Source organism: Pseudoalteromonas sp. RWi3 (assembly GCF_054960735.1).
In genome coordinates this window covers 461,371-518,038 of sequence record NZ_JBHNYL010000002.1, presented here as the reverse complement: position 1 = coordinate 518,038, position 56,668 = coordinate 461,371, and the positions used below count along the sequence as shown (strand labels likewise).

General features: G+C 40.7%; 47 protein-coding genes (1 of these 47 cut by a window edge). 17 read left to right on the top strand and 30 right to left on the bottom strand.

Going from position 1 to position 56,668, the window contains the following annotated elements:
* Window positions 1-220 precede the first annotated feature (220 nt).
* From ACFI4Z_RS05800 to ACFI4Z_RS05785, 4 genes are read left to right on the top strand one after another with little or no spacing between them, the layout of a single operon-like run.
* Window positions 221-1,813: a DUF4331 domain-containing protein gene (locus ACFI4Z_RS05800; RefSeq protein ID WP_462669749.1), complete on the top strand. Its 1,593-nt coding sequence runs from the start codon at window positions 221-223 to the stop codon at window positions 1,811-1,813.
* Window positions 1,814-1,823: 10 nt separating this feature from the next.
* Window positions 1,824-2,339, top strand: coding sequence for an Ig-like domain-containing protein (locus ACFI4Z_RS05795; protein ID WP_462669748.1), 516 nt, complete (start codon window positions 1,824-1,826; stop codon window positions 2,337-2,339).
* A 50-nt stretch (window positions 2,340-2,389) separates the two neighbouring features.
* Window positions 2,390-3,397 carry a tetratricopeptide repeat protein gene (locus ACFI4Z_RS05790; RefSeq protein ID WP_462669747.1) on the top strand — a complete coding sequence of 336 codons (1,008 nt, stop codon included), beginning with the start codon at window positions 2,390-2,392 and terminating at the stop codon, window positions 3,395-3,397.
* Window positions 3,394-4,506: a HupE/UreJ family protein gene (locus ACFI4Z_RS05785; RefSeq protein ID WP_462669746.1), complete on the top strand. Its 1,113-nt coding sequence runs from the start codon at window positions 3,394-3,396 to the stop codon at window positions 4,504-4,506. The genes ACFI4Z_RS05790 and ACFI4Z_RS05785 overlap by 4 nt, the downstream gene beginning before the upstream one ends.
* 88 nt (window positions 4,507-4,594) lie before the next feature.
* On the opposite strand, the gene ACFI4Z_RS05780 is transcribed toward ACFI4Z_RS05785, so the two are convergent.
* On the bottom strand, window positions 4,595-6,139 hold the full coding sequence (locus tag ACFI4Z_RS05780) for a cyanophycinase (protein ID WP_462669745.1): 1,545 nt from the start codon (window positions 6,137-6,139) through the stop codon (window positions 4,595-4,597).
* A gap of 598 nt (window positions 6,140-6,737) precedes the next feature.
* Between ACFI4Z_RS05780 and ACFI4Z_RS05775 the strand changes: the two genes are divergently transcribed.
* The 3 genes from ACFI4Z_RS05775 to iadA all read left to right on the top strand — a co-directional run bounded on the left by ACFI4Z_RS05775 (window position 6,738) and on the right by iadA (window position 12,403).
* Window positions 6,738-9,665, top strand: coding sequence for a TonB-dependent receptor domain-containing protein (locus ACFI4Z_RS05775; protein ID WP_462669744.1), 2,928 nt, complete (start codon window positions 6,738-6,740; stop codon window positions 9,663-9,665).
* A gap of 152 nt (window positions 9,666-9,817) precedes the next feature.
* On the top strand, window positions 9,818-11,224 hold the full coding sequence (gene yfcC, locus ACFI4Z_RS05770) for a putative basic amino acid antiporter YfcC (protein ID WP_462669743.1): 1,407 nt from the start codon (window positions 9,818-9,820) through the stop codon (window positions 11,222-11,224).
* 12 nt (window positions 11,225-11,236) lie between these two features.
* Window positions 11,237-12,403 (top strand): beta-aspartyl-peptidase, encoded by a 1,167-nt coding sequence (iadA, locus tag ACFI4Z_RS05765; protein WP_462669742.1) that lies wholly within the window; start codon window positions 11,237-11,239, stop codon window positions 12,401-12,403.
* Between the two features lie 310 nt (window positions 12,404-12,713).
* On the opposite strand, the gene ACFI4Z_RS05760 is transcribed toward iadA, so the two are convergent.
* From ACFI4Z_RS05760 to ACFI4Z_RS05740, 5 genes are all read right to left on the bottom strand, one after another.
* Window positions 12,714-13,718, bottom strand: coding sequence for a transposase (locus tag ACFI4Z_RS05760; RefSeq protein ID WP_462669741.1), 1,005 nt, complete (start codon window positions 13,716-13,718; stop codon window positions 12,714-12,716).
* Window positions 13,719-13,998: 280 nt separating this feature from the next.
* Window positions 13,999-14,328 (bottom strand): helix-turn-helix transcriptional regulator, encoded by a 330-nt coding sequence (locus ACFI4Z_RS05755; protein WP_099028560.1) that lies wholly within the window; start codon window positions 14,326-14,328, stop codon window positions 13,999-14,001.
* 432 nt (window positions 14,329-14,760) lie between these two features.
* The gene (gene paeA / locus ACFI4Z_RS05750; RefSeq protein WP_462669740.1) at window positions 14,761-16,038 is read right to left on the bottom strand and encodes a polyamine export protein PaeA; all 1,278 of its coding nucleotides are present in this window, start codon (window positions 16,036-16,038) and stop codon (window positions 14,761-14,763) included.
* A 120-nt stretch (window positions 16,039-16,158) separates the two neighbouring features.
* Entirely contained in the window at window positions 16,159-16,851 is a 693-nt protein-coding gene (locus ACFI4Z_RS05745; RefSeq protein WP_462669739.1) for a substrate-binding periplasmic protein, read from the bottom strand.
* Window positions 16,852-16,980: 129 nt separating this feature from the next.
* Entirely contained in the window at window positions 16,981-18,090 is a 1,110-nt protein-coding gene (locus ACFI4Z_RS05740) for an arginase family protein (RefSeq protein WP_462669738.1), read from the bottom strand.
* A 522-nt stretch (window positions 18,091-18,612) separates the two neighbouring features.
* Between ACFI4Z_RS05740 and udp the strand changes: the two genes are divergently transcribed.
* Complete coding sequence (gene udp / locus ACFI4Z_RS05735; RefSeq protein ID WP_462669737.1) at window positions 18,613-19,380, top strand: uridine phosphorylase; 768 nt, start codon at window positions 18,613-18,615, stop codon at window positions 19,378-19,380.
* 176 nt (window positions 19,381-19,556) lie between these two features.
* Here the strand turns inward: udp and cdd are convergent, their stop codons facing one another.
* Window positions 19,557-20,486, bottom strand: coding sequence for a cytidine deaminase (cdd, locus tag ACFI4Z_RS05730; protein WP_462669736.1), 930 nt, complete (start codon window positions 20,484-20,486; stop codon window positions 19,557-19,559).
* Between the two features lie 49 nt (window positions 20,487-20,535).
* Window positions 20,536-20,913 carry a hypothetical protein gene (locus ACFI4Z_RS05725; RefSeq protein WP_462669735.1) on the bottom strand — a complete coding sequence of 126 codons (378 nt, stop codon included), beginning with the start codon at window positions 20,911-20,913 and terminating at the stop codon, window positions 20,536-20,538.
* Between the two features lie 250 nt (window positions 20,914-21,163).
* On the opposite strand from ACFI4Z_RS05725, the gene ACFI4Z_RS05720 reads away from it, so the two are divergent.
* Window positions 21,164-23,206, top strand: a complete 2,043-nt coding sequence (locus ACFI4Z_RS05720; protein ID WP_462669734.1) for an ATP-binding protein — start codon at window positions 21,164-21,166, stop codon at window positions 23,204-23,206.
* On the opposite strand, the gene ppc is transcribed toward ACFI4Z_RS05720, so the two are convergent.
* A complete protein-coding gene (gene ppc / locus ACFI4Z_RS05715) occupies window positions 23,207-25,852 on the bottom strand; it encodes a phosphoenolpyruvate carboxylase (RefSeq protein ID WP_462669733.1) in 2,646 nt (881 codons plus the stop codon).
* Window positions 25,853-26,070: 218 nt separating this feature from the next.
* Here ppc and ACFI4Z_RS05710 point away from each other — a divergent pair, with 218 nt between their 5' ends.
* From ACFI4Z_RS05710 to ACFI4Z_RS05700, 3 genes are read left to right on the top strand one after another with little or no spacing between them, the layout of a single operon-like run.
* A complete protein-coding gene (locus ACFI4Z_RS05710; RefSeq protein WP_462669732.1) occupies window positions 26,071-26,439 on the top strand; it encodes a thiol-disulfide oxidoreductase DCC family protein in 369 nt (122 codons plus the stop codon).
* Window positions 26,436-27,167, top strand: coding sequence for an SDR family NAD(P)-dependent oxidoreductase (locus tag ACFI4Z_RS05705; RefSeq protein WP_462669731.1), 732 nt, complete (start codon window positions 26,436-26,438; stop codon window positions 27,165-27,167). Before ACFI4Z_RS05710 ends, ACFI4Z_RS05705 begins: the two co-directional genes overlap by 4 nt.
* 9 nt (window positions 27,168-27,176) lie before the next feature.
* Window positions 27,177-27,794, top strand: coding sequence for a flavin reductase family protein (locus tag ACFI4Z_RS05700; protein WP_462669730.1), 618 nt, complete (start codon window positions 27,177-27,179; stop codon window positions 27,792-27,794).
* A 42-nt stretch (window positions 27,795-27,836) separates the two neighbouring features.
* Here the strand turns inward: ACFI4Z_RS05700 and ACFI4Z_RS05695 are convergent, their stop codons facing one another.
* From ACFI4Z_RS05695 to ACFI4Z_RS05665, 7 genes are all read right to left on the bottom strand, one after another.
* Entirely contained in the window at window positions 27,837-28,235 is a 399-nt protein-coding gene (locus ACFI4Z_RS05695; RefSeq protein WP_462669729.1) for a hypothetical protein, read from the bottom strand.
* A 6-nt stretch (window positions 28,236-28,241) separates the two neighbouring features.
* Window positions 28,242-29,186, bottom strand: a complete 945-nt coding sequence (gene lhpI / locus ACFI4Z_RS05690; protein WP_462669728.1) for a bifunctional Delta(1)-pyrroline-2-carboxylate/Delta(1)-piperideine-2-carboxylate reductase — start codon at window positions 29,184-29,186, stop codon at window positions 28,242-28,244.
* A 1-nt stretch (window position 29,187) separates the two neighbouring features.
* A complete protein-coding gene (locus ACFI4Z_RS05685) occupies window positions 29,188-30,273 on the bottom strand; it encodes a M24 family metallopeptidase (RefSeq protein WP_462669727.1) in 1,086 nt (361 codons plus the stop codon).
* Window positions 30,270-31,316, bottom strand: coding sequence for a proline racemase family protein (locus tag ACFI4Z_RS05680; protein ID WP_462669726.1), 1,047 nt, complete (start codon window positions 31,314-31,316; stop codon window positions 30,270-30,272). The genes ACFI4Z_RS05685 and ACFI4Z_RS05680 overlap by 4 nt, the downstream gene beginning before the upstream one ends.
* Before the next feature lie 217 nt (window positions 31,317-31,533).
* Window positions 31,534-34,527, bottom strand: coding sequence for a TonB-dependent receptor (locus ACFI4Z_RS05675; protein WP_462669725.1), 2,994 nt, complete (start codon window positions 34,525-34,527; stop codon window positions 31,534-31,536).
* A gap of 392 nt (window positions 34,528-34,919) precedes the next feature.
* The gene (locus tag ACFI4Z_RS05670; RefSeq protein ID WP_462669724.1) at window positions 34,920-35,279 is read right to left on the bottom strand and encodes a hypothetical protein; all 360 of its coding nucleotides are present in this window, start codon (window positions 35,277-35,279) and stop codon (window positions 34,920-34,922) included.
* Between the two features lie 13 nt (window positions 35,280-35,292).
* The gene (locus ACFI4Z_RS05665) at window positions 35,293-36,156 is read right to left on the bottom strand and encodes a PhzF family phenazine biosynthesis protein (RefSeq protein WP_462669723.1); all 864 of its coding nucleotides are present in this window, start codon (window positions 36,154-36,156) and stop codon (window positions 35,293-35,295) included.
* Between the two features lie 491 nt (window positions 36,157-36,647).
* On the opposite strand from ACFI4Z_RS05665, the gene ACFI4Z_RS05660 reads away from it, so the two are divergent.
* On the top strand, window positions 36,648-37,616 hold the full coding sequence (locus tag ACFI4Z_RS05660; RefSeq protein WP_462669722.1) for a dihydrodipicolinate synthase family protein: 969 nt from the start codon (window positions 36,648-36,650) through the stop codon (window positions 37,614-37,616).
* A gap of 104 nt (window positions 37,617-37,720) precedes the next feature.
* On the opposite strand, the gene ACFI4Z_RS05655 is transcribed toward ACFI4Z_RS05660, so the two are convergent.
* From ACFI4Z_RS05655 to ACFI4Z_RS05620, 8 genes are all read right to left on the bottom strand, one after another.
* Complete coding sequence (locus tag ACFI4Z_RS05655) at window positions 37,721-38,134, bottom strand: hypothetical protein (RefSeq protein ID WP_462669721.1); 414 nt, start codon at window positions 38,132-38,134, stop codon at window positions 37,721-37,723.
* A gap of 172 nt (window positions 38,135-38,306) precedes the next feature.
* A complete protein-coding gene (locus ACFI4Z_RS05650) occupies window positions 38,307-38,657 on the bottom strand; it encodes a DUF6559 family protein (protein WP_462669720.1) in 351 nt (116 codons plus the stop codon).
* Window positions 38,658-38,807: 150 nt separating this feature from the next.
* Window positions 38,808-39,161: a hypothetical protein gene (locus tag ACFI4Z_RS05645; protein WP_462669719.1), complete on the bottom strand. Its 354-nt coding sequence runs from the start codon at window positions 39,159-39,161 to the stop codon at window positions 38,808-38,810.
* 51 nt (window positions 39,162-39,212) lie between these two features.
* The gene (locus ACFI4Z_RS05640) at window positions 39,213-40,655 is read right to left on the bottom strand and encodes an amidohydrolase family protein (protein WP_462669718.1); all 1,443 of its coding nucleotides are present in this window, start codon (window positions 40,653-40,655) and stop codon (window positions 39,213-39,215) included.
* Window positions 40,656-40,986: 331 nt separating this feature from the next.
* A complete protein-coding gene (locus ACFI4Z_RS05635) occupies window positions 40,987-41,655 on the bottom strand; it encodes a GntR family transcriptional regulator (RefSeq protein ID WP_394188993.1) in 669 nt (222 codons plus the stop codon).
* Window positions 41,656-41,787: 132 nt separating this feature from the next.
* Window positions 41,788-43,284 (bottom strand): aldehyde dehydrogenase (NADP(+)), encoded by a 1,497-nt coding sequence (locus tag ACFI4Z_RS05630; RefSeq protein ID WP_462669717.1) that lies wholly within the window; start codon window positions 43,282-43,284, stop codon window positions 41,788-41,790.
* A gap of 13 nt (window positions 43,285-43,297) precedes the next feature.
* Window positions 43,298-44,299, bottom strand: coding sequence for a 4-hydroxyproline epimerase (locus ACFI4Z_RS05625; protein WP_462669716.1), 1,002 nt, complete (start codon window positions 44,297-44,299; stop codon window positions 43,298-43,300).
* 3 nt (window positions 44,300-44,302) lie between these two features.
* Window positions 44,303-44,527: a hypothetical protein gene (locus ACFI4Z_RS05620; protein WP_462669715.1), complete on the bottom strand. Its 225-nt coding sequence runs from the start codon at window positions 44,525-44,527 to the stop codon at window positions 44,303-44,305.
* Window positions 44,528-44,798: 271 nt separating this feature from the next.
* Here ACFI4Z_RS05620 and ACFI4Z_RS05615 point away from each other — a divergent pair, with 271 nt between their 5' ends.
* Complete coding sequence (locus ACFI4Z_RS05615; RefSeq protein ID WP_462669714.1) at window positions 44,799-46,088, top strand: NAD(P)/FAD-dependent oxidoreductase; 1,290 nt, start codon at window positions 44,799-44,801, stop codon at window positions 46,086-46,088.
* Between the two features lie 22 nt (window positions 46,089-46,110).
* A complete protein-coding gene (locus tag ACFI4Z_RS05610; RefSeq protein WP_462669713.1) occupies window positions 46,111-47,328 on the top strand; it encodes a M24 family metallopeptidase in 1,218 nt (405 codons plus the stop codon).
* 17 nt (window positions 47,329-47,345) lie between these two features.
* On the opposite strand, the gene ACFI4Z_RS05605 is transcribed toward ACFI4Z_RS05610, so the two are convergent.
* Entirely contained in the window at window positions 47,346-47,804 is a 459-nt protein-coding gene (locus ACFI4Z_RS05605; RefSeq protein ID WP_462669712.1) for a hypothetical protein, read from the bottom strand.
* 198 nt (window positions 47,805-48,002) lie between these two features.
* Between ACFI4Z_RS05605 and ACFI4Z_RS05600 the strand changes: the two genes are divergently transcribed.
* Window positions 48,003-48,653 carry a DsbA family oxidoreductase gene (locus ACFI4Z_RS05600; protein ID WP_462669711.1) on the top strand — a complete coding sequence of 217 codons (651 nt, stop codon included), beginning with the start codon at window positions 48,003-48,005 and terminating at the stop codon, window positions 48,651-48,653.
* A gap of 24 nt (window positions 48,654-48,677) precedes the next feature.
* Here the strand turns inward: ACFI4Z_RS05600 and ACFI4Z_RS05595 are convergent, their stop codons facing one another.
* Window positions 48,678-50,009: an ABC1 kinase family protein gene (locus tag ACFI4Z_RS05595; protein ID WP_462669710.1), complete on the bottom strand. Its 1,332-nt coding sequence runs from the start codon at window positions 50,007-50,009 to the stop codon at window positions 48,678-48,680.
* 305 nt (window positions 50,010-50,314) lie between these two features.
* Between ACFI4Z_RS05595 and ACFI4Z_RS05590 the strand changes: the two genes are divergently transcribed.
* The gene (locus ACFI4Z_RS05590; protein WP_462669709.1) at window positions 50,315-51,727 is read left to right on the top strand and encodes a YfcC family protein; all 1,413 of its coding nucleotides are present in this window, start codon (window positions 50,315-50,317) and stop codon (window positions 51,725-51,727) included.
* A gap of 57 nt (window positions 51,728-51,784) precedes the next feature.
* Here the strand turns inward: ACFI4Z_RS05590 and ppiC are convergent, their stop codons facing one another.
* The 4 genes from ppiC to ACFI4Z_RS05570 all read right to left on the bottom strand — a co-directional run.
* The gene (ppiC, locus tag ACFI4Z_RS05585; RefSeq protein WP_462669708.1) at window positions 51,785-52,063 is read right to left on the bottom strand and encodes a peptidylprolyl isomerase PpiC; all 279 of its coding nucleotides are present in this window, start codon (window positions 52,061-52,063) and stop codon (window positions 51,785-51,787) included.
* Window positions 52,064-52,106: 43 nt separating this feature from the next.
* Window positions 52,107-52,523: a thiol-disulfide oxidoreductase DCC family protein gene (locus ACFI4Z_RS05580; protein ID WP_462669707.1), complete on the bottom strand. Its 417-nt coding sequence runs from the start codon at window positions 52,521-52,523 to the stop codon at window positions 52,107-52,109.
* Window positions 52,524-52,598: 75 nt separating this feature from the next.
* A complete protein-coding gene (ygjK, locus tag ACFI4Z_RS05575) occupies window positions 52,599-54,953 on the bottom strand; it encodes an alpha-glucosidase (protein WP_462669706.1) in 2,355 nt (784 codons plus the stop codon).
* Between the two features lie 19 nt (window positions 54,954-54,972).
* Window positions 54,973-56,668, bottom strand: the 3' portion of a protein-coding gene (locus ACFI4Z_RS05570; protein WP_462669705.1) for an MFS transporter. Its footprint extends 56 nt past the window's final position; the window shows 1,696 of its 1,752 coding nt (coding positions 57-1,752); its start codon lies beyond the right edge, outside the window; it ends in the stop codon at window positions 54,973-54,975.

Below are 56,668 nucleotides of genomic sequence, written 5' to 3'. Positions count from 1 at the left end.
ATATACAAAAAAACAAAGCCAGCGTTTGCTGGCTTTTTTATGTTATTGCACTGTACTTCATAACAATATTGCAAAAACTTTAACAAATTAAATTTTTTATAATCAATAATATACAAGCAATACTCACATTTATTTAAATTAATTTTAAATTTCCTGCATCCAATCAAACCTCTCCCCCGTTATTAGCTATGAATATAATCTAAAACTAAAGGAAGAAATCATGAAAGTATTAACTCCGTCCATTTTAGCAGTTGTAGTATGCAGTACCTTAGTGAGCGTCCCAAGCGAGGCTTCTAGTCATCGCGAAGCACCAAACATTAGTCGCTTTCCAACATTAGACTCAACCGACTTTTATGCATTTAATAGTTATGAGCAAGGCCGAGATGACTACGTGACATTTATTGCCAACTATATTCCATTGCAAGATGGTTATGGCGGTCCAAATTATTTCGCCATGGATCCAGATGCCACTTATAGTATCCATATTGATAATGATGGCGATGCTGTTGAAGATATTACCTTTGCCTTTAACTTTAAAAGCATGTTGCCAAATGATAATAATGGCGTAGCGTTAACAGTGGGTCCTGCTGATAACCAACGTACCGTTGCAGTGCCTTTAAAAAATGTGGGTGGTGTCTCTTCTGGTGATAACTCAGCGGTTAATTTTAGCGAATCATACACTATGAGCATGATATCAGGCCCTATGCGCACCGGCACAAAGACGATGCTCACTAACAGCAGCACCAATACCAACGAGTTTGGTAAGCCTCTTGATTACATTGGTAATAAAACATTTAGCTCGATGGATGGCTACAAAACGTATGCCGACCAATTTGTTTATAATGTAGCTGTTCCTGGCTGTGATGCCATGGCAAAAGTATTTGTTGGACAGCGTAAAGACCCATTTGTTGTAAACCTAGGTAAAACATTTGATTTGGTTAACTACGTTCCAGTAGAAGGTGATAGTGCACCTGGTGCAGGAGATGGTGAAGGCTTTCCAGGTGGCATAACACAAAGTATGGATAATGATGACCTTAAGGATAAGAATGTAACCGCCATTGCTGTTGAAGTTCCTAAGGCATGCGTAACCGGCGAAGGAAATGGCACTATTGGATCATGGACTACTGCAAGCTTACCGCAAGCACGCATTTTAAATCCAAATGCTAAATTTGCTAACAATGCAGCCAACGGCGGTGCGTTAACGCAAGTATCTCGATTAGGTAACCCACTAGTCAACGAACTTGTTATTGGTTTAAAAGATAAAGACACATTTTCAACATCGCAACCAAAAGATGACGCACAGTTTATAGACTATGTGACACACCCTTCATTACCTGAGCTACTGAATATTCTCTTTAAAGATGCAGTAAATACAACGCTTGGCGCTAACCTAGAAACACTTGCTCCAACTAACTTTCCTAGAAATGACCTAGTTACAGCATTTTTGACTGGTTTCCCTGGCGTTAACCAATTAGCAACGGTCACGGGCGCCGAAATGCTGCGCCTAAATACGGCTATTGCCGCAAAAGCGCAAGCCGATCAATCTGCTTTTGGTGTTGCTGGTGATGATTTAGCGGGTTTCCCAAATGGTCGTCGCCCTGGTGATGATGTAGTCGATATTGCCCTGCGTGTTGTTATGGGCCGCCTATGTTACCCAGTGCCTGTAAATGGCACAGATACTGATTTAGGGCTGTGTAGCAGTGATGATGCGAGTATTGGTAACGTGCCATTTACAGATGGTGCACCACTTGACGCAACGATGATGGACTCAACTTTCCCATACCTAGCAACACCACTTGCAGGGTCTAAATAAGGAGAAACTCATGCAACAGTTAAAATTATCACCCGTTGCAGCACTACTCGCTGTAGTGATGCTTACAGGCTGTAACACCGATGATGACAAAAAAGACATAGAGCCACCACCAGTGGTGAATAAAGCACCTACCGCATCTGCAGATATGGTTACAACACAAACCGAAGTAACCATTGAAGATATGCTACAAGGTACTGATCCTGAGGGTGATACGCTGACATTTAGTTTAGTCACTGAACCTATGCTGGGCATGGTTGTAGTTAATACTGATGGTAGCTATGTTTACACACCGAATGCAGAAGCAACTGGCGCAGACAGTTTTACTTTTGCTGTAAGCGATGGTGTCAATGAACAAGTAACAGCCATGGTTGATATTACAATTGAAGTACTGGAAGTTGACTTTGCTCAGTTTAGTCGTGCTGCGTTTAATCAAGCGCCTACAGACAAGCCGCTAAGTGTTAACGGACGTACCTTTACTAATGCCGATGCAAAAGTCAATTATGACGACTTGCTGACGGATAATTAAGCTTTTTAATACCAACTTGCAGGCCATGGAAGGCCTTTTTAGGAGACACTATGTTGATTCGTGCCTTTACTTACTTTGCTCTAGTACTTTCACCTTGTTTATTCGCTGAACCAATTATACCTGCCGATAACACCATAATAGCCAAGGCACGCTCTGTTAGTACGGCGATATTGAATAATAATGAGTTAATGGCATTACTCATTACAACGCAGCAAGTAGGTCAAACAGAATTACGCCAAGGGCTGTTAAAATCACAATTAGAATTGCGCTACAAACAATCTAAAACACCCGATATTGGTTACATGTACGCTCGTGTTTTACAACGTGAACATCAATTTGAACACGCATTGAGTATTACTCAAGCAGTATTACAAAAAGACCCCCAACACGTTAATAGCCATTTACTACAAGCAAATATGTTGATGGTACAAGGCAAATTCACCGCAGCAAAACAACAATGCTTAAATCTTGTAGGCTTAGCACCTATGGATGTAGTAAACACATGTGCATTAGATGCATTAAGCCAAGATGGCCAATTAACACAAAGTTATCAAAGCTTAAAGAATAGTATTGTTATTAATAAGCAAAATGAAACCACCCGTCATGTGCTTGGTGAGATGGCGCTTAGGCTTAATAAACCAAAAGCAGCATTGGATCATATTCGCTCAATTGAGTTAAATACAGCCCCTGTCAGTTTGGTTGTATTGTGGGCTGATATTCATTTAGCTTTAGGGTCTTATCAAAAAATACTGAACTCTTTACCTTCACTAACTCACGATAATGAAAATTTAGAAGATGCATTATTACTTCGTTTAGCGATTGCCGAGCGAAACAACACAAAAAACCCACAAACTCAATGGCAAACTCTTATGTCAAAACGCGTGCAATTAAGAGAACTGCGCCAAGATGTATTTCATGCCAGCGATCTTGCTCGTTATTATTTAGACCTTGATCAACAGCCTGATAAAGCACTTTATTGGGCAAAAATTAATTGGCAACAGGCAAAACTACAAGTAGACCAACAGCTGTTGGCACGCGCGCAAGGAGCAACATTATGAAATATTACATCCACAGTCTTCTGTACAGTGTGTGCCTATTGCTCAGTAGCGCCGCTTTTGCTCATCAACTTAGTACCAGCTATCTCAGTTTGAATAAAATTGAAACATCCGAAACACTTTATAAATTTAGCGGTACATGGCAGATCCCACTGATTGATTTAGAACATAAAATTGCGTTCGACCTTAATCAAGATGGCAATATTGCTTGGTATGAAATCACCGCCAAGCGTGCAGCCTTAAATGAATTTATGAATGCCTCAATCAAGGTAACATCTATTGACGAACAAGCGTGCCTTGTCCAAAGTATCAACGACTTAAAGCTTGATAATCACTTTAACCAACCGTATGTTGTGCTGCCCATAAACATAAACTGTGCTGAAAAAGACGCGATAATACTTACATACAGTGCATTTTTCGATATTGACTCAAATCACAAACTCATCACCACAGTGAACTCGCAAACACGTGTCATAAGTGCTGATCAAACAACACAAGCGTTCGATTTTACCAGCACCAGTTACCTCGAAACATTTAAACAATATGTCTATCAAGGGATATTACATATTTGGCTAGGCCTTGATCATATTTTATTTTTAATTGCGTTATTGCTTACCTGTGTATTAGTCAGAAAAGATAGTAAATGGCAGGGAATAACATCAAAAATTGCTATTTTTAAGCATACCGCTTGGATAGTCACAGCGTTTACCTTGGCTCACTCTATTACATTGACGGCAACCGCAATGGAGCTGCTTTCACCTAATAGCCGATGGGTTGAATTTGGCATAGCTATTTCAGTATTATTTGCTGCATTAAATAATATCTGGCCATTGGTATTACGTTTAGGCTGGATCACCTTTGCATTTGGCTTACTACACGGTATGGGATTTGCGGGCGTTCTGGGTGAACTCGGTTTATCAAACGACTATCAATTGCTCAGTGTGTTAGCATTTAATTTAGGAGTAGAAATAGGCCAGTTAGCTATTTTAGCCGTTACTTTACCACTACTAATAAGCTGTAGAAAATATGCTGTATATCAAAAATGGGTGATGCCAGCGGGCTCACTTATTATCGCATTGATAGCAGTTCAATGGTCTATAGAACGAATTTGATAAATAAAACAAAGCGATGGGGTAAGCCCATCGCTTTAATATTGCCTAGCTTTTGCCTAACCTAGGGTTTGTTGAGCTTAGTAAAAACTCACTGAATCTTTTTAACTTTAATAGCTAAATTATCGACTAAACACCCATGTTTTGAGCTGTTAACGCGATAAAACTGGCTGTCTTCATTACCTGAAAGAACAACAGAAAACTCATCTTGTTGCGCTGTCGCTTGGGTATCTTTGGTTAAACACATGGCCTGCGTTAACGAGCGCAGCTTAGTATCACTAAAAATATTGGTAAATCGCTGCATAGGCAGTGGGGGTATCTTCATTGCGGGTAATGCTTTTGCAATTGTTTTGTCATTAATACTAAAGCCATCCTTAGTTATATTCACACGTGTCCCTGCAGGCCAATACGAATAATTAAAACTATCTGCATTGTGTGGTTTATGTAAATAAACAACACCATTTTTACCAATCACTGTCATTAATTTAGTACTACCAGAGTTAATGACCACCAACGCAGTTGTTTCATCGACACCAAACCCATGTGGCTGTTTTGTCGCATCTAACAACGTTGCTAAACGTGCTGTGCGATCACGTTCACTAAAGTGGGTATCCAGTATACCGAAGTTAAAACTGCCAAGGCCACCCTCGCCTTGGTAGGTTAATGAGTCACCAGATAGGCCTTTATCACAGTCAGTAGTGCAACGTTCACTCGGTGCTGATTCAGCAAAAGCCCCATCACGCAAAGCACTAAGGCTTGTGCCGTTGGTGATCATCGCCACCTGCCCATATTGATTTTTACCACCACTTTGAATCGCTGTTCCGGCGCTTGTTCCTACCAACAACGGGCGTGAGCGTAATACCTCTGTCCACGGGTAAGGTTCTCCAGCATCATCAAATAATACTTTGCGCGTTAAACTTTGGTCACCGCCATTGAGCATTACACCTGTTGCCGACCCAATTACATTAACCAAATTTTCAACACCTAGCTCGCACAGCGCCAACTCTGCTTTGATACGATCGGGGTAGATAACATCACGATTATACACATTCATGGTTTTTTCGCGGATACTCGCCAATTGCGCGCATTGTCCGCTGGTAATCGCCTTTGCAAGTGCCGGTGTTAACGCCAGCCACTTAGAGGCAACACCATCAAAATCAAGTAACCCTTCATAAAAGTCTGCTGATTCATAAGGGTCGCGGCTAGAAGCTGTAATAGCTAAAAAGCTCGGCTTAGTTGCACTTAATTTTGCAGTAGCCGATATAAAATCTAAAATATCATTAGCCGCAGTTTCACTATTCAGTGTGGTATTAACGACTTCTTTAAGGCGCACTTGCTGGGCATCAATAACTGGAATTTCAATACTATCCATAACAAAGTTATACTCAGCATCGGTTAGTTGATTAAGTAGTGCATTATCTAAGTCTCGCCAAGCCCATAGCAGGTCGCTTTTAGTGTATGGTGAAGGGTGTTGGCGCGCCATTTTAGCTAAAACCTGCAATGTTTTATTGTGATATCCTGCATTATCGTTAGGCCAATTTAATTTAATTTGATTTAATGTTTCGCGGGTTAACTGATATTGGTTAGCGTTTTTACCACTTAACTGCTTTTTATCTTGGCAATTGTTTGGGCTCATGCTTGAACATGTTGTTAAAGCACCCCCCACTAAAACCAAGGTCTGATTTTTTTCATTTGCAGATGTCGTGGAAGAATATGAAGCTAAAATCAGCAAAGATGCTGCCAAAAAACCATTAAAAGGTTTAACCCTAAATTGTTCCTGAAAGATTTCCATAATGTTACTCGCATGTAAAATATAATGATAAATAGCTTGCAGTCAGTCTTTATGCTTGCTATAAAAAAAGGAACTTTAAAATCGCGAGTAAGCTAGCACTCAATAACTAGCTTTGTCAAAAACCTTTTGGATTGGAATTATGTTTAAAAACGCAACATCGCTTTGTACATATTTCTACTCTCCTCACTACCTTTCGGAGTGGTTTGACGAGTAGCCACACCTCACATTATCGTGAGGGGCTAACTGTGTCTAAACATCACTGCCCTGTCTGAAACCAATCAAATTTAAAGCAAATAAAGACTAATTAACGTTAGTTTTAGCAGCGCTTTGCAGTTGCTATTAATTTTGCCACAAATCGATTGGAAAAATCATAATAAAAATGAGCAAGCTGCTGTATTTAAAGCATGTTTTGACTCTTGAATAAGACAAAAGGTAAATTAATATGTTTCGTCAACTAACTATTGCAGCGGCAATAAGCGCATCGCTTTGCCCTGTTGCTACTGTGTATGCACAAGAAAATGGTGAATCAACAAACATTGAACGAGTAGAAATTACAGGATCGCGCTTAAAAGGCGTCGACCTTGAAGGTACAATCCCACTAACAGTATTAGACCAAGACGCAATAAAGCGCTCAGGGGCAAATACTATTCATGAGTTATTAAAAGACTTATCAGTATTTAAAGGCGGCAGCGGCACCTTTTCAACCTCAGAAAGTGGCGGCACCTCAACCTCAACACCGGCTGGCCAATCTGCTGCAAGCCTTCGTGGTATGGGCCCTTCAGCAACATTAACGCTTATTAATGGTCGTCGTGTTGCCCCCAGTTCTTTTGCTGCAGGCACTGAAAACTTCGTCGATGTAAACTCTATTCCACTGGCTGCTATCGAGCGTATTGATATTTTAGCCACGGGTGCCTCAGCTGTTTATGGTGCTGATGCCGTCGCTGGCGTAATCAACTACATCTTAAAAGATGACTTTGAAGGCGCTGAAATAAATACCTCTTTAGGCAACAGCTTTAATAGCCACGATGAAGGTAAAAAACAACTAAACCTAGTTTATGGTACTAAAATTGGCGACAGTAACTTAACCGTATTTGCCGACATTTATGACCGAAACGCATTTAAAGCAACAGATCGTGATTATACGGCATCGCCTTCACTGGTTAATGGCTATTCGTATTTACCAAAACTCGAAAACTCACCAAACATTTATTATTTCAGCAGCCGTGATGGTAATGAGTTACCGGCTCCAAACTGCAAAACTGAGCTAGTCACTACTGAATTTGGTGAACAAATATGTGCCTACTACCCAAATCAAGACGATTATTTGGATACGCCATTTGAAAGTTTATCAACTGGATTCATGTTTAACAGCAATGTGGGTAAATTTGATTGGCACACTGACTTTTTCTACAGTCAAACAAAGTCTAAAGCCTATTCGTCTCCATCACCAATCAATCAAATCAATGATGATGACGGCCCGTTTATTTTAGAAGATGCACTATTTATTTATGATAATGCTGACGGCAGTAATGACTTGATGGATCAGCTCTATATTGACCCATTTGACACCCAAGCGGGTCGCGAGGTTTATGGTTTTGGTTTTGATGCACGCTTTAACGCCCCACGTACAGTGGAAGTTGAAACCAAGAATTTTCGTTTAGTGAGTAGCCTTGCTGGCGATATTGGTGATTGGGGCTGGGAGTCTGGCGTAACGTTCTCTCGCTCAAGTTCAGAACAAGAAGCCATTGATGGTGTATACAATCGTTATCAATTTCATGGTGCGATTACAGGTGAGCTATGTTCAGACGGCACACTGGCAAGCTATGATGGCGAAAATCTTAACTGTGCATCTGGGGAATTACTGCCATTTTATAATCCATTTGTGCAAGGCGATGCAGCGAATGATGCGGTTTTAGCAACAGCACAGGCACGCCCAACACGCAGCGGTGAAAGCACCGTATACGGCTGGGATGCAAACTTTAACGGTGAGCTATTTACCTTTAATGACTTACCCGCTTATGCGTCATTTGGTGTTGAAGCCCGTCGTGAAGAGTTAAGCGACATACCATCGCTTGATTCGCAAGCACGCCCTGAAAACGCCTACCTAGTCGATGTATTTGGTTTTGGTTCAAGCCTATCAGAGGCTGATCGCACTCAATATGCAGCATTCGCTGAGCTGAGTGTGTCATTGACCGACCAGATAGAATTACAAGCAGCGGGTCGTTATGATCATTATGATGACTTTGGTGGAACATTTAACCCTAAGATTGGCCTAAGCTATCGCCCTACTGACTCATTAGTTGTTAGAGGTTCGTGGTCTACGTCATTCCGTGCGCCTTCACTAACCCAAGCGGGTGTTAAATTAAGAACCACCCAATCAACCTTTGATTGCGGTGCAAACCAATCCGTATCAGACCTTTATTGTATGGGAGATGGCACTGAGGTAAGTGTTAACTCACTTGAGCTGGGCAATAGAGACCTTAAAGCCGAAGAGTCTGAAGCAATCAGTGTTGGTTTTGCATGGAGCCCAAGTGTTGATACTAACTTAACAGTTGATTATTGGCAGTTTGATCACGAAGAAGTGATTGATACTAATATGACTGCGGTACTTGATCGTGCCAGCACAGATGCTTCACTTCGTCATTGCGGTATTGTGCCACAAGGACAACAAGGCATCTCTTATGATAGTGAATTGTGTGAAATCAGTGACAACAGCGGATTAAACATAGAACAAGATGGCGCTAATTTAGGCGAAATCTTGGAGAATTATATAACTGAGTTTAATCCGCGAGACGATGAGCTGTTTCTACCATTATTTCGTGATCATGTTATCCCACTTGAAAATACCGGTACTCAAACATTAGCAGGGATTGATATTAAATTTGATCATCGCTTTACACTATCTGGCGGTGACTTAACATTTGCATTTGACGGTACTCACTACCTTGAGTTTGAACGTAATAAACCAGGCTCTGATGCAATTGAAAAACTCATTGGGACCTATCGCTACCCTGAAAATATTGGCCGTGTATCAATCGATTGGGAAGCACAAAGCTACTACCTAAACCTTGGCGCAAATTACACCAGCAGTTATGAAGATGATATTGAAGGGCTTAAAGGCCGTGAAATTGACGAAATTGATGAACTCGGTGAACTTGATTCACAAGGTAACCACCAAGTGGATGATTGGCTAGTATGGGATTTATCAGCAGGTTATTTTGTTAACGATGCACTCGCTATCAGAGTGCGTATAGATAACATTTTTGATAAAGAGCCGCCTAAACTATATGGCTCAAGCCGTGGTTTTGACTCAATAAATCACAATGCCTTCGGCACACGCTACACGCTTAGTGCCAGCTATCGCTTTTAAAGTTACTTGCGGATAGCCGTGCTATCCACTACACCATCCAAATTGCACTCAGTGGCATAACAGTTAAATTGTTGTGCCACTTATTATGAGTGTTAAACTTGTTGGATGCTGATCTTTTTAAGCAATAACCTTCCTTGGTTAAAAGTGAAATTATGAAAAACAAACAATTTACCATGCCTGATGCAAGTATCATCTTGTTATCAGTGGCTGTTATTGCCTACCTGGTCGCCTTATTTATTACACCCGGTTTTTTTAATGCTGAGCAGGGAAGCAACCGAGTTGAACTTGCTCAATACCAACCTGTCACACAGAGCACATCAGCACCTATTTTTGCCGAAGGCGGTGAAATAGGCCTTGCAAATGTGTTATTTGAAGGGCTAGTGTCGGGCGATAAATATGGCGCAACCATAGGTGTAATGGCGTTTATACTCATTACCGGTGGTGCGTTTGGCATTATTATGAAAACGGGTGCAATTAATAACGGCATTATGGCCCTCATTCATAAAACACAACGTGTTGAATGGCTGTTTATCCCACTCATTTTTTTATTATTTTCGTTGGGTGGGGCCGTATTTGGCATGGGCGAAGAAGCCATTGCTTTTTGCATTGTGCTACTCCCTATCATGAAGCAACTAGGCTATGACGCAAAAGTCACGGTCTTAACGACTTACGTAGCAACTCAAATTGGTTTTGCCACCTCGTGGATGAACCCATTTAGCATTGCTATTGCCCAATCTATTGCAGAAATTCCGGTGTTTTCTGGCGCGGGCTTTAGAATGGCGGCTTGGTGTGTATTCACACTGTTTGGCTTAGTGTTTACCGTGCGTTATGCCAATTCAATAAGGCAGACTAAAAGTGAGCAAACACAGTCAAGTAACCAACCAACATTAGATATAGCCGATAAGCTAATTCTATTAACCTTTGTTGCTGGTATTGCATGGGTTATCTGGGGTGTCATGGCTCGCCAGTACTATATTCCTGAACTGGCGGCGCAGTTTTTCTGTATAGGTTTAGTCAGTGCTTGTATTGCCAGTGTGTTTAAAAAACAAAGTGCCAATGAAAGCGCCGATGCCTTTAAACATGGCGCGCAAGAGTTATTACCCGCAGCCCTATTAGTGGCTTTGGCAAAAGGTGTTGTATTGCTTTTAGGTGGCAGCGATTTGAGCACGCCCTCTACACTTAATACGCTTTTGTATTACAGTGCAAGTAGTATCGCTGCAGTGCCTGACTACGTTGCAGCATGGGGAATGTTGTTATTTCAAAGTGTATTTAATTTCTTTGTTTCATCAGGGTCTGGGCAAGCTGCCATCACCATGCCTTTAATGGCACCTTTAGGCGATTTACTCAACGTATCTCGTCAAATCGTGGTACTGGCTTTTCAGTTAGGTGATGGACTCACTAATATACTCATACCTACCTCTGCCAGCCTCATCGGCTGCTTAGGAATTGTTAAATTAGATTGGAGCGAATGGGCGGCCTTTATTTGGCGTTTTACCGCAGCACTTTTTGCATTAGCAAGCGGCTTTATCTTTCTTGCTTATTTTATTAATTATCAATAAAAAGACGTTTATATGTTAACACTTATTTGTGGGGCACACCTTTACACCCCCAGCCCTCATGGGAAAATGGATGTACTAATAGCTGGTACTAAGATCATTGATTTTCAAAAAAAGATAAATATAGACAGCAATACAAATATAAAAGTAATTGACGGTACAGGCTGTATACTCACACCCGGCTTTGTTGACTCACTGGTACATATTACCGGCGGTGGTGGCGAGGCAGGCTTTGCCAGCCGTACACCTGAAATGAACTTAACCGATGCCACCTTACATGGCATAACTACCGTTGTTGCAGCACTTGGTACAGATTCAAGCAGCCGAACGCTCACTAATTTAGTCGCAAAAGCGAAAGGATTAAAAGAGTTGGGCTTGAACGTATTTTGTCACACTGGTTCATACCACCTTCCGGCAAAAACCCTCACGGGCTCTATTACTGATGATTTGATGTATATTGACGAGTTTATTGGTGTCGGTGAAGTGGCCATTTCAGATCATCGCAGTAGCCAACCTACGGTTCAGCAACTAGCAGAACTTGCCGCACAAGCTAAAGTGGCAGGAATGCTCAGCGGCAAAAAAGGCACGGTGAGTATTCATGTTGGCCCTATCGATAGTCACCTCAGCATTTTGCATGATATTGAGCAACAGACGGATATCTCGTTAGCGCAATTTTATCCTACTCACATGAACCGTAATAAAGCCCTGTTAGATGCCGGTATTGACTTTTGCAAAGGCGGTGGCACGATTGATTTTACCACCAGTACCACTGAATACGATTTAGCGAACGGTGAATACGCAGCAGCACGAGCCCTCGCTTATTGTTTAGACCAAGGTGTTGATAAAACAAAGCTAACAATGAGTTCAGACGGCCATGCAAGCCTGCCTATTTTTGATGCTGATTTTAATCTAATTGGCCTAGAAGTAGGTAAAGAAGCGTCCTTACACGATTCTTTTGTAGAAGCTGTAAATGTGTATGGGGTGAGTATTGAAGACGCATTAATGGCTATAACCAGTAACCCAGCCAATGTATTAGGCCTCAAAAAGGGCAATATCGCGATAAACGCTGATGCTGATTTAGTATTAATGGATAGCCAAAGCCTAAAGCCTATACACGTTTGGAGCCAAGGCAGTCTAATGGTAGATAATGGATTTGCAGTGATTAAAGGTCCATTTGAGTAACAAAAGGGGTGATTAACTCCCCTTAATTGAACACCCTTAATTGAATAAGCTGTAACTTTAACAGTCAGATTTGATCAGCTTAACTCAATCAAATCTGACCGTTGCATTTGTAGAATAAAAAGGGACAGGCACATATAGTTTTGAGAAAGATTACGTTATTTTCCCGTTGTGGCTAACACTTACCATTATTTTTTCACTCAGCTTGCTTTAGAGTATTAAGTTTAATCGCTTGGGAGCGACTTCAGGTTATAAAGATAAGCTAGAAATTGAATTCTTTAATTTGTATCAATAACTTAATGGGTTAAATTTTTTAACCTACGCCTTTGTACCATTTCACATCGTTGGTGGCGGCTTGTTGCTTTAACCGTTGTTTACTGCCTGCAAAATTTGAATATTGCTGCCTAAAACGTTGAATTGATTCAAGCCAGTGCGCTTCTTCTATATTCAGAGTGAGCAGCACTTTTGGTACTGCCTTGTTGATATGTCCTTTTTTCTTTGGATCTATGTGGCGACCACTCCAGTCAACTAATTCAATGTAATCGGCTAAGGCAAAAGGGATTGTGTTTTTAATGTGGTTTCCACCAAATGGCTTTAGCTTTGCGGGTTGACTTTCATGCTGAAGAGCCTCTGTGTGTTTGAGGGGTTTATTCTCTTTGACCGTGTCTGTGGTGAAGGCTTTAAAATGCGCTATGCGTTCTTGAATTGAGGTGAAGTCACTGTCTTCAAGCGTGTCAGCTATATTTGCTCTGATAGGGTTCAAATCAACGTAGGCCATGCAGCTGAGCACTGCGGTTTCATCTAGTAATGCTTGTGATTTGTAGCGTCCTTCCCAGTATTTACCTGTGCAGTTATCTTCTTTATTGGCTTCGCGGGCAACGTATTCATTAAGATTTTTCATATACCAGCTGATGTCATACAATCTTTCCCGCCATTTGGCGATAATCTCATTGAAAAAGAGCACACTTGCTTTATCTAGCTGCTCACCGTTTATGTAACGATCAACTAAAACATGCCCATTGTAAAGCTGATACCAGCGGTTAATTACTTCATCATCAGACCAATCAAGTGCTTGACGCCTATTGACGTTAACAACAAGGTGGTAGTGATTGCTCATAACTGCATAAGCTGCAATTTCTATAGCAAATATACTACTTAATAACTTTATCCGATCTATTAGCCACTCCCGACGATGATCAAAGTTTTTACCTGTATATTTATCATCCCCGCACAAAAACGCTCGCCTAACACATCGTGAGATTAAATGATAATAAGATGTGGATGCTAAATCAATCAGCTTTTTTCTTGCGCGAGTCATAAAATATCAACTTTATTTAAACTGTATATAACAACAGTAGTTGATACATTGAATTATGCAAAAAAAATGTGTCTGTCCTGTTTTACTATTAGATCATAGTAACCCAGTGGTTTCAAGGTTAAAATACAATCAGATTTGTATAGTAGGATATGTTTCTAAAAAGAGTAATTCTACAGCCTCAACGCCCTGTTAACAGGCAAAATACAGTTGGCTAAAATAGGAACGAAGTGACAAAAGCCAACTGTATTTTGTCCTTGTTTAACAGCTTGTTATACGCACGTTAAATTGACCAGAAATAAGCAATTATGAATGCTATAAAAAAAGACAGTATAGTTGCCTTTATATTCATGTGTTCGACTTTATATCTGGCCACACTTAAGAAAGTAGGCCCTATATTAACCTGTATATCTTCATTAACAATAATATCAGTAACTAAGATGTCATATGCTGAACAAATCGACTGGGCCGATTCTTGTGATGCTATTCCTGATTTTTCAATACGCTGAATTGTCCTTAAACTAATTCCTGAAACATCAGCAAGATGAGACTGACTCCATGCTTTGGATTCTCTTAATTTCTTTAACTTCTGTATGTCTAATTGCATTTCCATAATTATTTCCTAAAAGATAAAAACCTTAATCATTATCGTAAGAAAATACCTCTATTGATACGTCATCTATGTGACATTCACCGGCGTTAATGTGACACCAACGCGTCAAGTGCGTATAACATCTTATTGAACACCATTTTGGTGGTTTATAACACACCAAAACGGCGTATATTACATAGCCTGATAATTTCACCAATAATTACTTTTGTAAACAAGTAATTAAAGTAGCATGAATTCAAAGCTCGCTATTATGCACCAAAACGGCGGTTAATAATGTTATCGGACAAAGTTAGGCTCCTACTCAAAGAAGTAAGAATAAATTTAACTTTTCAGTGTCCGGTTATCACTTAAAGCTGCCTGCCAAATGAGGCCCTGACCTTTTCATCCAAACTGTAAGACAGGTGTAATCTACTACACCTTAATTTATATCACTTAAGGTGTTTTTGAGACCAGTAATTGCTCTACTCTAACGCCTTCTACATCCACTACTTCAAATTTAAAGCCAGCGTAGTTAATAAACTCTGCTCGTTTTGGAATGCGCTTCATTGAGTAAATTAGAAAACCAGCAACGGTTTCATAGTGCATTTGTTCTGGAAACTCATCAATTTCGAGCACTTTAGCCAACTCTACCACAGGGGTTAAGCCATCTACCAACCACGAACTTTCGTCGCGCGCTATAATCAACTCATCACCTGTGTGGGTTATTAAATCGCCCATAAACCCTTTCATTAAGTCTTTAACGGTCACAATACCGACCACCAGCGCATATTCATTCACTACTACAGCAAAGGGTTTTGCAGCACCTTTAAATGCGTTTAATGCTTCAGATAAACTCAGTGTTTCTGGCAAGTAAAAAGTGTCTTTTTCGAGTAAACCTTCGTTGATGTTGGCCGCTTCACCTTTAAGCACCTGACGTAAGATATCTTTAGACTCAACAGAACCAATAAGTTTATCCAAATTACCATTGCACACTAAAAAGTGATTATGCGGGTGATCAATAATCTTGCTGGCTATATCTGCACTGGCCTCTTTAATATCAAAATAAACTATTTGATCGCGTGGTGTCATCACACTGGATAAAAAGCGCGCTTCAAGGTCAAACACGTTACCAATTAAGTTATATTCTTGTTGTTGCAAGCTGCCATATTCAGCGCCGGCATCCATCATTGCCACAATGTCTTCCGTGGTAACAATATCTTCACGCTCTGCGGGTACTTTAAACAACTTTAAAATAATATTTGTTAGACCATTAAAAAACATGACCAGTGGTGTCAGTGCAAACGTCACCCAGCGCATGAGTGTAACAAGCCTTACCGCTACGGCTTCGGGCATAATCATTGCTAAGCGCTTTGGCATTAAATCGGCAAATAAAATAAACAAGGATGTAATCGTAAAAAATGAAATGATAAAACTAATTTGAGCTAGTAATGGGCCTTGATAAACCATGACTAAAACCCGTTCAACATACGGAGATAACGCTTGTTCGCCGACAATACCGCCTAAAATTGCAATCGCATTGAGCGCAATTTGAATCATGGCAAAAAAGGCACCGGGTTGCTCTTGCAGTTTTAATACCGCTGCTGCGTTAGCACTTCCTTCATCCGCCATAACCCTTAGTTTTATTTTGCGCGAAGCCGCGATTGCAATTTCTGACATAGCAAACAACGCACTGATCAAGATCAATAAACCAATCCCGATTAAATCACCCATTTATTACTCCAACAAGATGCGCTTTCATCAATAAAAGCTGCTGAATTATAGGCTCTTTTGAACCCAGATCAACAACTATTTATAAATATAAAAACAAACAAAAACAACCACTTAAATAATTTAGTTTATTTCTGAAAATACGCGGGTTAATTCTTCTTTAGTGGCAACATCTAGTTGTTTATGGCAAGCGAAATAAAGCGCTGGCTGCGTAACTTGGAGCTTTAGTACTGCCTTGAGGTTGTCTTTTACGGCGCTTCTACTGTGTTCATACTCTACACGCTGCTCAGGCAGAATGACTAAGTCAATGCTGTTTTTTCGACTGCTGACAATATTAAAAATATTATCGAAGCTATCTATCAGTAAAAGGTTTTTACCCTCTTCAAAGCCTTGTGATAATAAGTAATGATGACTGTAATTGTCTTTAAGAACAGCAATACGGTATTGCTTTGCCTGCTCTAAGTTATCAAGCGTAATAGCTTTTGAGTTTAATGAATATAGATAAGTGTTTAGGTCTGACAATTTAGCAATCCAAACTAACTTGTCTTCTCGTCGTTTGGAGCGTGAAATAGAAAATATGCAGGTTTGCGGATCGCGTATCGCAGTGTTGTAGGCGGTGCTCCAGCTGTGAACTGTAATGTTGTAATCAAGCGAGGAGTTATCAAGCACTTTACGAACTCTGTCGTACACATGCCCGGTTAACTGATTATTGTGATCGAGGTATTGTGCTGGTGGGAAGTTTTCAGTTACTACCGTTAGCTTAGCAAAACACAGTGAACTAAAAAAAACACATAATAAATAGATCCATTTATTCACTACAACCCCACTTTACTTAATTGTTTCATCATTATTTGTTGATGACTAATTAAATATAGCGTCAATTAACTGATAAGTGAATAGAAAACAGGCTATAAAGCCTGTTTTAATTTTAATAATCTGAATAAATTAGCGGTTCATTGCATTAATTAAAAATGCTGAGATTTTAGCACCTTCCCTCAACGTTGTTTCTGAGCTTGATTGACCCACTAAAGAGCTGTCAGTAAATGGCGCAATTTCCATCATGTCAGCACCTGTAATTGGGAACTCGTCTGCAAGAGCAGACAATATATCAAGCGCATGTTGTGGTGTTAAACCATTGCCTTCAGGTGTACCAGTAGCAGATGCAAACTCTTCATCAAGTGCATCAATATCAAAACTTACATAAAGCTCATCGACATTATCTGCTTTTAACTGTGCAATTACTTCATTGGCAATATCTTGCGCGCCACGCTCGATAATTTCGTGCGCCCAATGTTGCTTAATACCAAACGTTGACTCCCAGTGCTCTTTAGGTTTACCACTTGAGCGAATACCAAACTGAACCAAGTTCTTTGGCGCAGGTAAATACTCTAGAATATGTGTGCACCATGAGCCAAAACATAAATCGATACCTAAGCGTTCAACAAGTAAGTCTGTATGCGCATCAAAGTGAATGATTGCTGTGCGTTTACCCTGCTCACGCTTTGCTTTTAGGTATGATTTAGTTAATGGGTAACTAATTGAATGGTCGCCACCTATACCAAAAATACCTTTGTCTGTATATGTAGCATAAAAGCTGTCGCACACATCTTCAGTGATTGACAAAGGGCTAACATAATAATCACTGTTAGGGTTGTCGTATAAGGCTTTTTGGCAATTGCTGATGGTTGCTTCATTCAAATATTTATCGTGTAATAAATGTGGAATAACGCGTACATCACCTAAATCAAACGATTTCGCTTGTGGTTGTTGATCAATCAGGGTTGAGCGTAAAAACAGCGGGCCCCAATTTGCGCCGCGCAAAATACCACCGCCACAATCAGAGCTAATGCCAAGCATAACCGCTTTGTGTGGGCTATCTGAAAGAGTATCTAAAGAGTCACGCCATAATGGCTCAACGTTATCTTCTTGACCATAAAGCTTGTTACGTAACGCAGCTTTACGTTCTTTGGCTGTATTAACCGTAAAAACACCATCACCAGGTGGGCATAAACAGTGCTCAACTTTACTTTTGAATGTTTGCCATTGTGTGCTCATTTCGATTCCTTAACTGTATAATTGCGTAATTATGCAAAAAAGCATTGTTGCAAATAAGTTTAATAAAATTTTAATATTGCGGATTTACACGGTTTAATCTACTTAGACTGGTTTCGTTTTTACACTGTGAAAAACAAAAATATCATTTAATATCAGTAAATTAAACTTTACTACCATACAACACATTAATTCAACTAAAGTGCATTAGGTGAGTGATATAGTGTCTGTTTAGACAAGTCAACCTTTGTAAAATTGTTGATATAGCGCTATGTGATTGAATATTCATAGAGAATGAATAAATTCAGTAAAGCATGCTTACTAACTTTTCGCGCAATACCGCCTTTGAACGGTAAGCTCGCAATTAATTAGTACCGCACGGTTTAGAGTAGTTTAGCCACAAACGGACATCCGTCCTGTACTTAGCTATCTTTAATCGTAATGATGCTAGATTGACAACAATTCTCTATAAATTTAGCGTTGTTAAACGTTAATTATAAAAAGTAATAATAAGGTAGCACCAATATGGAAAAGGTATTTCACCTAGGACTTACTCGCGATGACTTGCTAGGCGCAACATTAGCAATTGTACCAGGCGATCCTGATCGCTCTGCTCGTATTTCTGAACAGTTAGAAAACCCACGTTGCTTAGTTCGCACCCGAGAGTTCCATGCTTATTTAGGCACACTCAGTGGTCAATCAGTGGTTATTTGTTCAACAGGTATTGGTGGGCCATCTACTTCAATTGCAGTAGAAGAACTCGCTCAACTTGGTATAGATACATTTTTGCGTATTGGTACAACAGGTGCCATTCAGCCGCATATTAATGAAGGTGATATTTTAATTAGCCAAGCATCTGTTCGCTTAGATGGTGCAAGCCAACACTTTGCACCGCTTAGCTACCCCGCGGTATCTGATTTTTTTGCAACACAAGCAATGGTAACGGCATGTAATAACTTGGGTATTGATTTTCACATTGGTATTACCGCATCAAGCGATACGTTCTACCCAGGTCAAGAGCGTTATGACACTTACTCAGGCTACGTACCTAAAGCATTCCAAGGTAGCTGTGAAGAGTGGCAAAAGCTCGGCGTTATGAATTACGAAATGGAATCTGCCACATTATTTACAATGTGTGCAGCATTAGGACTTAAAGCGGCGTGCGTTGCGGGTGTGTTAGTAAACCGAACTCGTCAAGAAATACCAAACGTAGACCACGGCGAGATTGAGAAAAAATCCGTTGCCGTGGTACTTGAAGCCGCCAAAGTACTACTTAACCTGAACTCTGGTTAAGAGGTGTACTAATGTATTGATATTTAATCACAAATATATTTATTAGTCTCCAGCCGGAAACTTTTAGCGTTAACAAGGCGAATTTACGCGTCAATAGCTGGCCTATTGCAAGTAAATTCAACGCAGTTAGCGTTGAAAGTAGCCGCTGGAGATAGATTTATTATCCAGAGTTCAGGTTACTTAGTAAGTCGTAAACTATAGGTTTCTAAGGCTGGTAAGTTAGCATAACTTGCCAGCACAGCCTCACTTACTTGCTGCTGATTCTCAACACCTTTGGTCTGCACTAACTCTATCTTCTGAATTGTTTCAGTATGCATACGTAAACCAGCTAAATACAACTGACTAATTGCGCTTTGCAGTGGTGCAAGGCTTGGACTATAAGCGGCATTTTCAGCGTAACGACCATAAAAGCTCCCCTGTTCAAACGTGGTAATTTTTACAGCGCTGAAATTTTTTGTATAAGGCACATACGCATTTAATGCAGCATCGATTAAGGTGTCACATACCCCATTTTGACCGACTACACTTTGTGTAATTGGAGCGGGGTTAAATAAGCTGTACTCATTGCCTAGATCAGTGGGCCCAAACGCAGCGGGTAATAACTCATTGAGTTTATAATCTTGGCTTGGTAGCAAAATATCAAAGGTACTAGCATCTGCAAGTTCATTCATAAACTGACGGCAATAACCACAAGGCGCATCACTGATTGCTATTTTCACAATCGATTTAGCCCCATTAAGCCATGCATTATTAATCGCTGACTGCTCAGCATGCACCACTAAACTCAATGGTTGATTTGTAAACTCTACATTGGCGCCAAAATAAAAGTTTACCTGCTCATTCTCATCAAGGCCAAGTACGACGGCCCCAACAAAAAAGTGTGATACAGGTGCTACTGCAAACAAAGATGCTATTGGTAAACATGCTTTTAGCAGCTGCTCTTGTGTAAGTGAATATTCACTACAAAGATTATTTATATCGTCGGTAGTCAGCCTACCTCTTTGTAATTTTACTTGATTGAACAACGCATCGCGCTTTGGTTCATCAAATAGATACGTGTGCCCTGTTATTGAATTTATAGGCGAAGAAGATGTTGATGAAGTCATAAACACATTTTACTTATCTAATGGCTTCATAGTGTAAAATGTTCAGTCGCTAATTACCAGATTGATTTTCAAGCCATGCCTTTGCACTTCTAAAACATTCAAAGTTTTCAGCGGTGATATTAAAACGTTTCGCTTTTTGTAAAAATAAATCGTGCATAAATCCATCAAAACTAACCACTCTTGCGACTGTACAATGTTTTAGCCAATTTGAAATCACAGGCATTATATTCAATAAATCACTCGCAGGAAAACTATGTGTTACCTCAGATACATCAACAAGTAACTTGTTGCTGCCATACATAGCAACATGTTGTTGCGCTATTTGATAAAAATTAATCACATCCTGTGCTGACGCGTTCCCTCGCAATGTCATCATAATTAATGATGTAGATGCATCAAATGTGATGCATGTTGAAATATTTGACATTAAACGGCTCGGTCGATTTAAAACAGGTTAAACTAAATAAGAAGAGCTCTTATTTAACAAGGCGAGTATTTTAGTTTTTTATTAGCTTTAGTCAAGATATATCATACCAACAGGTCAGACCAGGGCTTTAAAACATAAAAAAGTACTAATTTTCTTAAGCGAAATTAAGAATATTCTGAGGTTTAACGAGCCCCATACACTTTATAATGAATCTAACTTTATTAATGATTGGTGTAAACGGTGATATTTTATGCGAAGAATTGTGTTTCTGTTTACCCTTTTGGTTTGCATTTTCCCCGCAATTGCTACCCCATTAGACAAAGACGAGTTTGAAAAATTACGAAATGAAATTCGTGATGACTATGCACAGAGCCCTCATACCGCAGTGGCGAGCTTAAACGAATACTTAAACAGCGACAACTTTACGCCTGATCAGCGACTAGTTTTACTAAACTACAAAGCATGGTTTCAACTTGAAGCAAAACAGTTTGCAGAAGCGATGCAAACACTCGTTATCTATAAAAACCTAGCCGAAAAATCCTCCAAACGTGGTGTGATGTATGGGTATTACAATATATCTGCCGGCATTTATATAGAGCTAGATTTGCACCAACTTGCCCTTGAGCATTTATCTGAAGCACTTGAGTATGCTGCCCTATTGAGTGATGACATAACAAATCAAACACTTAACAATATAGGCACCGTATACCTAGATCTCAATATGTTAGACGAGGCCGAAACTACATTCAGGCGCTACTTAGATTATTTAAAACAATCCAATAAACCATTAGATAATGCAATAGCAACCTATAACCTTGTTGAAACACTGATTGCTAAAGAGCAATACGCTGAAGCAAAATCCCTTCTTGAAGACATTATTCAGTTAAAGCTACAAAATAAATTTGATTATTTATTAGGTGAAGCCTATTTGCTAATGGCAAAAATAGAGCATGCTGAACAACAATACAAAGATGCGCTATCATCGCTCAATCAATCCTTAGCAGTTTATACTCGCCAAGATTTAGTACATGGCCAAAATGAAGTGCATTTAGAGTTAGCAAAAATCTATAATGCAACGGGACTTATTGACCAAGCCGTCCATGAGCTTAAGTTAATAAACAGCCGCGATGCTGATTTATCATTTGTTGCAGAAGTTTATCAATTTCAATCCTCTTTTTATGAATCTAGAGGGCTTTACCAACAATCGATTGAGTCTTTCAAAAAATATTCTGAGATTCAAACACAGCTTATAAAGCGACAAGCTGATGTAAACCTTGCAAAAGCACTTGCTCAAGCTGATTTAAATGAAAAAGAAGTTGAAATTGCTGAGCTAACTAGAGAAAAACAATTAAAAACCGTACACGCAGATTCTTTTAAAAGACTGGCACTGACGATTACTATTTCATTGCTTGTTATTTGCATAGGTTCATTTTTTGCGTTAACTAACATTTACAAACGCAAACAACACCTTGCACGTACCTTAGTTCAGCTAGAAAAAACCCAAACAAGCCTTGTTGAAGCTGAAAAAATGGCAGCGTTAACAGCTTTGGTTTCGGGTATTGCGCATCAACTTAATACACCTATCGGTACAGCAACAACGGCAATTTCTTTCATTAGTGACAATCTACAGCAACTTGATTGTAAATTTAAAAATAAAACTTTAAGTACTAAAGACTTTAACCAGTTCATTATTAACACTGATCAAGCCAAAGATTTAGTGATCAGTAATATTAATCGATTAGCCAGCATGATTGAGCAATTTAAAGCGTTGAACGTGGCTAATGCTATACTAAACCCGATGAAAAAATTTGAACTAAAAGACTTTACGCTACAGAGAGTTGACTCATTAAAAAGCAATTTTTCAACTAATATCGATTTTCAAGTTACGGGGGATGAGATTACTCTCACTTCACACCCATTAATTATAAGTGATGTGTTTAAAACCTTAGTTATAAACGCCTATGAACACGGTTTTAATAATACACAAAATCCGCTGATAACTATCGATATTAAAAAAATGAAAAACAAGGCTCTCATTACTTTTCAAGATAATGGCAGCGGAATTGATGAACAAATATTAAAAGATATTTTTACCCCCTTTTACTCCACCAATTTAGGCGGAAATAATTTAGGGCTTGGCTTGAATGTGGTATTTAATGCGGTTAAGTACAACTTGTTCGGTAATATAAGCGCCACACCTTGTGAGTATGGCGCTTGTTTTGTTATTGAAATACCAATTGATGGGCTCAATGCTGAAAAACAACATATTAAAGCCCATCAAAGTGAGTATTAGTTAGCCAGTATTACGCATGCCTGCGGCAATGCCCGTCATAGTAATCATTAAGGCATTATCAATATCTTTAGAGCTTCCTTCTTCAGCTTCGCGAGAACGCTTTAAAAGTTCAACTTGCAGAACATTAAGTGGGTCCGTGTAAGGGTTACGAAGGCCAATTGATTCTTTAATCCAAGGCTGTCCTGCAAGCAGGGTGTGCTGCGGGCTGAGCGATTGAACCAACGCAATCGCCTCTTTAAGTTCGTTACGTAACTGCGTGCCTAACGGTTTATATTGAGCTTCAACGAGCGCATCATCGTAATGCGCACTTAACCAACTATCTGCTTTACTAAATACCATTTCTAGCATTTCTAAACGTGCTCTAAAAAACGGCCATTGCTGGCTCATTTCATTAAGTGTATCTATACCATACTTTTCAAGTGCCGCTTGTAAACCTGTTAAAGCGCCAAGCCATGCAGGCAACATTAAACGATTTTGGCTCCATGCAAATATCCATGGAATTGCGCGTAAACTTTCAACACCGCCATTTGGGTTACGCTTTGCAGGGCGTGAGCCAAGAGGCAGCTTACCCAGTTCTTGCTCAGGGGTCGCCATTCTGAAGTAAGGGACAAAGTTTTCATCAAAGCGCACTACATTACGATAATGCTCACATGATTTTTCACTGATCAGCGCCATCACATCACGCCACTTATCCTCAGGCTCTGGCGGCGGTAATAAATTGCTTTCAAGCACAGCGCCTGCATAAATATTTAAACTTTGAAGCGCAACATTAGGTAGGCCAAATTTAAAGCGGATCATTTCGCCTTGTTCGGTTACACGTAAACCTCCTTTTAATGACCCTGGTGGCTGTGAACGCAGTGCTTGCGCAGCTGGTGCCCCACCACGGCCAACAGTACCGCCACGGCCATGAAATAAGACTAATTCTATATCGCGTTCTTTAGCTAAGTGTACAAGCTTGTCCATTGCCTCATATTGCGCCCAACCAGCGGCCATCATTCCAGCATCTTTGGCTGAGTCTGAATAGCCAATCATGACATTTTGTACACCATCTGCCTGCCCACGATACCATGTATTATCAAGCAGCTGAGTAATTACATTATGGCCTGCATTTAAATCATCGAGCGTTTCAAATAACGGCGCAACTGGGAGCTTAAAACGACAACCGCTTTCTTTTAGTAACAACTGTACAGCCAGCACATCAGATGCTGTGCGTGCCATTGAAATAACGTACAAACCGAAGGTTGACGCATCTTGTTTTGCGATCACATCAAATGTATCAAGCACTTCTTGCACATCGGCGCTCGGCTGCCAATGCTTTGGAATGAGTGGACGTCGCGAGTTAAGCTCTGCAAGTAAAAACGCTTGTTTGTCTTCTTCTTGCCATTGGTTGTAATCCCCTAGCCCTAGATAACGAGTCAACTCTGAAAACACATCAGCATGGCGAGATGAATCTTGGCGAACATCAAGTTTAGCTAAACGAATACCAAAACTATTGATACGATGAAGCACATCAAGCAAAAGGCCATCTGCTACAACACTCATATTTGTTTTTAATAATGAGCGGTAGCACACCTCAAGCGGCTGCTTGATTTGATTAATATGCGTGACAATGTCTTGCGCGTCAGAGCGCTTATTCATTATTTTAGCGCCAAGATGCGCGACAGTTTCGCTTACTTGTGCTTTTAGCGTTTTTAACACAGCGCGGTACGGTTCGAAATCTTGTCCTGCTAGTTTGATCAGTTCATCACTGGCTTGCGACATCGAAAGTTCTGTACTGAGTGTATCTATATCTCGGCTGTACAAATCAAGCGCCATCCATCGACCATGATCAAGTACTTGTTGCGTCACCTGTGAAGTAACAAACGGGTTACCATCTCTATCCCCGCCCATCCATGAGGTAAACTCAAGCGGGCTATAATCATTCGGTAGTTCTAAATCAAGGTGCTCCTTGACCTCCTTGCTAAAATCTCTTAAAAAACGCGGCACCGCATGCCAAAGGCTGTTTTCGATTACCGCGAAACCCCATTTAGCTTCATCAATTGGTGTCGGCCGAGAGCGGCGAATATCATCGGTATGCCATGCTTGGCTGATTAACTGCGCAATTCGATTTAGAATATTTTCGCGCTCATAAGGCAAGTTATCTGTTCGCTCAAGCGAAGCCAAGCAATCGCTCAACTCCACATGTTTATTGATAATTGTACGGCGGGTCACCTCAGTGGGGTGCGCCGTTAAAACTAAATTAATGTGCAGCTTAGATAAACTTTCGGCAATTTCATTCGGGTTCAATTTATCTTGCGCAGCCTGACTCGATAACGCTTTTAACGTTTGAGTAAGCGGACTAAGCTGGCAAAAGCCAACATCATTAAAACGTGAAATAGTGTGAAATTGTTCAGCAACGTTAGCCAAATTTAAAAAGTGATTAAATGCACGTGCGACTGGTAAAAGTTCTTCGTCTGTTAACGCATGCAATACATCAATCAAGGCTTGGCGATCTTGCTCGTTACCTGTGCGTGATGATTTAGCCAAAGTACGAATCTCTTCTACCTTGTCTAAAATCGCTTGTCCTTGGGTGTCTTTAATTGTTTGGCCCAGTAATTGACCTAGTAAGTTGACGTTCCCACGCAAGGCGGCATATTGTTCACTCATTCCTAATACTCCATTGTTGATGATTCGACCCAAAGGGTACTAATAATAAACTTAACCGGACTTTAAACCGTGGAGTGAGAGTAGAAACAAAAGTCGGCGTAAGCTTATATTTTTATTCTGTGTCTCTATTAATATCATTCAAAAGAGCAATTGAATAGATCCAAAGCATATTCTATTTCGTAACATTCAATAACTTTTGACCAATTTTTTTGTTGCTTATGATCATATTTTACGATGGCAATTGCCCTTTATGTGCCAAAGAGATGCAATCTCTCAAACGCGCTGATAAAGAGAATAAAATTACCCTCGAAGACATTAATAAAGATGATTTTGAACAACGCTTTGCAAATATAAAGCGCTCAGATGCAATGGGTTATCTTCATGGTCAACGTGATAACGGTGAAATAATTTATGGCCTGGACGTGACGTTCGCTGCTTGGCAAGCTGTTGGAAAACATTCTTGGTTAAAAATATTACAATTACCAGTTATTCGCTCCTTAGCTGATGCAGGTTACTGGCTATTTGCAAAGTACCGAGTGCAAATAACGTCTTTGGTGTGTAAAACAAGTTGCAGGATTAAAGAATGAACCCAGTGTATATATTGTTTGGCTCAAGTAGTGGTATTGCTGATGCGTACATCAGCGAAATTTTACGCAATAATCCAGATGCAAAAATCATTTCTGTTAGCCGAAGCTCGATGAAAAGCGAGCATAGCCAAAAGACTGAACATTTCATCACGGACTACTCAAAACAAAGCTTATCTGAATTAACAGATAGTCTTAAAAACAGATCAATAGTGCCTCATCAAGTGGTTATTTTTAATGGCCAACTGCATTACAACAATGCTATGCCTGAAAAGAAACTAGAGGAATTAGACGCGTCGTATTTTAATTCACTCATTGACTCTAATACATTAACACCCATACTTTGCCTGCAGGCAATTGTGCCCTTATTAAGTCATAAAACACCGTGTACCATTACCGCCTTGAGTGCCAGAGTCGGCAGTATTTCTGATAACGGACTGGGTGGTTGGTATAGCTACCGAGCCTCCAAAGCTGCCTTAAATATGCTATTTAACACTGCCGCAATAGAACTTAAACGCCGTGCGAAGCAAACACGTTTAGTATTGTTTCATCCTGGTACAACAGATACTCATTTATCAAAGCCATTTCAAAAAAACGTTCCTGAAGGAAAACTGTTTACACCAGAGTTTGTTGCTTCTCAACTCTTTATGCTACTGCAGCACCCAGAAACACTCACCGAGATTGGCAAACCTGCTTACATTGACTGGCAAGGTCAACCTATTAACTGGTAAGGATCCACTATGCATATAACTAAAGCCGAAATTAATAACTTTGAAAAACATTACCGCACTCATTTGATTAATTCTTTATCGGGATACAAAAGCGCTAACCTTATTGGTACACAAGATAGCAATGGCAACACTAATCTTGCTATTGTAAGCTCAGTGATCCACTTAGGTGCACACCCTCCACTGGTGGGTATGATCATGCGCCCTCACAGTGTTCCTCGCCATACGTTTGAAAATATACTTGAAACGGGTGTGTTTACTATCAATCAAGTAAACAGCAATATTGTAGAGCAAGCCCATCAAACATCTGCACGGTATGACAAAGATGAATCTGAGTTTACCGCGACTGGGCTTACTCCTCAGTACTTGGCTGATTTTAAGGCGCCATTTGTAGAGCAAAGTCGACTAAAATACGCAGTTAAATTTGTAGAAAGCCAACACCTAAAGGTGAACGGTACTGAATTAGTGATAGGCGAAATTATGGATATACACGTTGACAACGTTGCTGTGATGGATGATGGTTTTCTAGACCTTGAAACCATCAATACGGTTGCAATAAGTGGTTTAGACAGTTACCACAAAACCCGTCATTTAATGCGTTTGCCGTACGCAAAGAAGCCAAAAGATTAATCTTCCCTAGGGGGGTGTCTGAAAATCAGGCCCCCTTTTTATTTAATAAAATAAATAACTAGCTGATATTAAAACACAACCAGCCAAAAGCCATGATAAGGCAAAGCCATGCCACATATAAATATTGCTGTACACATTGAGAGGGTTATTTTTATCAACGAGTAATGTGCACGATTTACCTTGCTTAAATCGTAAGAAAAGCGAATCACTGTAATCTACCATCACACTATATATATTGCCCTCAAACCAAAAACTCACCATCATGGTTTGTTGCTGCGCAAGCTCTAGCGACGATATGCGGTTATTAATCGCTACCGTGATATTATCAATCTCGCAGACACGCCAATGATGCTTACTCACTTTGCTTTTAAACCAACGTAACAAGGGTAAAAGGCCTGCACAAATAAAGCACACACCTAAGATTAATAACACACTGCTCATTCTTTTTTAGCCTTGTAAGGATTGATACACATGATTTGCGGCCACTAGGTCACTCAGCGCTGTGCCTACTGATTTAAATAATGTTATGTCCGTTTCGTTAAAGCGTGCATAACTATTTTGTTGCGCTAGTTGAGCAAGCTCAGCACACACGTTATCTTCGCTAAAACTGCCTTCTTTAATAGGGATTAGTAGCTCTCCAGCTTCAGCTAACACATTAGCACGGCTATCAACATACACTTTGCTACGGCTAATCGTTTGGCTGTCGCATTCACGGGCGTCACTATTGTGATTACCAATTAAGTCAACGTGAGTGCCACCTTTTAGCCAATTACCATCAAATAAAGGCACCGTGGACCCCGTTGCGCAACTTATAATATCCGCACTGTATATTGTTGCTTTATTACTTTGCCCAATGACAAACTCAATATCTTTGTATGCAGCTTGTAATTGTGCCTGCAAAGCCGTCACTTTTTGCACATTGCGCGCAATTAATGTTACACGCTTAATATTTCTAACCGTAAGGTGAGCGCGTATCATATACTCAGCTAAATTACCGCTGCCATAAAACACTAAATGGCGACTGTCCTCTCGTGAAAGATAGCGACTCGCTAACGCTGACACAGCGGCCGTTCGCCACAACGTAATCCGTGTACCATCCACTAATGCTAACGGCTCTCCATGCTGACGTGAAAACAACATAATTTTAGAGTACAAAGATTCATACCCTGACTGTGCATTATTAGGAAAATATGTAAACGCTTTTACCCCAATTACTTGTTCATTCCAGGCCGGTAAAACCGCAAACGCATCGTGATTACTATCATTTGTATCTAACTGATATAAACTGCGCTTTGGCATACCAAAATCGTGTGCAAACCCATTTTGCATCGCAGTTATTAGCGTATCAAAATTGAGTACATTATCTATTTGTGTTTTATCGATAATTTGCATATTAAGGTTCCAACTCAAATGGTTTTGGCGCATGAGTTAACACTTCAAACCCGTTAGCTGTTATTAAAATATCTTCTTCTAAACGTACACCGCCAAAATCTGGAATATAAATACCCGGTTCAATTGTAATTACATTACCCGTCTCAAGTACATGTGCGCAGTGACTATTAATAAATGGCTGCTCATGCAAAAACAAGCCTAATCCATGACCCAAACCTTGGCCCGAAAACGCCCCATAGCCTGAATCGTCAAGCACCTTTTGCGCAGCGTGTTGTAACTCAATACAATTGACACCCGGTTTGAGTAAATTAATGGCGGTTTGCTGTGCATTGGCCACCGTGTCGTATATTGTGCGTTGTTTTGTTGATGCCTCACCTAATACATAGCTTCTGGTCATATCTGAACGATAACCATTGATCACAGCGCCAAAATCTAATGTCACTGCATCACCTAGGTTAAGTGTTCGGCTGCTTGGGCTACCATGCGGAAGCGATGTACGCTCTGCAAACATTAAAATAGTCGCAAACGACATACCTTCTGAACCGAGTCGCTGCATTCTAAACTCAAGCTCGAGGGCTAAATCTCGCTCAGTGACGCCTTCTTTAAAATAAGGCAGCGTCTGAGCCAATGCCTCGTCTGCAATTGCCGCAGCCGCTTTGATTTGAGCAACTTCCCATTGGTTTTTTACCATTCTGAGCGACTCAACAAGTCCTTGAATCGGCAAAAGTGTATGCGTATGTAAATCTGCGGCGACTTGCTGCCAAAGCGCCACATTTATAAAAGCGGCATCAAAGCCAAGCTGGCTATTAACAGTTAAAAACCGCGCAGTGCACTGACCTAAGCTTTCGTTATCGCGATCTCTGCTGATCACCTCATAGCCTTCGCATTCATTTTGAGCACGCTCAAAGTAGCGATAGTCTGTAATCAAAACTTGCGTACTCTCTGTTATCAAAGCGTACGCCGCGTTACCACTAAATCCCGTTAAATAACGAATATTTTCATGCCCTAAGACCAAAAAAGCGCTCAGGTTTTGTTGCGCCATTTTTTGTTTAATTAATTGCTGGCGTTGTAAAAAATGATCGTTCATCGAAATATAAATCCTTGCTTTAAGGGATCACGGGGATCAATTAAAAATGTGTGTTTACCGGTTACATGCGCGCTGCCACTAACGCGCGGAATAATTGCCTGCATACCTTCAAACTCGCATGACTGCTTAAGTTCAACAGTAAACACAGAGCCTAAAATGCTTTCAATGCCAATGCGCTGATGCAACGATAAGCGACCTTTTGCATGCTCAAGCGCAGCGCGAGCACTCACGCCGGTGCCGGTTGGGCTGCGGTCAAGTTCACCTTGGGCAAAAATACATACGTGACGACTAAATACGTCCTTTTTGGTTTGCGAGTTGGAGTAAAAAATAACCCCGTATAAAAAGCTCAGCTCACTATCAACTGGGTGAGTGGGTTGGTATTGGCTATTCACTTGCTGCTTTATCGCTTTGCCAAGACTAATAATTTGCTCATGATTACTGGGTGTTAAATTTAAGTCGATAGTGTCTGCATCTACAAATGCATAATAAGCGCCACCAAATGCAATATCACACTCTAAAGTGCCAAACATTGGCAGTTCAATTGATAAGCCTACTTTTTCAACATAGCTGGCTACGTTGTCAAAATACACTTGTTCTAATTTATCCCCATTAAGCGTTACATAGGCTTTAATGAGCCCTGCGGGGGTGTCTATTCTAAGTTCGTTTACCCCTGGTTTAAATTCAAAAACGGCACAATCTTTAGCAGCTGTTGCTAATGCAATAATGGCGTGCCCACACATGGTACTGTAGCCTTCATTGTGTAAAAACAGTACACCAAAATGGCTGTCAGAACGCTCAGGGGCTGTAATAACAGCACCATACATATCTGCATGGCCTCTGGGTTCAAACATCAAGGCTTTTCGTAAGTCATCAAAACGTGCTAAACAATCGGCTCGCTTTTCTAATATTGTGTGACCTTTTAACTGTTCAAAGCCGTCAATAATAATACGTAGAGGCTCACCGCCCGTATGCATATCAAGAGTATGGATATGTAACCAATCTGGGTGCGGTTGCTGCCAATGAGAAAACAAAGTTGGGGTCATAATTGTCCTTTGTTATTTTTATATGCGATATACCTTTATTTTTTGTAGAGCAAATACCAATAACTCACTACAAAAAATGCCGAACAGTTGCCTGCCCGGCATCAAGACTGTGTTGCTCTTAACGAGAATGTGCTTAAACATTAACTCAACTTTAGCACTCACCTACACGGCGATGAGATACTGAAGATGAGTTCTTACAGCGTCTTACCAGGGGAAATTAAAACTCTATACGTGCGGTCAACGACACATAACGTGCACCTTGACGGCCCGTCACTAATCCATAATCAGGGTTAAGTTCTAAACCATTGTCACCATACTGAGCACGCTCTTCATTAATTGAAAGTGCGCTATCACTATCAAGCAAATTATAAACAGTGCCTTTTAACGTCATATCAGAGCCAAAAAAGTCAGTGTAATACGTTAGTGACATATCAATATTGGTCAGCCATGGTAAGTTACCTTTGCTACCGCGCGGTGCAGGGTTACCATTTTCATCATAGTGCGAGGCTTGACCGTAATATTTACTGATACATGCATCCCATGGGCTGCCAGCTTGGCAACTATCAACACCTTCTGGGTGAACAGAAAAATAACTCTTAGGACGGCCTGATGTTGTGCGTGCAACTAAACCTAAAGTAAGCGAATCAGTAATGTTGTAAGCGCCACTAAATTTAATCGCATGGCGGTGATCATTCGGCAGATTACCATAACCATGATCCATCAAATCGCCATAGTCATAAGAAGTTGTCCAACCTGGATCTGCTTGGTCATTGTCTGTTTTAACCAATCCTTCTGTATTCCCATAGCTGTGTGACCATGTGTATGAGCTGTTAATACGTAAATCATCAGTCACATTACCATCAAGGGTAAATTCAAGCGCAAGATACTTACGTTTTGCCTCTGGTAAAGCAAGCTCAGCAGCACTTAAATTCACATTATCAACTTGACCATCACCATCAAAGTCATATGACATTTGAATCGCTTCGCCTGGGTTATTCAACACATAGTAAGAGCCTTGCCCTACGTTATCAGTAATACCCATCTCTGCTAACTTTTTAGCTAAAACAGGGCCTACATCGGTATCTTCAACACTGCGGCCTAAATCACGGTAAATTGCTCGTACACCCGCTGACATCGTATCGAAAACTTCTTGTTGATAACCAAGGGTAAACTCATCGCTGTACATAGGTTTAAGTGATGATGATGCAATGAGACCCGGCTCTGTAATACCACGTTGACGCCAGCGTCTATCACGCAACATATCACCACGGCTCGGTGATCCATCAGCAAGTAAACTTGGTGCGCCATTGCTATCCAATTGGTCTAACTCAAAGTACTCAAACCACTCAACCGAGGCAGAACCTTGTGTGATATTCATGTTGGCCGATACAGGCTGAAAATAACGGCCGTAGGTTGCAAACACCTTCGCACTACCATCACCACTGATATCGTAAATTGCTTGTAAACGTGGCGCAATTTGATTATCAATATCAACAAACGCGCGACCATCTGTCACTGTGTTTTCAAATTCACTGTAACGCAGGCCCATATTTAGTACTAAGTTATCAGTTGCTTGCCACGAATCATTGATGTAAAAAGCTAACGATGAAACGTCAGAGTTAACATCACGAGTACGAATGCGTCGCTCAATAAAGTCCGTGCCCAGTGCTGCCCCAGAAATATCGTTTTCACCAGCTTTTTTAGCTGTCCACCAACCTTCTGCATCCCCTAAACCGTTTTGACCTGAATGAAATGCCACTTCTACATTAGTGTAATCGACACCAAATTGAATAGAGTGCATATCTAAATCCCAGCTAAAATCAATACGCGCCTGATCACGAGTATATTCTTCTTCACTAACTGACGAGTTAGTATGCTGGCTCAATGTAGTAAAACCGTCACGCTCATCCCACACACCCGGGTTAGGCGATGCCACAACATTTTCTACGTTTTCAGTTACACGACCAACAACCGCAGACACTGAGAATGTATCTGTCAAATAACCATTATAATTAATGCTGAATACATTACCGCCATCTTCGCCGGGTGCATCAACACCTTGCTGTGCACCAATAACATTATCTTGCCAGCTGTATGCATACGTTTTATCAGTCCAAGTACGCTTGTTATTCATTGCTGAAAAACCAACCGAGTGATCTTCGTTAATAAACCAATCTACTTTAGTAAACCAACGATCTTCGTCACGGGAAAAATCTGAATGCGTTGTTTGGCCCGCGCCTGTTGATTCTTCACGACGCGGCGCAAATAAACCATAGAAGAACAACGTATCTTCAATTAATGCACCACTGGCCCATAATTGCAGCTCTTTAAAGTCGTAACCACTTTGCTGTGTATTCGTACTGATCGTGCCATTTTCTTGAAAGATAGAGTCATGTTGACTACGTAAACTATCAGGATCCCAGCGTACTTCTGCGCCAAATTTAAAATCATTATCACCCGATTTAGATACAGCATTAACAATACCACCCAGTGCACCACCAAATTCAGGGCTCACACCACCTGTTTTAACTTGTGTTTGCGAAATCGCTTCCCATGGAAGGCGAATAGAACCAAGGCCTGTACGAATACTGGTTACGTTTAACCCATTAAAATAATAGCCGTTTTCAGCCGCAGAAGAACCACCAAAGCTCGAAGCGCCTTTAAAGCTTGAACCACCCGGTGCTGCCGTACCCGGAGCAAGTAATGCGATACTTTCAAACCCAGTGTTTACAGGCATTGCTTTAAGCTCTGCATCACTAAAGGTTAACCCTGATGTAGATGACGCCATATCAACACGACGAATTGCAGCGCCAGTAACAGCAATACGCTCCATGTCTGCGCCAGCTTTATAAAGCTGAACATCAAGAATAATTGATTGACCAATTGTTACCGCAACATTTTCTTCAACGAGTGTTTGGTAGCCATCTTTAACAATGGTTACGTCGTAGGTACCAACAGGTACATTACGTAACAAATAGTCACCATCTGCATTACTGGTAATGGTATACACCAAGCCTTTGCTTTTATGTTTTAATGTTATGGTTGCACCGATTAAGTCAGTGCCAGATTGAGCAACCACGTGGCCTTTCACTACACTGCTACCGTCAACCGCTTGCGCGGCGGGTGCCATCATTAATGCAGCAGTAACGGCTGATGCCAATAGCGTTTTAACGCCAAGTCCTCGAGTCTGTTTTTTATTATATGTAAACATTGAGTGTTCCTTAGATCCTGTTGATTTTTTATCGTCCAGCTAACCTCGACGCAAAAAATATACACTTATTACATATTGTATACAATATTAAATATACATTTATTTCACATATACTTAAAATTCATCAACCTTTAACAATGAAACTACAAGCTAATTAAACAAAATTTGAATGGGGGAAAAGTGAAATTATCTATAATTATCAGTGGTTAATATATATGTAGAAGTTAAAGGTAAGAGCAGAATGTCAGGCGAAAGTCGTTATTATTAAAGCAATAAAATAAAAGGTTAAAAAGAGTGCTAATTAAGCCTATGCTTAAAACCGATGCACAAAATGGGTGCTATGCAGCAAGTTTAAATTAGTAGAGGCTGTGTAAATCATCTGCTTGATCACATCATTCACGCTGTATTAGTTTTACACAAATCAGCTTTATGGCTTTAGAAAGTAAGTAAATTAGGCCGCCAAACAGCATTGAATGAATAGGAAAGAAAATATAGCCTAAAGCCGCTGTTGAAGACCCTGTAGCTGCTTTACCAATATCAAAATACATCACGGTGTGGAAAAGAACATGCAATAAGGTAGTGCCCAAAATCATATGAAACACACTCGATTTTAGAACACCTTTAAAATCCGTTTTATTATAAACAATCGCAACAAATACAATAGGCAAAATATTCCATGCCACAAATAAATTAGCATTCGCTCCCATTGCAATAAAGGTTAACAAAGACAACAGTAAAAAGACTATATTCATACAAATTATCACCTTACATTAAAGGAATTATTACCGAATCAATGATACTAGCAAAGCCACCGACTTGAACGCTGGTGACAGTGGCGTTATCTGACTCTATGGATGCTGTAATTATTGACGTACACCCCATTGCTCTACCTTGCTCAAAAATATATTCACTGCCCAAAGCTAAATGTTCTGTCAAATAACATGCAAGTGCCCCACTTGAGCTACCCGTAGCTGACTCTTCAGAGATACCAAATAATGGTGCAAAATTACGGCAACTCGCCGTTAGATTACTGCCAGCGCTGCAAAGCTCAAAAACATGAAAACCAACTACGTTATATTTTTTACAAAATGCAGCGATAAGCTCGTCATTTGGTTTTATGAGATCTAAATAACCATGAGGCACAGGAATAATCACATCGGGGAGACCGGTTGAAATAACCTCAATCGGTAACTGAGTGCTTTGCAATATACTACTTTCGATGCCAATAACCTGTGAGATTTCATGGTATGAAAAACACGCTAGCGTTTGTGGTAGTTGCTGCGCCATGATTACCTTACCACTTGGTTCAATAATCACAAATAATATGCCCACTTTGGTGCGTTGAGTATAAGTGCCAGCAGTAAGTATGCCCTTTTGGTACAAAGTAGAAAAAGCAGCTAACGTTGCGTGCCCACAAAAATCAACTTCATCTGTTGTTGTAAAAAAAGAAACTTCAAAATCAGCGTCGTTATCACTGGACACAAATGCTGTCTCCGAGTAACCCACAGCGTGTGCAATTTTTAACTTTTGCGCATCCGTCAGTCCATCAGCATTTAAAACCACACCTGCAGGATTGCCACCTTGTCCGTTTACTGTAAATGAGTTAACCAAAATAACCTCAATGTTCACTCACTTCTCCTTTATTACAAAGCAATTATGCAGCGCGTTTTAATTCAGTGATTTTGACATTAAACCATAACTGACTTCCTATTTAGGTTCAATAATTAAGGTGTTGCTATGCAAAGTATGACTCTACTTTTAATGTTGTTTTAACTCCTGATTAATTGGGCTTTTGTGGTGCGGAGTTATTTTACTCAGTGCATTGCAGCGTATCTAACGGTTTACAATAAAAATGACAGAACACGTACTATTGATCATGCGCTTTAGTTTGAGCTCGTAAGTTCAACTTATTCATCCCTTTTTCATGCACTAGCACTTTGTAAGATTAAAGAAATTTTTTGACCATAATGAAGCCTTACTACTTATTAAGCTGCCTTGGATTTATATAAATTTTAACCACAGTAATTAGTTTATTTTTAATCCAGCCTTGCCGAAAGTATTTTAACTGATACAATCAATTTGTATAATGTATACAATATGTATTTATAAGAGGAAAGATAATGCAAACGAACAGTAAAGATTGGCGATATACCGTAATGCCTGCTGTATTTACATGGCTAAAAGAGTCAGAGTCTGGCGCCCTTGAAATAGACCTTGATACAACAAAAAAATACGCTGCAGATATTTTAAAAGTGCAAGGAAAAGGTGGCACCCGCATGGGTGGACTTGTCGGCTCTGGCACATTGGGTGAGAACAGCTACCTAAGCAATGAGCAACGCCTTTCTTTACTAAATGCCCTTTCAAGTGTGGCTAAAGAATACAATGTGCCATTAATCAGTGGCGCTGCTGCAGAAACTAAAGAAGAGCTTGCCGAAATCGTTAAAGAACTCGCAACAGTTGGTGTAGATACTGTTATGGTGATGCCGCCTAAGACTAAAGAAACCCCTTCTGATGAGCAAATGTATGCGTATTACGCGCTTAGTGCAACAGCTGCAAAAGAAGCAGGTATTACAATAATGCCTTATAACAATCCTGACGCAGCGGGCTATCATGCGCTTTCAACGAGCCTTCTCACTCGGCTTGCAGCTCTACCTGAAGTCACGGCACTTAAAATATCGACAATTGATGTATCAGTTATTGAAACCATGATGCTAGAAAACAAAGAGTTAAAAGTGCTAGCTGGAGTCGACACTGTTACTGTTCATGCAGGGCTTGCTGGTGCATGCGGTGGAATTACTGGCGTGGGCTGTATATTCCCCAAAGCGAGTGTCACTATGCAAGAGCACGTTAACAAAGGCGAATGGGAAGAGGCAAACAAAATATCACAGGCTATGAATTCTCTATCTTACCTTGATGCACAACCGCTGCTGTTGGAATATCTTAAGTTTGCGTTTGGCATTCATCATAATGATGTAACTGGCGGGCTTCGTACTTTTGGTAAAAAGTTAACTCAACAGCAAATTGATGACGTGCACACGCGATACGCTTTAGCAAAAGAAAGGTTAGAGGCGCTGGGTTTAATAGACTGATTATTTTAAGTACTCGCAAACAAAAGCGCCGTCATCACGGCGTTTTACCCAAACCGGCCACATTGATAAAGTGAAAACTTATATGTGTGTTATGGGATATTAAATTAATCTAAAGACTCAGAAACAGCTACCTCAGCATCAATAATAGCTCTGTGGGCCTTTAAACCGGCATCACTAGAGTAAAAATCTGCTGCAAGCTTTAACTCTTCTGCTGTTAATAGTGAGAGAAGTTGAGTTTTAAAAACAACCTTAGCTGCATTTACATTAATAGGATCGGTCATTACTTTTGATGGAATAGATTCAATAAAAACTCGTTTTTGACTTTCAGGTAAGTCTCTCAGCGTTTCTGAAAATAATTGCTCGGGACTGATGTTTATTTCACCGCCGAATGAGCTTAATATTTCTTCCATTCCAAGCGCAATGTAAAGCCGCTCAAACTCTTCATTTGCATCAAGTTTAGGCGTCGAAGAACATGCATACAAGGTCAATGTCATTAATATTAAAATAGCTTTTCTCATTATCATCCTCAACTTCACATAAAATACAGCGGTATTGAACAAGCCCGTTGCTTCACTCGTTTTTTGTTTTTATAGGTTAAACTCTTTTTTTTATGATTTATTCAAGCTTTACACGATGGATTAACCGTCAAAAAACCGCCCTTAATTTATTAAATAATCACTGCTACGCTCATTAGTCACCGCCGCCACCGCCGCCGTCTCCCCCACCAAAACCTCCACCATCGCCTCCGTCACTGTAGTATGAAGTTCCAAAAAGTGCCCCTAAAATACCCACTCCAGATACTGAAGAAATTGTGCTGTTCATTGAATCGATTGATTCGTTCTCAGGCGTATTAGCCTTATAGGTAGCCGGTTCGCAATACATTAAATATGCGTAATGAATATGACGCCTATTAAAACCCATTTCATCTACCGTTTTATCAACTTGCCCTTTTGTGTATGTTGCACTTGCGCCATACCTTTTAGCTAATGCAGGGCGAAGTTTGTATTTATACTTTCGAACTGTCGACTTTTTACCAAACATGAATGTATCTCCTTTACTTTAAACGCTATGTTGAGCGCAATCACGGTTATTGAAAATAACACATTAGCTGACTTTCACTCACTCTTTTAATAACATGGCTATTGCCATATAACGTACTTACTGTTTAAAAGCGTGTATTTTTACTGCAAATTAAACTCTCTGTTCGTCATTGAGAAAAAATAAAATGATTAATTCCGCTGCACTAATAGATGCTAGCTGCAACAACAGCCCAAACATTATTCCTATTCCTGCTTGCGCATCCGGCTCAATACCAAACAACAAAAAAGGTACTAACAGCAGTGTTAGTACCGCAGGAATACTTCTTATAATCGTAAGTTTGGTGTTTCGATAATTATTAGCATTTGACAGATAAAACAACACTGCATAAGGCGATAGCAGCAAATAAAAGCCCACTTCACTTGGACCCCAATACTTCAAAGCGATAGAAACAAAAGATAATAAAGCTAATGCTTTAATTGGGAGGTAAACGTTTTTATAATTCATGACTTTCCTTAGTAATTAACTATGCCACTACACTCTTTAATTACTTGTAAGCTATTTATTGACTACCAAACTTTCTCTAGCTATGGGCTCTCCATGTAAGATAACCGTTTCTATACTATTCCACGATTCTATAGAATCTAAAGGATTTGTTTTAAGCAGTAGAAGATTCGCAATTTTACCAACTTCTACCGTACCGTAATTATTTTCAATTTTGAATTGTTTAGCATTATTAATGGTTGCCGCCGCCATTACGTCTTCAAGCGATAGCCCTGCGCTAACCATCGCTTTCATTTCTTGATAGGTTGTCAGTCCTGGTTGATTAGCAAAACTAGGGCTTCCAGGGAAATCCGATGCCAATAAAATAGGATGGTCAGCGCCTCTTAGGTATTGAATAACTTTATTACCTTTTCCTATTCGCCCATATAAAAATGCATCTGAAATTGATTGGTCAGGCATTCCATCAAAGCCAATTCGAAGCTCTTCTTTGAACCATTGCGCTTCAGTGGTTTTATACCAATCAATAAGTGACTTAGGAGTAATAGATGAAAATTCAGGAGAATTAACAATAGTAGGGAGCATGACTTCACCTAAGCCAGCAATCACTCTTTGTGTTGGCATATAACCTACTTCGTCATTAATTATTTTATCTAGCGTGTTAGCTATTTCTTTAGGTATATTTTGCTCGCGATTATATTGCCCCCAATTCCACATACCATGAGCGATAACGTCAACAACTGCTGCAAGTGCTAATTGCTGCATATCTAGGGCATTAGCATGCGCAACTATCAGCAAATTAGACTTTTTAGCCGCTAATTTAATGCGTTTTAGTGTATTAGCTGAAAGTGTTGCCCATTGATTAGCATTACCATAACCGTCTTCAAAATAAAGCTTTATACACGAAGCACCTGAATCGGCAATTTTACCGATTAATCTTTCTACTGAATTTTCTGCGCTCGCTTGTGCACTTTCATCAATTAAATAAGTAAACATTGATCTTGATAGATCGTCTGTTTTCTCTACATATGGAAAAGTGTTTTTTGATGTTAATACTTCACAGCGAAAATAATCAGGATGATGAGGCGCCGACGTAAAATAATTGAAACTCACTCCCGGATTTGGATCAAGTATTTGTGTAACCCCATAATATAAAAAGCTTCTTGGCTGTTGTTTAAAATAAGCATTGACGAGTTTTGGATTTTTAATCGCCACTGGCTCAACGCCAAATCCCATTCCCGGGATTGACGATACGTGTGCATGACTATCCATAAGACCTGGCGTTAAAAATTTACCTAAACCATTTATTTTAAGATCGTAGGATGTAATCTTTTTTTTAGTTATTTCGGTAATTCGTCCATCACTTATTAATACATTCATCTGCATTTTGGGAGCTTGCAAGTGAGATGAAACGATAGTGACATTCTCTATTAGAACGTTGCTCTGTGCTAATGAGGCAAAAGAAAATAATGAAACTGAGAGTAATAATACTTTAAACATGATACTTCCATGTGAAATTAATTAAATAGCTAACGAGCCTGTAGGTTAACTCGTTAAAATTTATTTTTATTGATGAATCAACCATAGCCGAGTTCCTATTTTGATTCAATCAGTTATCGCTATTTCACGTAAAATATAAAAAGGATTTGCTGTTGTTTTAAAGGGTGTTTTAGAGGGGGTTACAGGTGCTTGATTGGCATATTACGGGGGGGTTGCCGTACAGAAGTTATTACTGAATAAGACCATTGTTCAGCCAATAATAATGAAATGAAAGACCACGGTGAAGATTCCACCTGCACAAAATGCTGCGTTACCATGGCCTTATTTAAAACTACCTTTTTTCATCTTCTATTTTAAGCAATAGCTTTTTAATGTCGTCTTTTGCGCCCAGTATGTGCGATTTTAAAAACTCACATGCTTTTTGTGTGTCTTTTGCACGGCAGTGAGCTAACAATGTGCGGTGCTCTTCTGGCGCAGTTGTTAGGCCACCGGCGAGTAAAATATGCATGCGTACATAACGCTCTGAATTTTTACTATACATATCAACCAGCTCACGAGTTTGTGGCCGTTGTGCGCGTGAATACAATTTACCATGAAAGCGGCTGTTTAAATCGCCCGTTGCTAGGTGCGTATCGCCTGCATCCATAGCGCTTTCAAGCTCAGTTAAAATAAGCTCTGCATCAATTAGGTCTTGATCTGTTAAACCGCCTATTGAGTGGCTTAGTAGTTCTGCTTCAAGTAATGCTCTTAAATCAAAAATTTCATCAATTTGTGATGCTGAAAGCTCTGTTGCTGTGGCACCTTTATGGGCCTCAAAGTTAACCAGCCCTTCAGCTTCAAGCTGAAGCAGCGCCTCGCGAACAGGAATACGGCTTACATTAAGCTCAGCAGCCAATGCAGCTTGACGAAGCGGATCACCGGCTTTAATTTCGCCTGTTAATATTTTTTCACGAATTGCTTCTGCAACTAATTGGGTGCGGGTTTTATGCTCAATTGCCATGGTGTTCCTTAAATATTGCATTTAGCATACATTATACCCAAGTAACATGAGATGCCAAGTTAGATTCCGTCCTCAGCTAGCGTTTATAAAGGAATGCGGGAATATACAATATTGACTCCCGCATTAATTATTTTATGCCTGATAACAAATAGGGCGCACAAATCGCAACATTGCATTTGTTCCTACAGAGGTACTGCGTACGTCTGTAGAGCTTGGGAAAGGACCGCCATGATTCATCGAGCCGCAGACCTCAACGCCCGTTGGCATCTGATTTTTTATCAAACGACCCACTTTATATTGTAGCGCTTCGATAAGGCTATCGGCTTTATTTAAGTCAGCGTCGGTGTCATGCACGCTGGCGGTTAGTTGCCCTTGCAACTGTGCTATAACAGCCATTAGCTGCTGTTCACTATCGTAACGCACAACTAACGCCGCAGGGCCAAATACTTCTTCGTGCAACGCTGGGGTTTTTAAATACGCATCCACATTGCATGCAAATACGTGTGCATTAGCATGAAATTCCTGCTCAAGTTGCCCTTTACCAAGTAGTTCTACATTACAAAGCTCGCTTCGCTCTGTGATTTGTTGCTTAAAGGTTTTCACAATGCCTGGCGTCAACAATGTATCGGATGGCGCACTTTCAATTGAGTTTATTATTTGAGCTTCAAGTTCGTCGCATCCAGTAGGTATTAACCAAAGTCCAGGGCTGGTACAAAATTGACCGTTGCCCATTAACAATGATTGGCACAGTGATTGTGCTATTTCTTTGCCATGGTGTATTGCTTTATTAGGCATGATAACCTGCGGATTAATACTACCTAACTCCCCGTAAAATGGGATTGCTTCATCGCGCTTGGCAATGGTTGCTTGCAGTTTGCTTGCAACATTAAATGAACCAGTAAAGCCCACTGCTTTTATTGCTGAAGCTGCTACTAACTGATGCGATGTATCGTAAGCTTTACTTTGCACCATCGCAAATACACCTAATGGCATTGCGCATTCTTTAATAGCGGCAAGCGCCGCGCGTGCCATTAACTCACCCGTTCCTGGGTGCGCCGTATGATTTTTTACAATGACTGGGCAACCTGCTGCCAGTGCTGCTGCCGTGTCGCCACCGAGTGTTGAAAAGGCATACGGGAAATTAGATGCACCAAAAACAGCCACTGGCCCAAGCGGTAAATAATTAAGCTCTGTGTGTGGTTTTGGCAATGGCGCTCTTGTGGCATCTGCCTCATCCACTACTTTTAATCCTAGTGGTGATTCTGGGTTTTCACGCAGAGCAACTGCAAACGCCTTAAGTTGATTAACGGTTCGCATACGCTCGCCTTGCAAACGCATCATTGGTAAATTAGTTTCTTGATGAGTTTGCTCAAGCAACTCATCGCCAAGCGCTAAAATGTGATCCGCGATAGATGTTAAAAAATCAGCCCGCTGAGCAAAGCTGGTTTTTCGATATTCCACAAAAGCACTGTGAGCAGCATCAATAGCATTGTCTAACTCAGCGCTACTGAGGTTAAAAAAGCGCGTTGGTAGTGGCTCATTACGCGCCGGAGAAAATGCGTTAAATTCACCATTCGCAGAGTCACCAATCCACTGCCCTGCTACTAAACTTTGTCCTGTTAATGTCATATTTTGCTCCTCGTTAGATTACTTGAAACCCAAATGCGTATGGGTCATCGTCGTCAACTGTAATTGTGTTGCTGCCGGTTACCCGAGACCAACCGCGAATGCTTGGTAGGATAGCGGTTATACCTGCAATTTCTGTTACCTGTTCGATACAGCCTATAAATTGGCTACCGATATAGCTTTCATGTATGAAACTTTGTTGTGGCACTAATTTGCCTTTAGCAAATAACTGCGCCATGCGGGCACTGGTGCCTGTTCCACACGGCGAACGATCAATAGCTTTGTCGCCATAAAAAACAGCATTGGCAGCGTCTGAATTGGTGTTTTTTGGAGTCCCCGTCCACAGCACATGACTTGCGCCTTGTACTGTTGAGTCTTGTGGGTGAATGCAATGTACTTTTGCGTTAATAGCATCACGAACCATTGGGCTATATTTGAGTATTTCGCTAGCTGTAAAGTGTTCAATGCCCTTGTAGTCGCCTTGGGGCTCAACAATAATGTAGAAGTTGCCGCCATAGGCGATATCTACAACTAGATCACCCAGCTCGGGTATGGTTATAGCGATTGATTGATGTGCTAGGTACGCTGGCACATTAAAAATTTTGACCCACTGGACTTTACCGTCAATCATTTCATAATTGACTTCAACACGTCCTGCAGGTGTATCGAGCTTAAGTGTTCCTGGCACATTTGCATGCAACAAGCCATGCTCTAACGCAAACGTAACAATACCCATTGTGCCGTGACCACACATGGGTAAACAGCCCGACGTTTCTACAAATAGAATAGCCGCGTCACCATCGTGTGTTGTTGGAGGATATAAAAAACCACCAGACATCATATCGTGCCCACGGGGTTCAAACATCAATGCTTGTCGAATCCAATCATGATTTTGTAAAAAATCTTGGCGCTTTTCACTCATGCTCCCCCCGTTTAGTAACGGGTGACCACTGGTTATAAGCCGTACTGGGTTGCCACAGGTGTGGCCGTCAATACAAAAAAAGGTGCCTTTACGCATAACTTAGTCCAATTTACATCTAGTTAAGTCAAAACGGCTTGCCGTCATTTGATTACTGAGCGACGCGAAAGCAGCTTTTACGTCTGGTATATACTTAATAGTTTCGTTGTGAAGAACTGCTTTAATAACCTCATCGAGCATTTTTGCTGTTGTTGCAAAATTAATGGCGCCCTCTGCATTGAACTGAGTCGTTACTGCATCTAAGACTCCTTGCCAATTTACTGTCATTTTAATTACCTGATTGATGTTTAGGCTTGATATAGTAAGTATATTGTATACAATAATCAATATCCTATTTAGCGAATAGTTAAAACTGACTATTCAATCAGTTAACCAACACCGTGCTATAAAGAGTTAACTGACTGAAAATAAGTAAATTAAAAATATGAAGCACACATATTTAAACGTTTTAATTTAATAATTTATAAGCAAATGCAATGTGGGTGTAAGCAGTAAGTTCGCAACCTAGCATCGTAGATTACATTGAGAGGTAACTAGTTTGGCAGAGCAAAACACACAGCACATTGGTGTTATTGGGGCTGGAATAATCGGTATCTGTTGCGCATTAAACCTACAACGAGCTGGATTTTCTGTAACCTTGTATGATGAAAATGGATTAGCGCAAGGCTGCTCCAAGGGAAATGCGGGGCATTTTGCTACAGAGCAGGTATTTCCTCTCGCACACCCTTCATTAATTACAAAGCTCCCAGCCATGCTATTAAACCCATTAGGGCCATTAAGGATAGATTGGCGCCATGCTTTTAAGGCGATTCCTTGGTTTTGGTTGTTTATAAAAAACATGCATAAAGATACCTATCGAGCAAACTCTGAGGCGCTAAAAGCGCTAAACCACGGCGCTATTACTGCATATGAAAGGCTACTTAACGAGTATAACTTAGGCTATTTATTAACTAAAAAAGGCAGCTTGCTTACGTTTGAAAAAACCCCAATGGCGCAAATTATGAATCTATTAAACAGCTACCAAGCTCAAGGCATAGCTGTAGATTTACTCGATGCTGATCAAGTGAAAGCTCTTGAGCCTAATTTAGCAAACACAATTACCCATGCTTTGATGTTTAAAGACGTTGCCCACAGCGTTGACCCGCACTTGTTTTGTTTAAACTTAGCAGAGCAGTTTAATGCATTAGGCGGGCAATTTTGTCAGCGTAAAATTACCGCAATTAAACCTAATGACAGCGGTTATACACTTGTCAGCGATGAACAAAAATATGCAGTTAATAAAGTGGTTATAGCTGCAGGAGCATGGAGCGACACCCTCATAAAACCACTTGGATATAAAGTTCCCTTAGACACTGAGCGAGGCTACCACTGCATGCTAGCAAGTAACTATGGCCTGTCACGCCCTGTTGCCTCAGCCGAGCGTAATTTTATAATGACGCCAATGAGCCAAGGCTTACGTGTTGCTGGCACAGTTGAGTTTGCAGGTACTAAACGAAAAATGAACAACAAGCGCGCGTTAGCATTATTGCCTAACGCCAAGGCCATGCTCAATAAGTCGGCTATTTCATTACATGCTCAAAGTACGTGGATGGGATGTCGTCCTTCTCTACCTGATTCGTTGCCAGTTATTGGCGAGGCCCCTTTACACTCAGACCTTTATTTTGCATTTGGCCACCAGCATTTAGGCCTTACACAGGGTGCTATTACAGGTGAGCTTATTACTGCATTATGTTTAAAAAAACCAACCCAAGTAGATACGACCCCTTATTGCATTAGCCGCTTTTCAACTCATGCAGCTTGCAGTTCACACATACCACACGCACAATAGCCCCACTAACGAGGAGACAATTATGATGACCAAAGGTATTGGTACCCACACCAAAGAGCAAGCACTTGCCAGTCTAACTAATATGACTGAAGACCTATCACCGATTCAAGCGCAAGAATATCAATTGCGAATTAAAAAAGCCCAAGCCTACATGCAAGCAAATAATATTGATGCTATTTACTTGAACGCTGGCACAAACTTAACTTACTTTACTGGCATGCGCTGGTACGCCAGTGAGCGTATGGTGGGCGCTATTTTACCTGCAAAAGGTGATGTGCAGTATATTGCGCCTTATTTTGAAATTGGTTCGTTAAATGGCTTTAAAGTGATTGATGGGCCTATTCGTGGCTGGCAAGAGCATGAAAACCCATACCAACTATTTGTCGATGTCATCACCGAAATGGGCATTACACAAGATGGCACAATTGGCATTGATGAAAGCGCACAGTTTTTTATTTTTGATGGTATAAACAAAGCTCAAAATGGCTTAAAGCTGATTAATGCACAACCTGTCACTGCGCATTGTCGTATGCATAAATCAGCCAACGAGCTGAAACTAATGCAACGTGCTATGGACATGACTCTCGCTGTACATCAAGCAACCGCGAGCATGTTACACGAAGGTATTAGCACCACTGAAGTGGAAGCCTTCATCAAGCAAGCTCACCAAAAGGTAGGCGCGCCGGGTAATTATTTTTGTATTGTGTTATTTGGTGTTGCCACCTCTTTCCCGCATGGGGTAAAGGATGCACAAATCCTTAAAAAAGGCGACATGGTATTGATTGATACTGGCTGTAAAGTACATGATTACCTGTCTGACATCACGCGTACGTATGTGTTTGGTGAAGCAAGCGACCGCCAACGCCAGTTCTGGGATTATGAAAAAGCCGCACAAATTGCCGCCTTTAATGCTGCTCAAATCGGGCAAACATGTGAGTCTGTTGATGCTGGCGCACGTGATTATTTAACGGCTCAAGGGTTAGGCCCAGAGTATCAAACACCTGGGTGTCCTCACCGCACAGGCCATGGTATAGGGTTAGATATTCACGAATGGCCTTATTTGGTGGGGGGTAATAAAACACCACTCGCGACAGGCATGTGTTTTAGTAATGAACCCATGCTGGTTGTGCCAGGTGAGTTTGGTGTACGTTTGGAGGATCATTTTTACATGACCGAGAACGGACCTAAATGGTTTACTGAGCCCGCCCACAGTATTGATGATCCGTTTGGTCTAGGGTAAAGCGTTAAACGATCAGCCTACATGGCTGATCGTGTTAGTAACTCATTATTTTCGCACCATTCGTTTGGTGCTTTTTCCAGTGTTGCCTTATCGGCTACACGTACTTTAACGCATTGGGTATCTGAGGGTAATTGCTCTTTTTGCACAATCGAAAAAGCGCCTTGCCTTTGAGCCGATAGTTGATATTCATATGCCTCATCATTGCCTTCAAATAAAGCTGTAAATAAGCCGCCAATAAGTGCCCCGGCAATCGCACCTGAAATCATATCTTCATGATTACCGTCTAACTCTTCAATTACACCAACCCCCGCTCCCATCATGATGCCTGTTTTCATTTGTGAAGACAGTTCGACAGGCCTAACAGAGTCAACGGTTGCATAGAATTCAGTTACTATTTGGTTTTCTTCAGCTCGATCGATACCTGGACCTGAAGCACAACCGGTTAATAGTAATAAAACAATGAATGCCTTTTTCATTTTGTTGCCTTTATAAAAGCTGGATTAATAATGATTGTATGTGCTATTGCATTTAATACTGTGAGAGAGTGTTTTAAGGTTGTAAAAAACTGTTCAATACATTGAGCTCTCTTTAATTTGCTATCTTTGGCGTACCACCTTGATCTTTGTGATGTGTGCCTGCATATCTTCACTATACTGATCAAAACAGGTTCTCCAATGAAAAAGCTAAAAATCGACATCGTCTCTGACGTAATGTGCCCTTGGTGCATTATTGGCTATAAAAACCTTGAAACCGCATTAGCCCAATTAAGTGACGAATTTAACGCAGAAATAAGCTGGAAACCCTTTGAGCTTAACCCTGACATGCCACCAGAAGGGCAAGATTTAAACGAGCATTTAGCGCAAAAATATGGCCTAACTGAACAGCAAGGCGATGAAAACCGAAAACATATTTTAGAGATGGGTGAAAAAGCAGGATTTACTTTTAATCTTGATGGTAAACGCATCATGATTAACAGTTTTGATCTTCATCGTTTACTGACTTGGGCAGCAACCGAGGGGAAGCAAACCGCATTAAAACTGGCGTTCTTTAAAGCACATTTTACCGATTTGCTGTATCTGAACGATGAAGAAAGCTTATTAAATGTGGTGCAAAGTGTTGGCCTTGATAAAGTTCGCGCAAAAGAAATTTTAGCCAGTGGTGAGTTTTTTCAAGAAGTACGCAGTGAACAAAATAAACTGCAAAAGATGGGCATCACTTCTGTACCTACATTCATTATAAATGATGAATATGCATTAACCGGCGGACAACCAAGCGATGCATTTGTACAAGCCCTTAAGCAAATAGCAGAGCAAGACAGTCAATAACGCTTAAGCACCACGTAATGCTAGTTACGTGGTGTGACTTAACTCATAGTCAGCTAAAAATGCCTGATACAGCTGATAGACATTCACCTTCGCATTGAGCTTTGCGGCAATCAAATACAAGCCAGCAAGTTTGCGGTGCACAAACAGTGCGTCAATGGGCGGTGAATGCCATTGCTGTTTTTGTGTGCTCATTTCAAGGCCTTTATCGCGTATCTGTTTAGCAAGTGGACTTGCTGCAAAATCATAAGCCTCGTCAATCAAAAGAGGCTCACACGCCAATTTAAATATATTAAGCACATTTTTTTTGTAATGTTCGTCTATTTGACTATCAAAATAGCCTATCTGCTCTGCGGCGAGTGCTATCTTTGCCTGATCATTTGCAATTGCGCCCGCAAAGAGCTTTAAATAGCCATCACAAATTACGTTTGATAACTGCCGAGTTGCCCCAAAATCAAGTAGTACAATCGTTTTTGAAGCAGGCTGATATAAATAGTTAGCAAAATTAGGATCTGTTTGAACGGTATTAAATTGCAGTAATTCATGGAAGAACAACTGTATTAAATTACTGGCGAGCTCGTCTCTTTGCGCTTGCTCCAACCCTACACACTCATCAAGGTTTATACCCTCAACAAACTCCATTGCCAAAATGTGTTTTGTACTTAATGATGCATCGCTTTGTGGCACTTTAAACTGCGGGAATGATGCAAGGTAACGGTTATATTTATCTAAGTACGATCTTTCTCGTTCATAATCAGATTCATCCAAAAGTTGCTGCTTAGCTTCAGCTATTAGGGGATCTATATTTATATGCTTGGGTAGTAAACCACTGAGCTTTAGCAAGCTGGCTAAGTTATCAACATCACTTTCAATACTTTTAGCGATGCCCGGGTACTGCACCTTAATCGCCAGTGTTTGCCCTTTCTCTAACGTTGCCTTGTGTACTTGTCCTATCGAGGCGGCAGCAAAAGGTTTGAGTTCAATATGTGAAAGTTTGTCGAGCCATTCTTCTCCCCATTGAGACTTAAACACACCCACGAGCTGCTTGTGTGGCATGGCATGTCCTTCTGATCTTAGCCTAGCAAGTAATTGGCTCAGCTCAGGGGGTAATAATTCTCCTGAATCCATCGATAAGAGCTGACCTAGCTTCATCGCCGCCCCCCGAAGTTGCGCTAATTGTTCTGCGAGGCTTTCAATATTTTTTGCTGACATCAGCAACGACTGCCGATTAGGCTTCTCACCCTTTGCCATTGTTTTCGCACCATCAAGCAACACGTTACCAGCGACCTTTGATGCCAGTAATCCAAATTTACTTAATCTTGCAAATCGCGATGTTGGCACCGATTTTGACTTACTCATACAATACAACGCTTCAAATTGTGTTTATTTAATGGTTATATCTTACGTCAAACCACACTATTTAGATCCTTTTGTGCCTTCTATAAAAATGCACTACTTATGCGCCATAAACTAAAAAGTTAAATATTGAGAACTAGTTACTTCAGCGCTTTTACTCTCTTTTAAAAGCAGGCGCGATTATTGTTACAATCCTTTACAGACAACTGTCCCTTTTTTACTTTTGACTTAGTAAGTCGTGCTATTCTCCTTCGCAAAAATCGGCATATATCGTTATTTGCTGTCTTAATTAAAAATATGGAGAACGTATGAGTAATACCTTCAAAGTCCCGCATACTTTGATTTTACTGCTTGGTATGATGGTCACTGCATTGGTCGCAACCTGGTTAGTACCGCAAGGTTTTTTTGATACCACTTTGACTGAAAATGGCCGTGAAATGGTCATGGCTGGCACCTACCAAACCGTTGCAGAGCGCCATTATTTAACCCCTTGGGATTTATTAACAACTATCCCCCGTGCTTTTGCCGCCGCGCAAGACGTGATCTTCTTTGTATTGATAGTAGGTGGTGTACTGGCTATTGCACGTGCCACGGGCACTGTTGATGCATTGATTGGCCGATTACTTGAACGCCACGGCGAAAAACCACAACGTTTAATATTCATGGTGGTTTTTTGTTTTGCGTTAGCCTCAAGCAGTATTGGTACAGCAGGCGAATATATTCCTTTTGTATTAATTTTAGTTGCGTTATGTAAAGCTATGAGACTCGATGCTATGACCGCTGTAGGCATGATTGTAGCAGGTTATGGTATTGGCTATGGGGTATCAGCGTTTAACCCTTTTACCGTACTCATTGCACAACAAATTGCTGAAGTACCAGTCTATTCAGGCCGATGGTTGCGTTTGGCAATCTTTGTACCATTTGTATTAATTGGTTTTCATCACGTATGGCAATACACTAAGCGCGTTGCAGCAGACCCTAGTAAATCAATGATGCTCGATGTGCCGTGCCCTTTAAGTGATAAAGCCACTCCCCATTACCCTGCGCTTGCGATGCGCCATAAACTGATATTAGGTAGTTTTATTATTACCTTAGGTATCGCTGTTTGGGGCATTGCTACCAAGGGATGGTACTTATATGAGTTAGGCGGTGTATTTATTGCTTGGGGTGCTGTTATTGCTGTATTAGGGCGTTTATCTGCTGATGAAACAGCTAACCGCTTTATTGAAGGTGTGTCTGATCTTGTGACTACGGCTATTTTAATTGGTGTTGCAAGAGGTATTGCGTTAATCCTCGAAGACGGGCAAATACTGCATAGTTTAGTGCATGGTATGTCACTGCCGTTATCGTATGTGAGCGCTGAAATATCAGCCGTAGGCATGTTAGTTATTCAAACCTTACTAAATACCTTTATACCTTCAGGCTCTGGTCAAGCTTACGTGACTATGCCTCTGATGGCGCCGCTGGGCGATCTTGTCGGTGTACCACGTCAAGTGGCTGTGCTGGCTTATCAATTTGGTGATGGCTTCTCAAATATGATCATTCCAACCAATGCGGTATTAATGGGCATATTGGGTATGGCGGGTGTCCCTTACGGGCATTGGTTCCGTTTTTGTTTACCGCTATTACTAAAACTAATGACTGCAGCGTCAATTGTATTGGTACTGGCTGTTATGTTTGGTTACGGCCTTGATGTACAACCCACCGCAATCGGTGGATAAAAGCAGCCGCGTTTAAAAACAAAAACCACCGCAACGGTGGTTTTTTATTTTAATAATTTAAGTACGATAAAGCACTTTAATGACATGCCAACCAAATTTTGTTTTAACTAAATGTGGCTCGAGTATTTCACTATTAAACGCCACTTTATCAAACTGTGGCACCATTTGACCGCGTTTAAACTCACCTAAATCTCCTCCTTTTTTACCTGACGGGCAAGTAGAGTGCTTTTTTGCGAGAACTTGAAACTTAGCGCCTTTTTTAAGTTGCTTGATAATGTCTTCGGCAAGCTCTTTGTGCTTAACCAAAATATGAAGTGCGTGGGCGGTGCTGGCCATAATGTATCTCTACTAAACTAAACTGCGCTGATTTTATCATTTATTATAAATAATGTCGTTGATCCTCACGATGAGGTAAGCGACAGTAATTAAATTTGCCAAATAAGTGGTAACGATTAAACGCCACACGGTCATACCCCCAATCGCGCAATCGTTTAGGTATTAAACACAGGATTTTCACTGCGTGCCATGGCCAGCCTAATTGGCTCAACACACGAATGACGGCGTCACTTTGTGTGTAACAGTGTTCATGATCAACATACACCATACTTTTCACGTTATCGGTTGAGTAATCAAAATAACTAAGCACAGCTTGGCCTTTTTGTGACTGCACACTGCACAGTTTAAAACGCGCTTTTTTGTCGCGTTTGATAATAAAATTACACCATGCATCACATAACTTACACTGGCCATCAAATAAAATGACGTGTTTATTTTGAATCAGCTGTTGAACATTCATCGCTTAAATAGCCACACTTTCGTCATATTGATTGGTAGCCAACATGCACTAATTTAACACAATAAGCAACGCTTGCTATTGGCACCATTGCCCCTGATTCTGCGCAATTAACAACAAATGAGCCGCACTCCATGAAAAGTTTGGTGCGCCTTGCTGCTCGCCTGTAAGTGGGTTGTAATTTTCGCGAATGGGGGCAGTTGATAGCATGCCATCTGCGTTGGCTAATAATTTTTCACTTAACTGCTGAGCTTGAGTGCAATACCCATAATGGCTCATTCCAATTAAGCCAAAGTAAAGCTGATCCAGCCACACTCGACCACGCCAATAAATATCAGCGCCAAAGGCTGGGTTGCTCAATGCTGCGCTCCCTAATGGCACACGCGTATTGAACTCGTTTTCGTCCAGCATAACCTGTATTACTTTATCCGCTTGTTCGACACGTGCAACTTGGTTAAACAAAGGTGACCAGCCTTCAGGGCCTTTGCCTCGCTTAACCAGTGGCTTGCCTGCGCAGCCGTTACTCAACGGTGTATCTTCTATTTTAATATCGTAGTAAAACCCTGTTTTATCATCAAACATACAGGTATTAATATAGTCTCTGAGCTGCGTGGCTTGTTTTAAAAAGTAACTTGCCTGATGCGGATAATTAAGTTGTTTAGCTATTTTTCCTAAGAAGCGGTTATCTGCGGCCATGTAAGAGGCTTGATCAACTGACTCCTGTAATAATGAGTACCCAACCAAAGTTCCGTTCGCGTTAATATTTTGGGCAAAGTCGACTTGCCAATCACTGGCTCTTCCACCTTGTTCAATATAATTAGTAAGTTGCTGGGGACTAATGAAGCCAAAAACCCCCGCATCATCTCGACCTGATTCCCAAGAGACTGCTGTTTGCGCGGGCACCTTGATTTTTACCATTTCATTTTTGGCTCGCACAGCTTCATACTGTTTTAGACCATATTGAGTGTGCCACTTTGCCTCTTCTTTCACTGCAAATATTAATTGGCCCTGCGCGTTGTTATGCGCTTTGTCTACCGTAGCGCCATATTCAGGCAAGCCATTTTTGTTATGATCGCGATTACTTAGCCACCAATTACGGTATGCAACTAGTTTTGGGAACATTTGTGCTAACCACTCACTGTCATTGGTGTGTTTGAACACTTGCCAAACAGCCCAAGCAGCCAAACTGGGTTTAGTGTTTCTCTCATTCCAATTGGTACCATCGCCACCGCGCTCAGGGCTTAAGTTGTAAGCAACTAAATCAGGAACGAACCCTTTATCCCATGGCCGTATTGAGTCATCACCAAGTATTTGGTGTTCAAATACGGTATTAAGGTTCTGTTTTGCTAGCTGAGGATTAAAGGTCGCTAACGCAAATGCTTGTTTATAGCTATCCCATGGCCATGTTTGATTGCCAGAAAACCAGCGCCCTGTAACAGCGGGGCTCACCGTGTCATAACTAAGAGCACCGGCGGCACTTCGCCAATTAGCCATTAAAGTTTCTACGCTTTTTACTGCTAACTTTAGGTACTGTGTTTGATCTGGTGCAATAGTCTCTGTTGCATGGTAAATATAACCTTGCCAACGTAATTTGCTGCGCTTCATATAATAATCAGGCCGCTTTAAAATGTCTGCAATAACAGGTTTTTCAGACTTTTCTTCTTGCTCATTAAGAAGGTATGAGTAAGTAGTAAAAAAGGTTTTACTTTTAGCAATATATGCACGACTTGAATAGCTCACATCATCATGCGTGGTTTTTACAGGGAGTGTTTTGTGCAGCTGTAACTGTGAACTGCCTGAGGTGAGTAAATGCCCAAAATCACGCACTTTACCAAAACTTAGGATTAGGCTGTTGGCTGAAACATTCCACCTAGGCAAAAAGTTAGGGTGTACTTTAAAGGGCGAACGAAGATCAGTCGCTTTGCCATTTTTCGCGCTGAGGTGATTAACAAGTTCACCTTCAAAGTACAAGGTTAATGGTTGTTCAGTCTTTATGTGAGTTTTAACCAACGAGGTACGACTACTTACAAAGCGAAGCGTTAGGGTGATCGTTACTCCTTCTCCTTTGAGCTCTTGTACAAGCGCGCCCGGCAGGCTGTATGCCTGCATTGTTAATTCTACTTTATTCGCACTATTTATCGTATCACCTTTATAAACACTCAGCTTTTCAAAGTAAGGTGCAATAAAATTCAGGTATTCTTCGGTCACAATAGCGGGGCCACTAAATCCGCCCGCGTGATCTTCATCAGGTAACAAGTGGCCATGCCACGCCCCTAAATCAAACAGCGGACTAAAGCGTTGGTGGCCACCTCGCTCAAAATCTTGCATGTAATAGGGAGTGCCCGTTCTATTGATGAGATTTTTATAGCTCGGCTCACTGTTTGCAATTGTTTTTATACTCACTAATAACATAGCCAGCACAAGTATCGTCACATAGTTAACCTTCACAGTTTTAATCCTTTTTATAACGCGCTAAAAAATAAAAACCTAACCCCGTTGCTAACGCAATTAAGCCAAAGAGTAACCACATTAGTGCGGGGCTATGTAATGTTTTAACTAAATACCCGTAGCTCCACCCTGACAAAAAGCCTGCGAATAGGAACCCCAACGCCATTGATACAAAATAGTACCCCATAAACATTGCCGCGCTGCCTTTAGGCGCTATGCTCGCAACATATTCTTGGCTTTTAGGGGAAGTGAGCATTTCACCAAAGGCAATTAATAGAATCACCGTCACCATAACAGCTCCCCCTAACTGAGTTAATAATAGCCCCGAACTCATCAACAGCAATAATAAAAAAGCCCCAGCGGTCACAATAAGGCCACTTATTAATACCGAGATCACTTTAAAATGCTGACATCTTACGCTGACAACTATCTGTAATAATACAATGGCAGCAAAGTCTAAATTAATTAAATACTCAGGATTTATTTGGCGATAAACAAGCCATTGTTCACCCAGCTGTTTAGTTTGCTCTAAAGTAAAGCCACCCGCATTAGCCTGATTGATAAATAGCGCAATTTCAGAAACAGGCACATTGACCTTTAAGTGAACCAACTCTAATCGGATTGCCTCTAAATCAACATTTGTACTTGTCGTGGTTGCGTAGTTTGCTGCAAGGTCGTGTAATTTTTGACTGAGCGCTTGGCTATCTACATACGCAAAAAAATCAACCGCTGTTTGACCAAAGTAGCTTAAAAAGGCCACTAAATCCTGTGTATCTGTGTAATCGCGAATAAATAAAGGTAAGGTATAAAATAATTGATTGTAGACAGTCCAAAACCCTGTCAACACAGCCAAATAGAGTGCAAAGTTACGGTTGCTCACATTTACACGTTGCAAGTACCACTTTTTAGTATTTTGCTTACATACCACTTTGTCCCATAGGCCATTTAAAACCAGCCAAACCGCAATGAGCGAAAACGCCTGTGGGTAACTTAACCAACTCACACCTGCGGTCATTAAAATAATTACACTCATAAATAGCAAAAGTGCAAAACGGCTATTTCCTAATACTTGTTGAGCTTGTTGGAGAACGTGCCCAAATCCTTTGTTATTTTGCGGGTCTTTCACTGTATCGCGATAAAAAATAAGTGGTATAAAATTAATTAAAATCCACGCTGACGACATTATAAATACTGCATCCCAGCTAATAGCGCGTAAATACCCCGCGACAAGCGGCCCAATAAACCCGCCTAAATTCACCATGGTATAAAAAATACCAAAGCCCAGCCCGCGATTAGTGTCATTGGTGCTTTGACTTATTGTGCCCACTACCACAGGTTTGAAACACGCTGCGCCAAAGGCCACCAACATTAAGATCATAAAAAACGAATTAAAGTCAGTTACTTGGCCTAAAAAATAATAACTGGGCGCCATTAAAATAAATGAGCAAAAAAACGTCTTTTTATAACCATACCTATCTGCAAACGCCCCTGTTACAACAGGCAAAAGATATAAAAAGAACGGAATAATCCCCTGAATCGCACCGCGTTGGGCATCATTAAAGCCCACTCCACCTTGTGCAACCGGGGTTGTCATGTATACCGACGACACAGCAAAAAAGCCATACCATGCTAAACGTTCAAATATTTCCATCGTATTAGCGATGTAAAACGCTAGCCCAAACCCACGCCATCCAGTTTTG

Excerpts from the sequence above, each read along its gene's own strand:
- ACFI4Z_RS05790 (WP_462669747.1), top strand. The coding sequence starts at position 2,390 with ATGTTGATTCGTGCCTTTACTTACTTTGCTCTAGTACTTTCACCTTGT.
- ACFI4Z_RS05610 (WP_462669713.1), top strand. The coding sequence starts at position 46,111 with ATGATGACCAAAGGTATTGGTACCCACACCAAAGAGCAAGCACTTGCC.
- ACFI4Z_RS05660 (WP_462669722.1), top strand. The coding sequence starts at position 36,648 with ATGCAAACGAACAGTAAAGATTGGCGATATACCGTAATGCCTGCTGTA.
- ACFI4Z_RS05650 (WP_462669720.1), bottom strand. The coding sequence starts at position 38,657 with ATGTTTGGTAAAAAGTCGACAGTTCGAAAGTATAAATACAAACTTCGC.
- ACFI4Z_RS05685 (WP_462669727.1), bottom strand. The coding sequence starts at position 30,273 with ATGAACGATCATTTTTTACAACGCCAGCAATTAATTAAACAAAAAATG.
- ACFI4Z_RS05595 (WP_462669710.1), bottom strand. The coding sequence starts at position 50,009 with ATGAGTAAGTCAAAATCGGTGCCAACATCGCGATTTGCAAGATTAAGT.
- ppiC (WP_462669708.1), bottom strand. The coding sequence starts at position 52,063 with ATGGCCAGCACCGCCCACGCACTTCATATTTTGGTTAAGCACAAAGAG.
- ACFI4Z_RS05705 (WP_462669731.1), top strand. The coding sequence starts at position 26,436 with ATGAACCCAGTGTATATATTGTTTGGCTCAAGTAGTGGTATTGCTGAT.
- ACFI4Z_RS05625 (WP_462669716.1), bottom strand. The coding sequence starts at position 44,299 with ATGCGTAAAGGCACCTTTTTTTGTATTGACGGCCACACCTGTGGCAAC.
- lhpI (WP_462669728.1), bottom strand. The coding sequence starts at position 29,186 with ATGCAAATTATCGATAAAACACAAATAGATAATGTACTCAATTTTGAT.
- ppc (WP_462669733.1), bottom strand. The coding sequence starts at position 25,852 with ATGAGTGAACAATATGCCGCCTTGCGTGGGAACGTCAACTTACTAGGT.
- udp (WP_462669737.1), top strand. The coding sequence starts at position 18,613 with ATGGAAAAGGTATTTCACCTAGGACTTACTCGCGATGACTTGCTAGGC.
- ACFI4Z_RS05795 (WP_462669748.1), top strand. The coding sequence starts at position 1,824 with ATGCAACAGTTAAAATTATCACCCGTTGCAGCACTACTCGCTGTAGTG.
- ACFI4Z_RS05700 (WP_462669730.1), top strand. The coding sequence starts at position 27,177 with ATGCATATAACTAAAGCCGAAATTAATAACTTTGAAAAACATTACCGC.
- iadA (WP_462669742.1), top strand. The coding sequence starts at position 11,237 with ATGTTAACACTTATTTGTGGGGCACACCTTTACACCCCCAGCCCTCAT.
- ACFI4Z_RS05590 (WP_462669709.1), top strand. The coding sequence starts at position 50,315 with ATGAGTAATACCTTCAAAGTCCCGCATACTTTGATTTTACTGCTTGGT.
- ACFI4Z_RS05645 (WP_462669719.1), bottom strand. The coding sequence starts at position 39,161 with ATGAATTATAAAAACGTTTACCTCCCAATTAAAGCATTAGCTTTATTA.
- ACFI4Z_RS05655 (WP_462669721.1), bottom strand. The coding sequence starts at position 38,134 with ATGAGAAAAGCTATTTTAATATTAATGACATTGACCTTGTATGCATGT.
- ACFI4Z_RS05600 (WP_462669711.1), top strand. The coding sequence starts at position 48,003 with ATGAAAAAGCTAAAAATCGACATCGTCTCTGACGTAATGTGCCCTTGG.
- ACFI4Z_RS05800 (WP_462669749.1), top strand. The coding sequence starts at position 221 with ATGAAAGTATTAACTCCGTCCATTTTAGCAGTTGTAGTATGCAGTACC.
- ACFI4Z_RS05670 (WP_462669724.1), bottom strand. The coding sequence starts at position 35,279 with ATGAATATAGTCTTTTTACTGTTGTCTTTGTTAACCTTTATTGCAATG.
- ACFI4Z_RS05780 (WP_462669745.1), bottom strand. The coding sequence starts at position 6,139 with ATGAGCCCAAACAATTGCCAAGATAAAAAGCAGTTAAGTGGTAAAAAC.
- ACFI4Z_RS05755 (WP_099028560.1), bottom strand. The coding sequence starts at position 14,328 with ATGGAAATGCAATTAGACATACAGAAGTTAAAGAAATTAAGAGAATCC.
- ACFI4Z_RS05640 (WP_462669718.1), bottom strand. The coding sequence starts at position 40,655 with ATGTTTAAAGTATTATTACTCTCAGTTTCATTATTTTCTTTTGCCTCA.
- ACFI4Z_RS05675 (WP_462669725.1), bottom strand. The coding sequence starts at position 34,527 with ATGTTTACATATAATAAAAAACAGACTCGAGGACTTGGCGTTAAAACG.
- paeA (WP_462669740.1), bottom strand. The coding sequence starts at position 16,038 with ATGGGTGATTTAATCGGGATTGGTTTATTGATCTTGATCAGTGCGTTG.
- ACFI4Z_RS05760 (WP_462669741.1), bottom strand. The coding sequence starts at position 13,718 with ATGACTCGCGCAAGAAAAAAGCTGATTGATTTAGCATCCACATCTTAT.
- ACFI4Z_RS05620 (WP_462669715.1), bottom strand. The coding sequence starts at position 44,527 with ATGACAGTAAATTGGCAAGGAGTCTTAGATGCAGTAACGACTCAGTTC.
- ACFI4Z_RS05695 (WP_462669729.1), bottom strand. The coding sequence starts at position 28,235 with ATGAGCAGTGTGTTATTAATCTTAGGTGTGTGCTTTATTTGTGCAGGC.
- ACFI4Z_RS05580 (WP_462669707.1), bottom strand. The coding sequence starts at position 52,523 with ATGAATGTTCAACAGCTGATTCAAAATAAACACGTCATTTTATTTGAT.
- ACFI4Z_RS05775 (WP_462669744.1), top strand. The coding sequence starts at position 6,738 with ATGTTTCGTCAACTAACTATTGCAGCGGCAATAAGCGCATCGCTTTGC.
- ACFI4Z_RS05785 (WP_462669746.1), top strand. The coding sequence starts at position 3,394 with ATGAAATATTACATCCACAGTCTTCTGTACAGTGTGTGCCTATTGCTC.
- ACFI4Z_RS05630 (WP_462669717.1), bottom strand. The coding sequence starts at position 43,284 with ATGACATTAACAGGACAAAGTTTAGTAGCAGGGCAGTGGATTGGTGAC.
- ACFI4Z_RS05725 (WP_462669735.1), bottom strand. The coding sequence starts at position 20,913 with ATGTCAAATATTTCAACATGCATCACATTTGATGCATCTACATCATTA.
- ACFI4Z_RS05740 (WP_462669738.1), bottom strand. The coding sequence starts at position 18,090 with ATGAGCACACAATGGCAAACATTCAAAAGTAAAGTTGAGCACTGTTTA.
- cdd (WP_462669736.1), bottom strand. The coding sequence starts at position 20,486 with ATGACTTCATCAACATCTTCTTCGCCTATAAATTCAATAACAGGGCAC.
- ACFI4Z_RS05720 (WP_462669734.1), top strand. The coding sequence starts at position 21,164 with ATGCGAAGAATTGTGTTTCTGTTTACCCTTTTGGTTTGCATTTTCCCC.
- ACFI4Z_RS05680 (WP_462669726.1), bottom strand. The coding sequence starts at position 31,316 with ATGACCCCAACTTTGTTTTCTCATTGGCAGCAACCGCACCCAGATTGG.
- yfcC (WP_462669743.1), top strand. The coding sequence starts at position 9,818 with ATGAAAAACAAACAATTTACCATGCCTGATGCAAGTATCATCTTGTTA.
- ACFI4Z_RS05710 (WP_462669732.1), top strand. The coding sequence starts at position 26,071 with ATGATCATATTTTACGATGGCAATTGCCCTTTATGTGCCAAAGAGATG.
- ACFI4Z_RS05635 (WP_394188993.1), bottom strand. The coding sequence starts at position 41,655 with ATGGCAATTGAGCATAAAACCCGCACCCAATTAGTTGCAGAAGCAATT.
- ACFI4Z_RS05605 (WP_462669712.1), bottom strand. The coding sequence starts at position 47,804 with ATGAAAAAGGCATTCATTGTTTTATTACTATTAACCGGTTGTGCTTCA.